Origin of the sequence: Campylobacter sp. CFSAN122748 (assembly GCF_045277125.1) — a bacterium.
Taxonomy (GTDB): Bacteria; Campylobacterota; Campylobacteria; order Campylobacterales; family Campylobacteraceae; genus Campylobacter_D; species Campylobacter_D jejuni.
Map to the genome: position 1 here is coordinate 1325679 of NZ_CP116953.1, position 57671 is coordinate 1383349.

Sequence of the window (57671 nt, forward strand, 5' to 3'; positions counted from 1 at the left end):
TTACGCTTTGCCCAAAGCGACATGCCATCTAAGCAGACTTACTCCTGTCGAAGCCAAGTCGCTCCCTTATTTAGAAATAATATTTGGAACATTAACAATTAAAGGATTAAAAACCGCTAAAACAGAATCATCATTTTCATATGAACGACAATATTTTTCAAACTGATCACTCATCAAAAGCATCCAATCCGTAAATTCATCACTAGCAGGCCCATTAAAGCGATTTGCTTGCGCCATCATCTCTTCACAAAATACACAAAAATCAGTCACTTCTTCAAGATTTAAGCGTCTTGCTGCCCAAGCGGTATTGTGTGCTAAAGTTTCAAGCTCTTTTATGGCTTCTTTATAACGCACGCTATCGCTTCCAAGCTTGATGATTAAAGGTTCAAACCTATCGCACATGGTTCTAAAAAATTGTAAAAATTTTTCTATATCGTCAATTTCATAATCTAATTCTAATTTTGTTAAAATTCCCATTTTTAAACCATAATCATTAAAGTTTAATATAAATTCTAGCAAATTTTAGCTAAAATCTTATTTTAATTTTTCCAAAATATAAGCAAAGATATGGATAGAATAGTAGAAATAGAAAAATACTCCTTTGATGAAACTTATGAAACTTCATTGCGTCCTTCAAATTTTGATGGTTATATAGGTCAAGAAAGCATTAAAAAAAATTTAAATATCTTTATAGCTGCAGCCAAAAAACGCAATGAATGTTTAGATCATATACTTTTTAGTGGTCCTGCAGGACTTGGAAAAACAACACTAGCTAATATCATCTCCTATGAAATGGGTGCAAATATCAAAACAACCGCCGCTCCTATGATAGAAAAAAGCGGGGATTTAGCCGCTATTTTAACCAATCTTAGCGAAGGGGATATACTTTTTATTGATGAAATTCATCGCTTAAGCCCTGCTATCGAAGAAGTGCTTTACCCTGCAATGGAGGATTACCGCCTTGATATTATCATAGGTAGTGGTCCAGCTGCTCAAACCATAAAAATCGATTTACCAAAATTTACTCTTATAGGAGCTACAACGCGTGCAGGTATGCTTAGTAATCCTTTGCGAGATCGTTTTGGTATGCAATTTAGATTAGAATTTTACAAAGATAGCGAACTTGCTCTCATCTTGCAAAAAGCAGCTTTAAAACTTAATAAAACTTGCGAAGAAAAAGCCGCACTTGAGATCGCTAAAAGAAGTCGTTCAACCCCTAGAATAGCTCTAAGGCTTTTAAAAAGGGTAAGAGATTTTGCTGATGTTAATGATGAAGAGATTATCACAGAAAAAAGGGCTAATGAGGCCTTAAATTCTTTAGGAGTGAATGAGCTTGGTTTTGATGCGATGGATTTAAGATATCTTGAACTTTTAACCGCTGCCAAACAAAAACCTATCGGACTTGCAAGCATTGCTGCGGCTTTAAGTGAAGATGAAAATACCATAGAAGATGTAATCGAGCCTTATTTACTAGCTAATGGCTATATAGAACGCACTGCAAAAGGGCGTATAGCAAGTGCAAAAAGTTATAGTGCTTTAAAACTAAACTATGAAAAAACTTTATTTGAGGAGTAAATTTTGCAAAATGGAAAATTCTTTCTTATAAGCTTTATTTTAGTTATTTTATTTCTTTTACTTTACCTTTTTAAAGGTTTTTTACTTGTAATTATCATAGCTAGTTTAATGGCGGTAGCTACCTCAAACATCAATGCAAAATTTTTAAATCTTACTAAAGGACATAAATTTTTAGCTTCCATTCTTACAACAGCTTGTATGGTTTTGCTTTTCTTTGCACCTTTTGTTTATGCTATGATAGAACTTGCCAAAGCTTTAAAGAATTTTGATATTAATTTAGTTACACAAACACTTGATTATGTCAAAAACTATCAATTCACCTTGCCTGAAAGCTTTAATTTTTTAGAACCTAAAATTAAAGAATTTTTAGCTTCTATAGATTTAAATAGTATTTCTAAACAAATTCTAAGTTATGCTTCAAGTTTTACAAAATCAGGAGCTAAATTTCTTATAGATATGGTTTTAATTTGTGTGTTTTATTTCTTTGCAAATCTATATGGAACAGAACTTGTTATCTATCTTAAATCCATCATTCCTATTGATAAAAAAGAACTCGATGATGTTTTAAGCGAAGTGGGTAATGTTATGGCTGTTGTGCTTTACTCTATGGTAATTGTAGCAATATTTCAAGGTGCACTTTTTGGTTTAATCACAATATTTTATGGTTATGATGGAATTTTAATGGGAGTAATTTTTGCTGTAAGTTCTCTCATACCTGCTATAGGAGGAGCTTTAATTTATGTGCCTGTAAGTCTTTATGAATTTGCCTCAAACAATCTTAACTCAGCTCTTGTTATTTTTATTTATTCTGTAATTGTAATTTCTTTTATAGCAGATACTTTAATCAAACCTTTAATCATCAAATGGATCAACAAAAAACTTGTAAAAACTCCCACTAAAATCAACGAACTTTTAATTTTCTTGGCCATGATAGCAGGAATTTCAACCTTTGGTTTTTGGGGTATTATACTAGGTCCTGCGATTTTAACTTTTTTTGTATCAACTTTAAGAATGTATGTGATTTTAAAAGATAAGAATTTAATTTAACTTGCCTTAAAAAAGGCAAGTTTTATGTTCTAGGCTTTTGGGCCTATCATTTTAGTAGGATCAACAAATTTATTGAAATCTTCTTCGCTAACCAAACCAAGCTCCATTGCGCTTTCTTTTAAAGAAATACCTTTTTTATGGGCATTTTTGGCTACTTTAGCAGCGTTTTCATAACCTATGTATGGGTTTAGAGCGGTAACTAGCATTAAAGAATTATGAAGATTATGATCGATTTTTGCACGATTTGGTTCTATGCCTACAGCACAATGGATATTGAATGAATGCATAGAATCAGCTAACAAATCAAGACTTTGCAAGAAATTATAAATAATCACAGGCTTAAACACATTAAGTTCAAAATTTCCTTGACTTGCTGCAAATCCGATAGCTGCATCATTTCCCATCACTTGTACAGCAACCATAGTAACAGCTTCACACTGGGTAGGATTTACCTTACCTGGCATAATCGAACTTCCTGGCTCATTTTCAGGGATGATAAGCTCACCAAGACCGCATCTTGGGCCTGAAGCTAACCATCTTATATCATTTGCAATTTTCATTAAATTTGCAGCCAAACCCTTCATAGCTCCATGAGTAAAATTGATCGCATCATGACTTGTTAAAGCATGAAATTTATTTGGACTTGAAACAAATTTCGTACCTATAAGTTGAGTTAGCTCTTCACTTACTTTTTGGCTTAATTCTGGATGCGCATTAAGCCCTGTTCCTACTGCGGTTCCTCCTATGGCAAGTTCTCTTAAAGTTGGTAAAGAAGCGATGATTTGCTCTTTTGAATGCAAAAGCATAGAAAGATATCCACTAAATTCTTGTGCTAGAGTAAGTGGAGTAGCATCTTGTAAATGCGTGCGTCCTATCTTGATAATACTATCAAATTCTTTTACTTTTTTTTCAAAAGTTGCAATAAGCTCATCAAGCGCAGGGATAAGCTTTTTCTCTACTTGCTCAACCGCAACGATACTCATAGCTGTTGGAAAAGTATCATTTGAACTTTGACTCATATTAACATGATCATTTGGATGTACAAGCTTTTCTTTGCGAAAATCCCCGCCCATGATTTCAGTGGCACGATTTGCAATAACTTCATTCATATTCATATTGCTTTGTGTGCCTGAACCTGTTTGCCAAATCGCAAGTGGAAAATTATCATCAAATTTACCTGCGATAATCTCATCGCAAGCTTGAACTATAGCATTTTTCTTAGCATCATCAAGTTTGCCAAGTTTGTTATTGACCAAAGCTAAAGATTTTTTAAGATTTGCAAAAGCATAGATTAAAACCTTTGGCATTTTCTCGCAACCGATTTTGAAATTTTCAAAACTTCTTTCAGTTTGAGCTCCCCAATATTTGTCATTTGGGACCTTAACTTCACCCATGGTATCATGTTCAACTCTGTATTCCATAATTTTTTCCTTTGATTAAAATTTTATTTATTATAAGCTAAAAAAATAAATACTTTCAAAAACGTTTTCCTACTGAACTCATTAAATGCAATTCATAGGCATTATGAGAAAATCTATTCATTAACATAAACTGCCAAAATACATTGTTTTTATATAAAAATTCTGAATTAAAACCTTGACTTAAAATATTATCTTTTAATTTATATTTTTGAATAAAAGTAATAGGAAAATCAACAAAACTAGCCTTATTTTCTAAAGTTCTTCCATAAATTCTTTTTTCAAAAATTACAAAAGTAGAAAAAGAAGCTTGATAATCATCTTGCTCTATATTTTTAGCAAGATTAAAACCTAAATTTACATTTATGCTATGATGTTTTAAACTTTCATAATTTTTAGCAAAAGGACTTTTATTTTCTTTAAAATCTTCTTGATAAAAAAAACTATGTGTAAAATACATTAAAGGATTAAAAATAAAATCTTGACCTAAAATAATATCTTTAGTTACACCAAGCTGGGCTGAAGTTTGCAATGTTTTATATTTGCCTTCAATTGGCCGCTCTACTACAAAACGATTAAGAGTATTAAATCCTACACCTATACCTAATCCACTTAATATTTTTATAAAATCTAAATCATGGTTATAATTAAGCAATAAATCCATGTTATAACTCTTCAAATCACTACCATTATTAAAATTAAATTTAGCGCTAGAAAGAGATAAAGCATAAGCTAAAAAGCCTGATGAGAAATTTTCTCCTAAAGAGATATTAGCACCTGTTTTTTGACCTGAAAAATCTTTATCTTTATAGTATTTATAACTTGGAGTAAGATGCCAAAAATATTCTTCATTGCTAAAAATTCTAGGTAAATAAGTACTAGCAAGTAAGATATTATTGTTTTGTGCAAAATTATTAATATTAAGAGGATGAAGGGTAAATAACATATTATTTTGCATTAAATTAGATTGATTATGATTACTAAAAGTGCTTAAATACCCTGAACCTTCTATTCTATTTAATTTAGTCTTTACATCTATTCCATTATCTAAAGAAGCAAAAAATTCCTGATAAGTCTGACTCAAGTCTGCCCTAGATCGCAATTGTCTTAAAGCATTTCCCAAGCTTGTATTAGGAATTTCGTAAGCATTTGGCTTTAAATTAGGTTTTATTAAGGTTTTATTAATACTCACTAAATCATCACTTAAAACAAAATCAAAATTTAAAGCATAGGTATTTTGTATCAAAACATGATTAAAAGATGATAAACTTTTTTCCAAATCTCCTAAATTAATTTTCACTGGCTTATTTAAGATATAGTATTTAGGTAAAGGAATATATTCTAAATTCCCGCTCCTAATATCATAAGTTTTTGCAATCAGTTTAGAATTTTTATAATTACCAAAATCAAGTTGTAATTTAGAGTCAACTCCTTCTTGAGTATAAGTTCCTTGCACGGTTAAATCATTCAAATCTTCATTTCCAGGTCTAACTATGCCTTTATTGTTTAAATTTTGCCCTACAATACCATTACCGCTTAGTATTGCTTTTTGTTCTACATAAGCATTATTTTTAACTTTTCCTTTAAGCTTTAATTCTCCTTGTTTGATTAAAGTTGCACCCTCATAAGTATTTTGACCACTGATAATCAAAATACCTTCACCTTCTTTAGATAATCCTATGTTAAGATTAGCTAAATGTGTAGGTTTATTAATAGCACTTGATAAATGAGTACTTTCATCCCATTTTCTTTGACTAATATCATTAGAAAATTCAGCATCATAACCTGCAGTGTTTATAGTATAATAAGCTGTATTAGGTTCTTGCTCATATTTTAATACATCCTGATCACTGAGTCTGTTTGCATCTAAAATACTCAGTCCTTTTAACGCCTTTTGTGCATCTAAAATTCCTTGTCCAAATAATTCTTCTTTCTCAACTCTAACTACTCCATTAATAGAACTAATAGTAGAAGTATTAAGTTTTTGTGACTGCGCACTATCTCTATTATCCCAAATATAATCACTATAATCAATCCATTGTCCATTAACTTGAACTTGTATTCCATTGTAAAGCTGTTTTAAATCCCGTTTTATTTCATCTTCTATCCTAGGTGGATCTTGCGAAATATACACAATAAGAAATTTAGGTTGATTTGTTCCATCGGTTACTTGTTTAACAGTAAATTTTGGAGCCTTATAATTTTTATTTGCTGTACTTAACAGTATATCAGCAATTTGCTTACCATCCAAAAAGGGGAAATTTTGCTTGACCAGTGCCGCTGTTCCACTTACCATAGGTGCTGCCATAGAAGTTCCACTTTTTTTTGTAAACTTATCATTAGTGCTTGAATCAACATTATTAATATTTACTCCAGCAGCAACTAAAGAAAAATTCGTAGCTCCCTTAAAACCATTACTAAAATCAGCCAAACCTTGACTTTTAATTATTAAAGTCCCATCTGATTCTAAAGTAATCTCATTTGCATCCAAAGCTCCAACAGCCAACCAAGCTCTTAAAGATTCATCATAACTTGGTAAAATCGCATGCAAAGCAGGGCTAAGAATTCCTTCATTACCAGCAGCAAATACATTTAATACTCCCTTGTCCTTGCTAAGCCTCATCATATCATTAGCAACCTTATCTGCTTTCATAACATATTCCAAAGGAGTATTACAGATATTATAGCTTGTCCCTTGATTAGTTTGAGTACAATCTACTAATCCAGAATTTGAAGCCTTAAGATTAAAATAAGGATAAAAATTAATACCCCAGCTATTATTAATAATACTCACATCTTTGAAAAAATTATAAATATCAGGAATTTGAGTGTAAGAGCCATTTGGAAACACCCCAGCTCCATAAAATTTTGCCCCATAAGCCACTCCATAAGGTTTGCTATCGCCTATCTTTGCTCCAACAGCTATACCTGCTACATGACTTCCGTGTGTTGATTTTTTCAAATCAGGTATAAGCTGTTTCCCAGCTGTATCAGTAGGATAAGTAGACTTTAAAATCTTATCCTTTAAACTAATATGATCTTGATTAAAAGCATCATCGGCTACACCTATTATAATAGTATCTCCACTATACCCTAGCTTATGTACTTTATCAATATGATGAAGTTCAAATTCGCTTAAAGCAAAAAGTTTACAAACTAAAGTTAAACAAAAAAATTTTTTCATTTCTATTCTACCGTTACGCTTTTAGCCAAATTTCTTGGCATATCCACATCATTGCCAAGTCTTATGGAAATTTCCATCGCCAAAAGTTGAGTAATGACCATCATTTCAAAAAATTCACACATATAATGATCTTGCTCATTGGTTTTTATAAAATCATCACTTAAATCAAATTCTAAAGGTGAAATGCTAAGCACTGTAGAATCCCTAGCAATAAGCTCTTCAACATTTGATTTTGTTTTTTCATAAAGCATGTGCTTTGGCATTAAAGCTATAGTATAAAGCTTAGAATCAGCCAAAGCAATAGGGCCATGTTTCATCTCTCCTGCAGGATAACCCTCAGCGTGAAGATAAGATAATTCTTTAAGTTTCAAAGCTCCTTCTAAAGCCAAAGGATAAAACACATCTCTGCCTATAAAGAAAAAGCCATGTCCATCTAAATAACGCTTGGATAAACGATGAATTTTTTCATGTAAAGCCTGTTTTACACTCACGCAATTTGGAGTATGCAAAAGTGCTTTAATTTCAGCAGAAACATTTAAATTTCTTTTTTGTGCCATAAAAATAGCAAGCATCCAAAGTGTTAAAACCTGAGTAGCAAAAGCTTTAGTTGAAGCAACTCCTTTTTCTATGCCCGCACGAGTTAAAAGACTTAGATGTGCTAAACGCACTATATTAGAATTATCCACATTGCAAATTGCAAAAGTCTTAGCACCCTGCTCTTTTGCAATCTTTAAAGCCTCTAAAGTGTCTGCTGTTTCTCCACTTTGAGAAATAACGATAAATAAAGAATCTTTTTTTATAATTGCTTCACGGTATCGAAATTCACTTGCAATTTCTACTTTAGCTTTAACTTTAGCAATTCTTTCAAACAAATAAGCACTTGCCATTGCAGCATGATAGCTTGTTCCACAAGCACAAAGCGTGATTTCATCTACTTGACTTAAATCTTCATTGTTTAGCTCATCAAAAACGACTTCATCGCCTTGAATACGCCCCATTAAAACTTCACTCATCACGCGACTTTGTTCATAAATTTCTTTTTCCATAAAAAAACGAAAGCCGTCTTTTTTTGCATAAGCCTTATCGCCTGAAAGCTTAGAAAAACAAAGTGACTTTAAAATATCATTTTCATAAACGACAAGCTCATCTTTACTCGCGTATCCCAAGCTTAAATCTTCAAGATACATTACCTCATCACAACTTCCTATCAAAGGCGCATCACCTGAAGAAAAATACCATTCTTTATTTGCATTTTTACCGATAATCAAAGGAGCAGCATTTTTTGCAAAATACACATGATTGGGATCTTTTTTTGTTACTAACAAAGTAGCAAAAGCACCGCGAAGTTCTTTGATGGTTTTTTGCCAAGCTTCAAAAACTCCCAAATTTCTTGCATATAATTCAAAAAGCTGGACAATAACTTCTGTATCGGTTTGACTTAAAAAACTCACGCCTTCTTTTTCAAGTTTATCTTTGATTTCTTTATAATTTTCTATAATACCATTGTGAATCACACAAGAATACTGTCCTAAATGAGGATGTGCGTTGATTTCAGTAGGCTTACCATGAGTTGCCCATCTTGTATGACCTATAGCAAAACCATAACCTTGACTTTCAAAATCCGTGCATTTATTCGCCAAATTTTCAAGCTTTCCTACAGCTTTAAAAAAACTGAGCTCTCCTTCTTGCATCACTGCCATACCCGCACTATCATAGCCACGATATTCCAATTCTTTAAGTCCATTTAGTATAATTTGTTTTTTTTCATTATTTCCTATATAACCTACGATTCCACACATTTTTTTACTCACTTATTAATAAATTAACTAACTTTTGCTCGCTATGTTCTAATTTTTCATTCTTTTGAAAAATAAAAATATTACGCGTCCTTTGTCTTATGGTTTGAATTTTTGCTGCACATAAAACAAGTTCAAGTTCATTAAAAACATTCATCAAATACGCCATTAAACCCTGCTGATCTTTCGTATTAAGACCTAATTTGGCATACATTTTAGAATAGTTTAAGTCTAATTTTAACTCATCTTTTTTAATGATTGGCTTTTTAATTTTTTTCAAATTAAAACCAGAAAGATTTGAATTTAAAAGCTCGCAAAGTTTTAGTTTTTGCTCATCACTGATAATATTATCATATTCAAATCTTAAATAAATTTTATTATCAAAAAGTTCAAAAAAATTCATGAAAATAAGATTTAAATTTGTTAAAGAACTTAAAATAATGGCAATATTAAAATGAAGTGGTGCAACAATTTGCAAACTAAGATTTGTTTCATTATTAAACCAAAATTTAAAATCATTTTCTTTGGCTAATTTAGAAATCATAACAATATCTTCAAAAGTATTTTTTATAATAAAAAGATTTGATTTGATATGTATGATTTTATCTTGCAAAATTTCATCTTGCTCTAAAAAAATCTTACTTCTTTTAAGTGTTAATTCTTTTTTTACTCTTCTTGCGCTTTCTTCAAGTAGATTTTCATCTTCAAAACCTTGTTTTGCATTTTCTAAAAGTTTATCAAGAACTCTAAAATAAAAAGCATTATAATTTAAAGCCTTAGCCTTTAGCCAAGTTAAAGTATATAAAAGCTCTAAATTTTCTAAATTTTCTAGCTTAGAAACCAAGCTACTTACAACAATAGGATTGTATATATCTTCTTTTTCTACAAGATCTTTTAAGGCATTATTGTTTTTAAATATCTTAAGACCCCATTCTAAAATTTCATTCTTTAAATCAAATTTAGAGCAATACGCTCTATATATGCCTGCTAAAGAAATTTCATTTTCACTTTCTATAGCGCTTAAAAGTATCACAAGCTTTAAAATCATTTTTTCATCGGTTTTAAGTTTTTGGAGTATCTCAAGCTCATCTTCGTATTTTTCAAATTCACTTAACATAAGAAAAACTTGCTCATCAAAACTATAATTTCCTTCTTCATCGCTTAAAAAACGAACTGTCCAAAAAGGCTTACATAAATCTTTTAAAATTCCACTATCAAGCAAAAGTTTTAAAACACAAAAACTATGCCTTTTATAAAAAATTTTCTCAAAAAGTATTAAAGCTTTTTCTATATCTTTTTTACCGTATTTCAATCTTCTTAGGGCAAAAACCAAGTTAAGATCGAAAATAACATGTTTATCTTCAAGTTTTAATAAGTATTCTAAAACTTCCACAAGAGTTTTAAATTTATATTCTTGTTTAAGAGTATGATTTAATCCATCTTGAATTTGCTTTGCTAAAAAGTGTGTATAAAAACCTATAGTATGCATACTTTGCAAAGCCTTTTGAACCAACAACTCATTTGCTCCAAAATGTTTTTTAGCTTTTTTATACATTAATTCACTCAAATCATGAACATTAATAAGTAAAAATTCATCCTCATCTTTAGCACTTAATAAATTCATCGCTGATTTTAAAGAAAGTAAAAAATCTCCAGCTAAACGCAACTCGCTTAAATTTTTTTCATCTATAAAATTTAAAGCATAATTTTTTGGAGAAGTCTTAAAAAGAACAAGCAAACTCTCTAAGGATCTTAAATGATTTAATCCGCCAAAATCTTTTAAGATATTAAATTCTTGCTTTATAAATGGAATGTCAAATTCTTTAAAATTTTCTAGCAAAAGCTTGGCAAAATCATTTTTATTTTCTTTTAAAATACTCTCAAATTTTGTCTTAATCCCTTTAAATAAAATCCTAGAACCACATATGAAACGAGTTTGTATTATAGAAGTCTTAAGCTCATTGCTAGCATTATAAAGTCCATTAAATTCTAAGATAACCGAATCAATTTGCAAATGCGCATCATTTAAAATTTCGATAAAAGCCTTAATCATAGGTTTTAAATGAAAAGCCTTAATATCTTTATAAACAAAAATCAAAGAAATACTTTCATTAAAACAAAGACTATTATTTGCATATGCTTTGCTTGCTAAAACACAAAAAGGGATATTATCACTTGGAGGTGAAAAATCATCAAAATAATCTTTAAGAACTATATCATAAGCTTTTTTTATGAAATTATCCATATTTTTAGAATGATATAAGCTAAACGCCCCTTGCTTAAGAAAAAATTTTCTACAACTTTGGGTATAGGAACTAAGATTTTTTTTAAAAATTTCTAATTCTTTATTTAACAAAATTTCTACTCTCTTTAAAATTTTAATATTTTAATAATAATCTTAACAAAAATATCTTTTATTTTGGCTTTTTCTATAAACTCTTTTTCAGTAAGCAAAAATTATAATGCTTTATTTAAAAACAGCAAAAGAGTAAAATTAAAATGAAAAATTTAATCACCAAACTAGAAAATGAAGAAAGATTAAACCAAGAAGAAGCCAATGCACTTTGGGATCTAGATCTTTTTACCTTAGGCAAATACGCTCACAAAAAACGCACTAAACTTCATGGAAAAAAAGTCTATTTTAATATCAATCGCCATATCAACCCAACTAATATCTGTGCAGACACCTGTAAATTTTGCGCCTTTTCAGCGCACCGAAAAAATCCTAATCCTTATTTGATGACTCATGAAGAAATCATGAAAATCGTCGATGAAACTGTAAAACGAGAAACCAAAGAAGTGCATATCGTTTCAGCTCACAACAAAGATACAACTTGGCAATGGTATTTAGAAATTTTTAAAATGATAAAAGAAAAATATCCTAATCTTCATGTAAAAGCTATGACTGCTGCTGAAATTGATTTTTTACATCGTCGTTTTAAAATGAGTTATGAAGAAGTGATAGAAAAAATGCTTGAATACGGCGTTGATTCCATGCCAGGCGGTGGAGCTGAAATTTTTGATGAAGAAGTGCGTAAGAAAATTTGTCATGGAAAAGTTAGCAGTGAAAATTGGTTTAAAATTCATAAACTTTGGCATGAAAAAAGCAAGCAAAGTAATGCTACCATGCTTTTTGGACATATAGAAGAAAGACATCACAGGATCGATCATATGTTAAGACTGCGTGATCTTCAAGATCAAACCGGTGGATTCAATGCTTTTATCCCTCTAGTTTGGCAAAGGGATAATAGCTTTATACAAACTGATAAAATCATGGATAGTGAAGAAATTTTAAAAACCATTGCCATTTCTCGTTTAGTGCTTGATAATATCAAAAATATCAAAGCTTACTGGGCAACAATGACTTTAAATTTAGCCATGGTAGCACAAGAATTTGGAGCTAATGATTTAGACGGCACTATAGAAAAAGAAAGTATACAAAGTGCAGGTGGTGCAAAGTCCGCCAAAGGCACAAGTTTAAAAACTTTTATCGATATGATAAAAACTTCAAATCTTATTCCTGTAGAACGCGATAGTTTATACAATGAGCTAAAAACCTACTAAGGAGAAAAAATGAGCTTTTTTAAACTCAAAGAAAACAATACGAGTTTTAAAACCGAAGTTATAGCAGGACTTACTACTTTTTTAGCTATGGTTTACATTATCCCCGTAAATTCTAGCATAGTAGGAAATACAGGAATGCCTATAGAAGCTTTAATCACCGCAACAGCTTTAATTACCATAGTTGCAAGTGCTTTTAATGCTTTTTTTGCCAATACTCCTGTAGCTATGAGTGTAGGAATGGGTTTAAATGCTTATTTTACCTTTGCGGTTTGTTTAGGTCAAAACATAGCTTGGCAAAGTGCCTTAGGAGCTGTTTTTATTTCAAGTATTATTTTTCTCATACTTTCTTTTACGCATTTTCGCCTTTGGGTAATCCGCAATATCCCAAAAGATTTACGCCTTGCAATTTGTGCGGGCATAGGTTGTTTTATTGCATTTTTAGGCTTAAGTCAAATGGGTGTGATAATGCATAATAAAGATACCTTAGTCAGCATAGGAAATTTCAAAAGCCCTCATGTGCTTTTTGGAATTTTTACTCTAGCTTTAATCATCTTTTTTTGGGCTATAAAACTTCGCGGAGCTTTTATTTTGGGGGTATTAGCAAGCTCTATTATTGCTTGGATTTTCCATTTAGACAATGCAAGTTTTCCTGTGCAAATCTTTTCTTGGCCAAATTTTAGCATGGAAAATGGTTTAGGAGCCATCTTTTTACAACTTGATATCAAAAGCGCCTTAAATATTACTATGATACCTATAATTCTTACTTTTTTTATCACTCAACTTTTTGATAGCATAGGAACTATCACAGGTGTGGGTGAAAGAGGAAAGATTTTTGATGATCCCAAAAATGGAGAAAAAAAACTAAGCAAAACCTTAATGGCAGATGCAACAGGATCAGCCTTAGGAGCTATGACAGGCACTTCTACAGTTACAGCCTTTGTTGAAAGCACTACAGGGGTTGAAAGCGGAGGAAGAACTGGGCTTACAGCTTTAGTTGTAGCTATTTGTTTTGCTTTTACACTTTTTTTACTGCCACTTTTTAAAGCCATTCCTGCAAACGCAATATACCCCGTACTTGTAATGGTTGGAATTTTAATGTTTATGGAAGTTAAAAATATAGATTTTAAAGATAGTGCTATAGCTGCAGCAAGCTTTTTTACTATCATCATGATGCCTTTTACTTACTCCATCACCACAGGTTTTGCTTTTGGTTTTCTTTCTTATTTACTTGTAAGAATTTTTAAACGCGAATGGGATAAAATCAATCTTGGCATTATAGTTTTAAGTTTATTATCTTTGGGTAATTTTTTACTTATGGCACTACAATAAATAAGGATATATAATGATATTTTACTCCTATGAAGAATTTAAAGAAGATGTAAAAATTCTTGCTAAAGAAATTAAAGAAGATTTTAACCCTGATGCACTTTTAGCTATAGCAAGAGGGGGGATGAGTTTAGGACACTCTTTAGCAGTGGCTTTAAAAACGCGTCAACTTTTTGCTTTAAACTCAATTCATTACGATAATACGAAAAAACTTGATACTATTGAAATTTTTAACATTCCTGATTTAAGCAAGCACAAAAAAATTCTACTCATTGATGATATAGTAGATAGTGGAGAAAGTTTAGCAGAAATAAAAAAAGTTTTGCTTGAAAAATTTCCTCATATAGAACTTAAAATTACAACCATTTTTTACAAAAAAACCGCTCTTTTAGAGCCTGATTTTAAAGTAAAAGAAGCTACTGAATGGGTGGATTTTTACTGGGATATAAACCTTGATTAAAAATTTGCTATAATTTTACTTTTAAAATTTTTAGGAGTTTTTGCTTGAGAATAAAATTTATATCTTTTATTTTAATTTTTTTTGCTATTTTTGCTTTTGCTAAAGAACAAAATTTAGATGATTTCGAACAAGAATACCAAAACTATCAAGTAAACGATCCACTTTCAGGATATAACAAAGCTATGACAAGTTTTAATGTGGCTTTGTATGATTATGGTTTGCGTCCCGTTCTTAAGGGCTATAACACTATCACTCCTGAATTTATAAGATTAGGGGTAAGAAATTTCTTTGATAATTTACTTGCTCCTTTGCGTTTTGTAGGCAATATTTTGCAGTTTAAATTTGAAGAAGCGGGAGAAGAATTTAAAAGATTTACCGCCAATACCATTATGGGCTTTGGTGGACTTATGGATGTGGCATCAAAAATGGGTCTTAAAAAACATCCCGCGGACTTAGGAACCGTTTTGGCTCACTGGGGTGTAGGAAGCGGTTTTCATATTGTCTTACCTATACTCGGCCCTAGTAATCTTAGAGATACTCTTGCTTTACCTGCAACTTGGTATGCAAGTTTTACTGCTTACATTGATCCTACTTGGGCAAGTATAGCTATAAGTGCTTATGGATTTGGTAATGAACTTAGTTTTAGACTTGATGAAATTGATGAAATTTATCACAACACGCCTAATTTATATCCATTCTTGCGTGATGCTTACGAGCAAAGACGCAATGAACTTAGCAAATAAAGGAAAATAATGAAAAAAATATTTTTAATCTTGGTTTTATTTTTTAATGCTTTTGCCTTGCAGCTAGATGAAATTTCTAGTACTATGCAAAAAAACATTGATGCAAGCTTAAAACTTTTACAAGATAGCAAAGAAGGCAAAAAACAAGCTGCTGATGGAATTTTTAAACTTTTTGATAGCATAATAGATTATAAACTCATGGCAAAACTCAGTCTTTCGAAAAATTATTCTAAATTAAATCCAAAAGAACAAGAAAAATTTACCACAGCCTTTGAAGCAAGTCTTAAAAAAAGTTTTACCGATAAACTCAGTCTTTATAAAGATCAAGTTTTAAAGGTCAAAAATGGTGAGTTAAAAAATGAAAAACGCTATTTTTTAACTACTTCTATGGTAGTAGATGGGGAAGAAAAAAATATCATTTTTAAATTTTACAATGATAATAATAACTGGCTTATTTATGATATAGATGTTTTAGGTGTGAGTATAGTACAAACTTATAGATCACAATTTGGAGATATTTTAGCCAACCAAGGCTTTGATGCCCTACTTCAAAAACTTGAGAGTATTGTCATAGAATAATGTTTGCAAAGCTTTTAAAGTTTTTTATTTCTCGTCCAAAAAGTACTTTTTTTGGAACCTTGTTTATATGCCTGTTTTTAAGCTTTTTTGCTTTTAAGCTTAGCGTAGATGCAAGTGCTGAAAGTTTACTTTTAGAAGATGATACAGATTTAAAAACTTTTAGAGAAATTTCAAAACATTATAAAAGTGATAATTTTTTACTTTTAGCCTTCAAACCCTATGATGAAAAACCTTTTTCAAATGAAAATTTAGCCAAATTAAAAAAACTTCATGAAGAATTAGAAAAGGCCCCTTTAGTAGAGCGCGTTTTTAGCATCATCAATGCCCCTTTGCTTCAAAGTTCACAAAATACGGATTTAAAAGAACTGTTAAAAAATATCCCAAACATAGAAAGCCAAGATATAAACCGCACAAAAGCCCGAAACGAAATTTTAAATAGTCCCTTTTATAAAAATAATATCATCTCAAAAGATGGAAAAGTAACAGGGCTTATTATTTACTTAAAGCCTGATACAGTTTATAATGATCTTGTAGAAAAACGCGATCTTGCTACCGATGAAAAAGAAAAAGATCAAATTCGTCTTGCTATAAAAAAACATCAAGACAAGCAAAAAGTTATCACGAAACAAAGTCTAGATACTATTAAAAGCATAGTTCGAAATTATGAAAAAAATAAAGATACGCTCTACCTTGGTGGCGTAAGCATGATCGCTGATGATATGATAGCTTATATAAAATCTGATCTTGTACTTTATGGTGTTTCTCTTGTATTTTTACTAGGACTTGCACTTTATTATTTTTTCCGTTCATGGTGCTTTGTTTTTTTACCTCTTTTTATTTGTTTTATAAGCTTAAGTGCAGCTAGTGGAGTTTTTGCACTTTTAAATTTTCAAATCACGGTTATTTCATCAAATTACGTTGCTTTGGTTTTAATTATCACCTTAAGTGTAGTTGTTCATTTAATCACGCATTTTATCGAAAGCACTCAAAATCATCCCAAAGCTAAAGTTGAGCGCATAGTGCTTGAAACCTTACTAGCCAAAGCAAATCCTAGCCTTTATGCCATTGTTACAACGATGATAGGATTTTTTTCTTTAATCTTTTCAAATATCGAACCTATCATAAAACTTGGTATTATGATGAGTATGGGTATAGGTTTAGCTCTTATCTTTAGTTATTTATTTTTAGCAAGTATCTTGGTTCTTTTAAAACCAAAAAATTATCATAAAAAAGAGTTTAAATTTAATCTTTTAGCCTTTTGCGCTAAAACCGCTCTTGATCCTAAAAAACGTCGCATGATTTATGGAATTTCAGTTCTTGCTATAATCTTAGCTTTAATAGGTATTTCAAAACTCAGGGTTGAAAATTCTTTTGTCAATTATTTCAAAGATGGTAGTGAAATCAAAAAAGGACTTTTGGTTATTGATAAAAATCTAGGTGGAACCTTGCCTTTAGAAGTGATCATTCGTTTTCCAAATAATAAAAACGATCAAAATACAAGCGATACTCTTGATAGTTTTGAAAGTGAATTTGAAAATTTAGCCACACAAGAAACTTATTGGTTTGACTCTAAAAAAACACGTATTGCAAAAAAAGTTCATGAATTTTTAGAAAACAAAGAATTTGTAGGCTCGGTTTTAAGCCTTAATAGTCTTTTAACCCTAGGGAAAAATATCAACAATGGAAAAGAGTTAGATGATTTTGCCCTTGCGTTTTTAAATGAGAATTTACCTGCTAAATTTAAACAAGACTTGCTTTCACCTTTTGTAAGTATAGAGAATAACGAGTTAAGATTTAGTATGCGTATTGTTGATTCTGATCCGAATTTAAGACGTAATGAATTTTTAATAGATCTTAAAAAACAGCTCAACGAGCTTGTAAAAAATGATGGAGTAGAAGTTCAAATCACAGGTATAATGGTACTTTATAATAATATGCTCCAAAGTCTTTTTTCATCGCAATTTGATACTCTTATATTTGTAATTTTAGCTATTTTTATACTTTTTATCATTGTTTTTAGAGATTTAAAATTTTCAGTTGCGGCTATATTGGTAAATGTTATTCCTTTAAGTGTGGTTTTTGCTCTTATGGGGCTTTTAGGTATTCCTTTGGATATGATGAGTATTACTATAGCTGCTATTGCTATAGGTATAGGCGTTGATGATGCTATACATTATATTTATCGTTTTAGGGAAGAAATTAAAAACAAAAGCCTAGAAGAAGCCATTATAATTTCTCACCTTAGTATAGGTTCGGCACTTTATTATACTACCATTAGCATAGTTTTAGGTTTTAGTGTTATGATGAGTAGTAATTTCATTCCAACGATTTATTTTGGAATTTTAACCGTTTTTGTAATGATTTTGCTTTTAAGTGGAAGTTTGTTCTTATTACCAAGCTTTTTAATCACTATTTATTCTAAGAAAACCAAGTTTCCAAACCAACATAAAGAGCATATATTAAAACAATAATAGCTATATATTTTAAAAAATTTTTCATTTTTATCCTTTATTTAAAATCTTTAAAATGATTTTTGCAAGCTCTAAAGCTTTAAAACGATGAGAGATATTATTCTTCTCATCCACGCTAAGTTGGGCTAAGGTTTTATCAAAACCCTTTGGAATAAAAAGGCTATCATAACCAAAACCATTTTCACCTTTTTCTGTATCTATTACTTTTCCATGCATGGTTCCATGCGTACTAAATTCCCCCATCAAACCTACCATAGCAATAGCAGCAACATAATGCGCCTTACTTTGTTTAAAACCTTTTTTTATCATTTCATTGACAAGTTTATCACGGTTACTTTTATCATCGCCCTTACCGCTAAATCGAGCAGAATAAATTCCTGGATTTCCTTCTAAAACATCTACACAAATGCCACTATCATCACTTAAAGCGATAAAATCTTTTTTTTGCTTTTCATCCAAAGCATTAAAAACCGCTCTTGCTTTAATCAAGGCGTTTTCTTTAAAAGTTTTTCCATTTTCTTCAATCTCAAAAGGCATTAAAACTTCATCAAAAGCATAAATTTCAAAATCTTTTAAAATTTCTTTAAGTTCTAAAACTTTATGTTTATTGCTCGTAGCTAGGATAATCTTCATAACAAAAGCTCCAAAATAATATCAAAACAAAAATATGATTTTATAAAATTTATCCTTGTGCGTAGCTTTTAAATATCAAATGATAAAACGATGTTAATCAATGCTTAATCCATTTCATAGTAAAATTATCCTAATTTAAATTTCAAATTTAATAGGAAATTGATAATGCTAAATTATGTCTTACCCTTATCTTTCATAGTTGGAACAAGATTTTTTGGGCTGTTTATAGTTTTGCCAGTTTTAAGTCTTTATGCTTTAAAACTTGAAGGTGCTAATGAATTTTTAGTGGGACTTTTAGTTGGTGTTTATGCCTTAACTCAAATGATTTTACAAGTGCCTTTTGGGATTTTAAGTGATAAAATTGGTCGTAAAAAAACCATGCTCATTGGACTGATTATTTTTATAATAGGCTCTTTAATCTGCTCTTTTGCGGAAAATATTTACACCATGCTTTTAGGAAGAATGCTCCAAGGTGCAGGAGCTATTGGAGCTGTGGCTACAGCAATGATAAGTGATTTTATCACAGAAGAAAATCGTGGTAAAGCCATGGCGGTAATGGGTTCTTTTATAGGACTTAGTTTTGCAGCTTCTATGGTGATCTCTCCTTTAATGAGTGCAAAATGGGGTTTATCTAGCCTTTTTGATCTTAGTGCAGCTTTGTCTCTTTTATGTATAATTTTGCTTTATACTATTGTACCTAAAGAAAACAAAATCACTCATGAAAATGAAAAAACTCCTTTTTTTCATCTTATTAAACAAAAAAATTTAGCCCTTATGAATCTTACTAATTTCATGCAAAAAATGCTTATGAGTATAGCATTTTTAAGCATTCCTATCATTCTAGTAAAACATTTAGGCTTTGCTTCTGATAAACTTTGGATTGTTTATAGCGCTTCTATGGTAGCAGGTTTTATCGCTATGGGCTTTGCTGGAAGTTTAGGCGAAAAAAGAGGTTTAGCTAAACAAATTTTACTCTTAGGAATTGTTTTTTTCATACTTGCTTATCTTTTTTTTACTTTTAGTAATTCTATAGATTTTTTTATCATAGCAGTTGTGATTTTTTTTATAGGTTTTAATTTACACGAGCCTATTATGCAAAGTTGTGCATCAAAATTTTGTAAAGTTCATGAAAAAGGTGCGGCATTAGGGTTGTTTAATGCTTTTGGATATGGTGGAAGTTTTATAGGTGGTATTATCGGAGGGACATTTTTACATCTAGATGCCTTAAATCTTTTAGCTATTATTTTAGTAATTTTAGCTCTAATTTGGCTTGTGGCATTATTTTTCTTAAAAAATCCAGCTGATTTTAAAAACCTTTATCTACCTTTAGAAACACCTTTAAATTTCAGTACTTTTAGTGAAAATTTAGGGGTTGTAGATATTTATAAAAACTCTAAAAATCTTGTTGTTAAATTTGATAGCAAACTTACAAATAAAGAAGAATTAGAAGGCAAAATTAAGATCTAATTTTGCCCCGCAAAACCCATTGCTTTTATCATCACTTTTGCCTTGCAATCTGCACAACAATAAAGTGTTTTGATTTTATTCTCATCATTACCAAATTTAGGCTTCATTAAATTGGCTATTTTTTCTACAGCTTTTTTGGTGGCAAATTCTTTACCACATTCTATACAGGCAAAAAGCTCATCTTTTGCCATGGTTTGATATTCAAAATAAGAAGCTCTAAACTCCATTCCACTACGAAATAATTTTAAAGTATCTTTTTCGGCACAACTTAACTCACAATACCCACAAGTCGTACAAAGAGAAGCATTGAATTTCAAAGCATTTTCTTTAGCATCAGCGATTAAAGCTCCTACATTACAGGCACCCACACAAGAAAGACAAAGCGTACAGGTGTTAGGATTGATTTCTACCTTGCCATAACGCAACCATTCGCCACTTTCTATACTGCCAAAATCTTCATTTTTTATCATTTCTTGCATTCTTTTGGCAAAATTTTCTCTTGTAGTTAAGGTGTTATTATGAAAATCATATTTTAAATCTTGTATGAATTCTTGCTCTTTTAAAACATTTTGCAATTCTTTTTCATCTTTAGCAACAAAAATAGCTTTTTTTTGAAATTTTCTCTCAAAAAAAGTATTTAAAAGCGTAATGGCTTCATTGCTACCACGAGATACAAAGTCCGTATAAAAAACCAAATTTGCACCACTATTTTGCAAAAGTGTTAAAAAATGCATAGAAGAAAGCCATTTTTCACCCTCTATCATAAAGGGTAAAACATCTTTTGATAAAGCAAGATTTAAATTTTCTAAAGACATTTTTTTAGGAATGATTAAAATTTTTTTATCTTTATAAAACTCACAAAGGGTAAAAAAACTTTCTCTTGGCATAGGAGCATAATCAAGCGATCCGCTAGGACACACACTAATACATCCTCCACAACCCAAACAATCCACTTGAGAAAATTCTAAATGCTTTTTTTCATCATCTTTTAAAATCGCCACAGTAGGACAAATTTCAGCACATTTTGCACAATGCTCACTGCGTCTTTCGTGGTATTGACACACGCTAGCATTATAGCTAATATAAGTTTTATAGTGATATTTTGGACTTTTGCTTTGTAAAAACTCCAACAATACTTCAAGATTTTCAAAATTTAAAAGATTATAACATCCACTTTGTCTTGTAAAATCTTTACGCATAACGCTTAAATCCTCAGCTTTAAAAAGTAAAAAATCAAAATCTATTTCAACTTCTTCGCCTTGATTTTTAACCACAGCACAAAGCTCCCCTACACTTCCAAAAACAGCTAAAATTTCTGCACTACTTAAAGCAATAACCTTAAATCCATGTTCTTTTAAAAAATCTACAGTTTGAGTATCGCTATCTGCTAAAATCAAACGATTTTGCACTTCTTTGCTTTGTTCTAAATCAAGCCCTAAATCATAAACACTAGCTCTTGCTTCATAAAGCGTTAAAACATTTTTACTTTGCTCTAAAATTTCATCTTGAGAATTTTTAAGATAAAAATTAATCTCAGGGGCATAAATTTGTGCTTTTTGATTTTTATCATTGCAAATTAATGCTTCTTTATCATTTGCCTGATCTAAAATTTCAATAGCATCAGGCAAAGGGATTAAAACATCATTTTTTATATAAACAAAATCTTGCATTATCTTCCTTAATCTCTTTAAAACATCATTTTATAAATTCTATGTTAAAATAACCAAATATTTTCTTAAGGCTTAAGATGAACAAATTTAGAACTTTTCCACAGATTAACACTCTTATTGAAGATGAGAGTTTAAAATCCTATCCTTTTTATATCAAAGCATTTTTTTGTAAAAAAGTTGTCGCAAAACTAAAAGAAAATTTTTCCCAAGATGAAATTTCTAAAGATAAACTACTTTTAGAAATCAAAAAAGAAATCAAAACTTTTTACCGCAAAGATTTACAAAGTGTGATTAATGCAAGCGGAGTGGTTATACACACAAACCTTGGTAGAAGTGTAATCCATGAAGAACTTTATGAAGCGTGTAAAGATATCATTTGTAATTATTCTAATGTAGAGTTTGATTTAGAAAATGGAAAAAGAGGCTCTCGCTATGCTTTGGTGTTGGAAAAACTTAAAATGCTTTTTGAATGCGAAGATGCTTTAGTAGTCAATAACAACGCTGCGGCAGTTTTTTTAGTGCTTAATTCTCTTTGTTATGATAAAGAAGTCATAAGCTCAAGAGGAGAACTTGTAGAAATTGGCGGAAGTTTTCGTGTGCCTGAAGTGATAAAAGCTGCAGGTGTAAAGCTTTGCGAAGTTGGAACTAGTAACAAAACACACTTAAAAGACTATGAACAAGCTATCGGTGAAAATACCGCTCTAATTTTAAAAACCCACAAGTCTAATTTCGCTCTTATGGGTTTTCACAGTGAAGTAAATATAAAAGATCTACATGAACTAGCAAAAGAAAAAGGGCTTTTGAGTTATTATGATCTAGGTTCTGGCTGGTGTGAAAATTTAAATGAAAAGCTGATTAAAAATGAACCTAAAATCAAAAAACTCGTACAAGAATGTGATATTTTAAGTTTTAGTGGAGATAAACTTTTTGGTAGTGCGCAAGCAGGCATTATACTTGGAAAAAAAGAACTCATAGAAAAACTTAAACAAAATCAACTTTTAAGAATGCTAAGAGTGGATAAATTAACTCTATCTTTTTTAAACGAAAGCTTAAAAGCTTATTTGCAAAAAGATTATAAAAAAATTATTACCTTAAAACTTTTAAATGATGACTTATCCTTTATAGAAAAAAAAGCTTTAAGAGTGCAAAAAGAATTAAATTTTCAAACCCAGCTTAAAAAAAGCAAAAGTTTAGTAGGAGGAGGTTCTATGCCTGATAAAAGTTTAGATACTTATATACTAACTTTTCAAGGAGATGCTTTAAAACTACAAACTCGATTTAGAAAAGAAAATATCATAGGACGCATTGAAAATGATGAATTTGTTCTTGATTTTAGAACTATACGAGAAAATGAACTTCAAAAACTTATTCTTACAATCAATCAAATGGAAAACTTATGAAATCTGTTATTATAGGAACCGCAGGACATATTGATCATGGAAAAACTTCACTCATTAAAGCTTTAAATGGTTTTGAAGGCGATAGTTTAAAAGAAGAACAAGAAAGACAAATCACCATTAATTTAAGTTTTTCAAATCTTAAATTAAAAGATAAAAACATTTCTTTTATCGATGTTCCAGGACATAAAGATTTGGTTAAAACTATGGTAAGTGGAGCTTTTGGCTTTAGTGTTTGTTTATTTGTCGTAGATATTAACGAGGGTTTAAAAGAACAAAGTTTAGAACATTTAGAAATTTTAAAAATTCTTGATATTAAAAATATCATTTTAGTACTTAGCAAATGCGATCTTTGTGAAAACATAGAGCAAAAAAGTGTAGAAATTTTAGAAGAGTTAAAAAATTTAGATTATCCCATTTTAAAAGTATTTCATACCAGTATAAAAAATAATCAAGGCATAGAAGAATTAAAAAATTATCTTTATACCATAGAAAACAAAGAAAATGATGAAGAACTGATTTTTCATTATTATATCGATAGAGTTTTTTCTCTAAAAGGCATAGGAACTGTCGTCACAGGCAGTCTAAATGAAGGAAGTATCACTTTAAATGAAAAAATCATCTGTTTAGACACTCAAAAAGAACTCATTGTTAAAAATATACAAAATCACGATACTAATTTAGAGCAAATCAAAGCTTGTAACCGTGTGGCTTTGAGTTTAAATTGTGATTATAAAGAGTTAAAAAAAGGTTATTTGCTAAGTAAAAAAGGTTATTTTAAAGCCTTTAAAGAATGCGATGCTTTAGTTAAAGCAAAAAATTTACAAAATAACAAAATGATTTTTTGCGTGGGTTCAAGACAAATAGAATGCAAAATAAATATATTAAAAAAACTAGAAAATGATGAATTTTTTGTGCATTTTAGTTTTGATAAAAATGTATTTTTAAGTTTTGATGAGGCTTTTATTTTATTACAAAACAATCGTGTTATAGGCGGTGGTAAGGTTTTAAATCCTTTAAGCGAACCTTTAAAAAAAGAACAAAAAAATAAATTTTTAATGTTTTTGAAAAATAAAGATTTTAAAGCGGCTTTTTCTTTCTTAAAAGACGCACACAAATACGGCTTTGGCTTGCTTTCAAGTTATCAGAGATTTAAACTTTCTCATCAAAAAGCATTGAAATTAGCAAAAGAATTAAATCAAGTATTTGTTGATGAAAAAAATCTCAATGTATATCATTTACAAAGTCTAGAAGAAATTAAAAATTTCATCAAATTCATACTTGAAAAAAATCCTTATGCCATGCTTTCAGCACATTCTTTAGCTTTAAGGATTACTTGGGCAAGTGAAAATTTTTGCGAACTTGGGCTTAAAGAAATGTCAAATTTATTGGATTTTCACAATGGAATTTATTTTAAAAAAGGTATAGATTTTGAGAAACTTCAAGAAAAAAACAATAATCAATTATATGAAATTTTAAAAAAACAAGGTATTAAACCCGAAGCTCCTTATAATCTTTATGATTTTTTAGAACTTGATAGAAAAAGCGGAGATAATATACTCAAAAAACTTACCCAAAAAGGCTTAGTTGTAAGACTTTCACACAATCTTTTTATAGAAAAACAAGCTCTTGAAAAACTTATGCAAGAATGTTTAAATTTATTAAAAAATCAAAATCTTGATGTGCAAAGTATGAAAGAATATTTTAATCTTTCAAGAAAATATGCTATTGCTTATTTAGAATACTTAGACAAATTTCCTCAAGTAAGCAAAGAAGCTGAAAAAAGATTTTTAACAAACATTTAGAAAATCATTATAGAATTAAACATAATTTATTTAAAGGATTTATAAACTATGAAAAAATTAAGTTTAATTCTTGCCTGTTCAGCATCTTTGTTTGCTGCAAGTAATTCAGAAATTAGTGATTTTTATTCAAAAAGCATTAAAGCACAATTTCCAAATGCTACCGTTAGTGTATCAAATCGTCAAAAGGTTGGTAATACGGGTTTTGAAAGTGTTATTGTAAGCGTTGAATTAAATGGACAAAAACAAGAAAACATTCTTTTTACAAAAGATAGTCTTATTACCCCTGATCTTATCGACTTGAAAACGGGAATTTCTTATGCTCAAGAATATGAAATGAAAAAATTTCAAGAAGCAAGAGAAAATTTTACAAAAAATGCTAAAGCTGTAGCACAAAAAGAAACCATGGTAATAGCTTTGGGAGATAAAAATAAACCTGCAATTTATGTTTTTTCAGATCCTGAATGCCCTTATTGTAGAGAACATTTAGCTCAAATTGATGATGAACTTAAAAACTATCAAGTTAATTATATTTTAACTCCAGTACATGGAAAATCTGCTTTTGAAAAATCCGCTCTAATCTACAAGGAAGCAAAAAAAGCAAAAAATGATAAAGAAAAAATCGCAATTTTAAACAAATACTATGATGCAAATATCAAAAATTATCCAAAAGTAAGTGATGCAGAATTAAAAGAAGTTTTTTCCTTATATGAAAAATATCGCTCATTAGGTCTTAGCGCTACTCCAACTATTATTAAATAAACCTAATGTCTAAAATTACTTTAATTTTAAGCTTTTTTATAGCACTCTTTATGAGTGCTTGCACCAATGCAACTTTCATACAAAGCTTTATTCAAACAAGCAATGAAGGCATTTTTATCAGATCACAAAAACAACAAAGTTTTAAAATTTCCTTTCAAAATCCTAGCCAACTTCGAACTACTTTGGATAGAGATTTGGCTTTAAAACTTAAAAATTTAGGCTTAAAAGAAGTAAAAGAGAATACAGATTATGAAATTTTAATCAATCTTGTAGATATGAAAAAGCATTCTTATGCTCAAAAAATCACAACTTCAGCAAGATTTTTTTATGATTTTGATCCTTTGGAAAGTGATGGAGAATGGATGGTAGAAAACTACTATACTATGCAAGTTAATTTACAAATCAACTCTAAAAATCACAATTCTCAAAAAACAAGTCTTCTTGCAAGAACAGCTTATCTTAGAAATAAAGAACGCTGTCAATTATCTTTAGAAAATAAAATTATAAATCAAATAGTGAGTTTTTTTTATTTTTAAGAAAAGACAATCAAGAGTATAAAAACTCTTGATTTTAAGAATTATTAAGCAAAATAAGGTTTGATTTGTTCTACCCAAGCATCAATTCTTGATTCAGTTTGATCTTCTTGATTATCATTGTCAAGAGCAAGTCCAACAAATTTACCATCTACAACCGCATCGCTTGCTTCAAATGTATAACCATCAGTTGAAACTTCTCCTACCAAATTTGCACCTGCATCTTTTAAATTTTGAGCTAATTTACCCATGCCACCACAAAAAGTGTCAGAATAACTTTCACTATCACCCATACCAAATACAGCTACAGTTTTTCCACCAAGACTAAGCCCTGAAAAATCAAAACCATCCCAATCATCTTGTAAATCACCACTTCCCCAAGTTGAAGTTCCACAAATTAATTTATCGTAAGAATTCATTTTAGCCGCATCAATATTTGAGATATTAAAAACATCGCTAATTCCAAGTTTTGAAGCAATTGTATTAGCCACTCCTTCTGTATTTCCCATAGCACTACCATAGATTACTGCTACTGACATTATTTTCTCCTTATAATTTGATTTGATATTTTATACGGAACTAATTTTAACATAGTTTTGTTTAAATCACACAAAAAATGTTTTATTTCAATAAAATGTGTGAAATTTTTGTTACGCGGACAAACAATATAAAATTTTTCAAAATTGTTTTCTTTTATTAAATTCAATAATCCATGAATTTCATTTTCAATTTTTAAATTATGTGTATTAATCTCTTTGCAAAGTGGTAAAATTGCAAATTTCTTATCTATTATAATAATATCACCATCTTGATCTATATTTTTTCCATTATTTTGAAAAGAAACCTTATCATAAACATAAGAGCTAAATAAAATTTGCGCATCAAAACAAATGCCATAAAGATAAATTCTTAAAAGTCTTAAAAGATCGACATTCTTAGATATTTTAGTATTAAAAATTAAGCTTTTTCTTTTTTGAAAGTAAAAAGCGTATGCATTAAGCTTGATATTTATATTTTGAATCTTACCAAATGAAACATGCATTATATCATGTAAAAAATTTCCAAATATCATTTTTAAACTCTTGGTATTTTTTGCATATGAAAGAGGAATTTTTAGAGCGCTATCAACGCTCGCATTATATTGAGTTAAAAAAGTCAACATAAGCTCTTGATTGTTTAAATAGCGATAAATTTGCGGTATAAATTCTTGCTTATCATCAAATCCAAATAACATCTTTAACCTTTATAGCAAGAAAATTCTTTATTAAGATTAAAAATTTTACAATATTCACAATACACACAACTTACACTTCTTTTTGCACAAACTAATGGAATTTTACGCTTTTTAGCTTCATTTTTGATTTTTTTCATAGTATTATGATTTAAAAAGCTTGTTAACATTACTATACATTCTGTATCACAAGGAATCGGCTTGCGATTAACTCTATTTTCATTACGCGCATCCCAGTGTTCTATTTTTTTAGCACCTAAATCATGTAAAACAGCTCTAATAGGAGTGATTTCATCTGCACCAATAACCAAAACTGACATAAATTCTCCTTTGTGATTTTTAAAATATATTTTGATAATTATTATTATAATATAAAAAAACTAAATTTATTTTGAAATTTATTATCAATAAAATGCAATTATTCAGTTAATTTTAATTTTTAATAGATATAATTTACCAATTAATAAAATTTATTATTTAGGAGAAAACAATGAAAAAATTAACTAACGATTTTGGAAACATTATAGCCGATAACCAAAATTCATTAAGTGCAGGCGCAAAAGGACCTTTGCTTATGCAAGATTATCTTTTGCTTGAAAAACTTGCTCATCAAAATAGAGAAAGAATTCCAGAAAGAACCGTTCATGCCAAGGGAAGTGGGGCTTATGGAGAAATAAAAATCACCGCTGATTTATCTGCTTATACTAAGGCAAAAATATTTCAAAAAGGAGAAATAACTCCTCTTTTCCTACGCTTTTCTACTGTTGCAGGTGAAGCAGGTGCAGCAGATGCTGAGCGTGATGTACGTGGATTTGCCATTAAATTTTACACCAAAGAAGGAAACTGGGATTTAGTAGGAAATAATACTCCAACTTTTTTTATCCGTGATGCGTATAAATTTCCTGATTTCATTCATACTCAAAAAAGAGATCCAAGAACTCATCTAAGAAGTAATAATGCTGCTTGGGATTTTTGGAGTTTATGTCCTGAAAGTTTACATCAAGTAACCATTCTTATGAGCGATAGAGGAATTCCTGCAAGTTATCGTCATATGCATGGATTTGGAAGCCATACTTATAGTTTTATTAATGATAAAAATGAAAGATTTTGGGTGAAATTCCATTTTAAAACCCAACAAGGGATTAAAAATCTTACCAACCAAGAAGCTGCCGAGCTTATAGCAAAAGATAGAGAAAGTCATCAAAGAGATCTCTATAATGCTATAGAAAATAAAGATTTTCCAAAATGGAAAGTTCGAGTTCAAATTCTTGCTGAAAAAGATATAGAAAAACTTGGATTTAATCCTTTTGATTTAACAAAAATTTGGCCTCATAGTCTTGTGCCTTTGATGGATATAGGCGAAATGATTCTAAACAAAAATCCTCAAAATTATTTTAATGAAGTTGAACAAGCTGCCTTTAGTCCAAGCAATATCGTTCCTGGAATTGGCTTTAGCCCTGATAAAATGTTGCAAGCTAGAATTTTTTCATATCCTGATGCACAAAGATATAGAATAGGAACTAATTATCATCTTTTACCAGTAAATCGTGCAAAAAGCGAAGTGAATACTTACAATGTCGCTGGTGCTATGAATTTTGATAGTTATAAAAATGATGCAGCTTATTATGAACCAAACAGCTATGATAACAGCCCAAAAGAAGATAAAAGCTATCTTGAACCTGATTTAGTCTTAGAAGGCGTGGCACAAAGATATGCTCCACTAGATAATGACTTTTATACTCAACCAAGAGCTTTATTTAATCTTATGAATGATGATCAAAAAACTCAACTTTTTCATAATATCGCTGCTTCTATGGAAGGAGTTGATGAAAAAATTATCACTAGAGCTTTAGAACATTTTGAAAAAATTTCACCTGATTATGCAAAAGGAGTTAAAAAAGCTTTAGAAAAATAATTTTTACTTGCCACTTTTGATGGCAAACTAAAGATTATAATAATTAAGGAAAAAGAATGACAACTCTTAGTTTAGAAGAAGAAAAAAGATTTGAAGAACTTTGTAAAATGGCTTTTAATTTTGCAAGAAATAATGAATGTGAAAATCTTAAAATCATGATAGAAGCAGGTTTAAATGTAAATTTAAAAACTCATAAAGGCGATAGCTTGCTTATGCTTGCAGCTTACAATAATTCTTATGAAAGCGCTAAAATGCTTTTAGAAAAAGGTGCAAAAGTAGATGAAAAAAACGATCGTGGACAAACCCCATTAGCAGGAGTTTGTTTTAAAGGATACTTACCTATGTGTGAACTTTTAGTTAAATATGGGGCAAATATTGATGAAAACAATGGTTTAGGAATGACACCTTATACTTTTGCTATTATGTTTGGACGCAAAGATGTGGCAGAATTTTTACTCAAAAAATCTAAAAATAATTTTTTAAAGAAAATAAGCTTAAAAATACTAAAATTTATCAAAAAATTTTAGTTATTTTTTAAATTTCTTCAGATACCTATAAACACTAGGTTCTGAAATTTTTAAAAATTTTGCTACGATAGGAACCGCTCCTTTTATATTAAAAATACCTTTTTCATATAGCTTTTCAGCAATTTCTTCTTTTTGAGTAATGCTTAATTGATAATCAGAATTTAAATAACTAGAATCTACACTCTGAACTAAAATATCCTCTATTGAGTGACTTAATGTTTCTATGCTTGAATCATTTTGAGAAAAACTAATGTTTCCTAAAATTTCACCCATATCTCCAATTTTTTCTAAATCAATCATCTTGCATATTAAATCTCTCATAATGCTAGTATCATGATTGATACACAAAATACCTACTAATTTATCATGATTTTTAATAAAAAAAGTAGATCCTCTAATTAATTTTGATTTTCCAGCAAGAGCCTTATAATCACATAAAAAATCTTTTTCTAAATATTTTTTATTTTGTATAAGCTCACTTGCAAAAGCACTCAAGGGAGATTCAAGAGTTCTACCGCTGACATGACTATTTGCAATAGCTGCTATATAAGCACCCTCTTTAGAAAGAACATGAAAAACCACTTCATACTGCTTACCTAAAACTTGTCCTAAAAAATTCGTGAGCTTTATAAATTGCTCTTTTTGTTTTTCATCCATGAAAATATTCCTAAAATAATAAAATTTAGAATCCAAAGCTTAAATTTTAACTTTAATTTTTTAAAAATATTCTTAAAGATAATATTTTATTATCGTGATAATAAAATATTGACAAATTATTATTATAGTGATAAAATACGTTTATTTAATTTACATTAATAAAAAAGGAGAGAAAATGTCAAATTATCCAAAGGCTATCGGCCCTTACTCAGCTTATAGAGAAGCAAACGGCTTGCTTTTTATCTCGGGACAACTTCCTATCAACCCTGCTTCAGGAGAAATAGAAAGCTCTGATATCAAAGAACAAACCAAACAATCTTTAAAAAATATCGGCGCTATCTTAGAAGAAAATGGTATCAGTTATGATAAAGTGATTAAAACCACTTGCTTTTTAGCTGATATTAATGATTTTGTAGCATTTAATGAAATTTATGCTGAATTTTTTAAAGCTCCTTATCCAGCAAGAAGTGCTTTTGCAGTAAAAGATCTGCCAAAAAAAGCTAAAGTAGAGATAGAGATCATCGCTCAAAAAGGATAAAACATGCTAGGTATTGTTTTTTCTTTATTTAGTATTTTTTTACTTGTTTTTATGCTTTATAAAAAAATCAATGCTCATATGGCTTTGCTTTTAAGTGGTTTACTTTTACTTTCCTTAGCTGCTATTTTTGGACTTTCTCCACACATTGTCGCTAAAGGTTCTTTAAATTTAGGTTTTTTTGATATTTTTCAAGTTTTCAATCAAACCATGTCAAATACATTAGCAGGGCTTGGACTTACACTTATGACTATAGCAGGTTTTTCTGCTTATATGGATCATGTAGGGGCTTCTTATGCACTTTTTAAAGTTTTTGAAAAACCTTTAAAAGCCGTAAAATCTCCTTATGTTTTACTCATAGTTGCTTATTTTATCGTGCAATTTTTAGTTCTTTTCATCCCTTCTCACGCAGGCTTAGCACTTTTACTTATGGTTACTATGTATCCTATACTTGTACGCTCTGGTGTTTCAAAACTTTCTGCCTTAAGTGTGATTGCGATTTGTCAATATATCGATCATGGACCTGGAAGTGGAAATGTGATCATGGCGTCAAAAGTAGCTGAAGTTGATCCTGCAATTTATTTTGTTCATTATCAACTCCCTACAACCTTGCCTATCATTATAGCTGTAGGTATTGCGATATATCTTTGCAATAAATTTTTTGACAAAAAAGATAATTTTGTCTTCAATGCACAAGAAATTGAAAAAGAACTAAATGAAAATGAAGGTAAAGAAAAAGAACTTAAAAAGCCTCCTAGAATTTATGCGATTTTACCTATAATTCCTTTGGTTTTAATCCTAGGATTTAGTTCCGTGCTTGATAGCATCTTGGTTTTAATGGGAATAAGTAGTGCCCAAGAAGTTAAAGCAGCTGCTAGTACTGCCATTAAAATGAATGTTCCAGTAGCAATGGTGATTTCAACTTTTGTGGCTATTATTTTTGAAATGATACGCTATAAAAGTATAGTAGAAACTCTTAATTCTATTATGATTTTCTTTAAAGGAATGGGACATTTATTTGTTATCACAGTTTCACTCATCGTTTGTGGTCAAGTATTTGCAAGCGGTCTTTTATCTGTAGGTTTTGTAGATACTTTAATAGAATTTTGCAAAAATGCAGGATTTGGAGTACTTGCTATCATCATCGCAGTTTCAATCTTGCTTACAGTTTGTGCTTTCTTAATGGGTTCAGGAAATGCGGCATTTTTTAGCTTTGCTCCACTTATCCCAAATATAGCAAAACACTTTGGAGTTGAAACTATCACCATGATAGCACCAATTCAAATCATGACGGGTTTTGGAAGATGTGTGAGCCCTATAGCACCTGCTATTTTAGCCATTTCAGCTATTGCAAAAGTCAGTCCTTTTGCCGTATAAAAGAACGGCTATTCCTATGCTTGTAGCGGCTATTGTAAATATCATTATGACTTATATTTATCTTTAAAAGGAGAAAAAAATGAACTCAAAAACTAAACTTATTCATTGTGGCAGAGGCGATCAAAATGTTGAAGTAAGATCAGTCAATCCTACGCTTATGCGTGCATCAACGATACTTTTTAAAAATCATGCCACTTGGCAAAAATATAGAGAATTAAGAAAAACTGATCGTGTATTAAGCTATGGTGCTAGAGGAACGACAACTAACTTCGAACTTGAAAAACTTATCTGCAGCTTAGAAGGCGGCTACAGAGCTCAACTTTTCCCAACAGGACTTGCAGCACTTGGGTACTTTTAAACTATGCTAGTAAAGACGCGCATTTTTTAATCACTGATGCAATCTATGGGCCTGTAAGAACAATTTGTGAATTATTTTTAGAAAAAATGGGTGTTGAGATTGATTTTTTAAAAGCCGATGCAAGTGATGTAGAAGAAAAAATCAAGCCTAATACCAAACTCATCCTATGCGAAAGCCCTGGTTCTATACTTTATGAAATCATAGATTTGCCAAAGCTTTGCAAAATTGCACACTCTCATAATATTCCTGTAGCTATTGATAATACTTATTCAAGCGGATACTTCCTAAATCCACTTGAGCTAGGCGTAGATATTTCGGTTATAGCTGCGACAAAATATCTTAGCGGTCACTCTGATGTTACCATGGGTGTAGTGGTTATCAATGAAAAAGAATGGAAAAATTTTGACAAACTCCCTGAAGCTTTAGGCTTTACAACAAGCCCTGATGATGCTTATTTAGTTCTTCGTGGTATGAGAACTTTAGATGTAAGAATGAAAGCTCATGAAAAAAGTGCAGATGAAATCGTAGAGTTTTTACAAACAAGAAAAGAAATTAAAACTATTTTCTATCCAAAACTCAAAACCCATCCAAACCATGAAATTTTTATGCGCGATCATAAAGGTGCTAACGGTATGGTTACTATCGAATTTGCAGAGGGTTATAGTAAAGAAGATGCTATTAAATTTGTAGATGAGTTAGAATATTTTTCTATAGGTGCTAGCTGGGGTGGCTATGAAAGTTTAGCAACTGTAACTACTCCACCAAGAACTGCAACAGACTGGAGCAAAAGAGGTCCATTTGTAAGATTTCATATAGGACTTGAAGATACTAAAGACTTGATTGCTGATTTAGCTAAGGCTTTTGATAGTATTAAAAAATAAGGAAATAAAATGACTGGAATTAGCGTATTTGATCATAAATTATTAGCAGATTCATGGAGCACGCAAGATATGCGTGCTGTTTTTTGTGAAGAAAATCGCGTACAAAAATGGCTTGATGTTGAAGCAGCATTAGCAAAAGCACAAGCAAAACTTAATATCATCCCCCAAGAAGCAGCAGATGAAATTGCAAAAAAAGCTTATTATAAATTTATGGATATGGATTTTATTTTTAATGAATTTAAAAAAACCAAACATCCTTTAGTTCCTACTGTTAGGGGATTAGAAAAAGCTTGCGATAATAATCTAGGCGAATATGTACATTTTGGGGTAACCACTCAAGATATCATTGACACAGGACTTGTTTTGCAATTTAAAGAAGCTATGACTCTTGTAAAAAGCGAATTAAAAGCCATTGCAAAAGCTTTAGCAAAACTTGCTAAAACACACAAAAATACTGCTATGATGGGAAGAACTCTTGCTTTACAAGCTTTACCGATTACCTTTGGGCATAAGGTAGCCATCTGGCTTAGCGAGCTTGATCGTCATTTTGAAAGAATACTTGAACTTGAAAAAAGACTTTATGTAGGCAGCATAGTAGGAGCTGTTGGAACCAAGGCTAGCTTAAGTGATGAATGTAATGAAGTAGAAAAACTGACTTTAGAAAATTTAGGACTTGAAGTACCTAATATCTCTTGGCAGAGCGCACGTGATCGCTTTATAGAACTTGGTTTTGTACTAGGCAATATCAACGCAACCTTTAACAAAATCGCTCATGAAATTTTAATCCTTTCACATAATGAAATTGATGAAGTTGCTGAACCTTTTGGCAAAGGACAAGTAGGATCAAGCACTATGCCACACAAAAGAAATCCTGCAGTAAGCGAAAATGCAGTTACAGTAAGCAATGCCTTTAAAGCAAATTTAGCAATCTTAAGCGACATAGAAAGACATGAGCATGAAAGAGATGGACAAGTTTGGAAAATGGAATGGAAACTTTTACCTGAAATGTTTTTAATGCTTTCTGTGGTTTTAGCAAATATGAAATTTGCTCTTAGTGACCTAGAAGTTAAAAAAGATAAAATGCTTAAAAATTTAAATACTCTTAATGGTTTTGTTTTAGCAGAGCGTGTTATGTTTGCATTAAGCGATCATTATGGAAAACAACACGCCCATGAGATTGTTTATGAAAATGCTATGCTAGGTATCGAAAAACAAAAAACCTTTAAAGAAGTTTTACTTGCAGATAAAAGAGTATCTAAGGTATTAAAAGAAAAAGAAATCGATGCTTTGCTTGATGCAACAACCTATGTAGGATATGCACCTAAACTAGTAGATGAATTTTTAGAAAAAATTCAAAATCATGCTATTTTACAATAGGAAAAACGATGTTGTATAGCGAAATTTTGGCGGATTTTATTTTCAATCTTCAGTATGAAAATATCCCTGATGCAGTCGTTCAAAGAGCTAAAGAGCTTATGCTTGATAGCCTTGGAACGGCTATAGCAGCAAGCAAGGAAGAATGCGTTTTAACGCCTTTAAAGCTTTTGAAAATTTAAGCACAGAAAAAAATACCCCTGTATGGGTAAATGATAAAAAACTAGATCCTATATACGCAGCCATGCTAAATGGTATTGCTTCCCATGCACTTGATTTTGATGATACACATACAGAAGCGATTTTGCATGCCAGTGCGATTTTAACTCCTCTTTGTTTAAGTTATGGTTTTCATATCAGTAAAGATGCTAAAAAAATTATAAAAGCTTTTATTGTTGGCTGGGAAGTTGCTGCTAGAGTAGGCATTGCAAGCAAAGGAACTTTCCACAAGCGTGGTTTTCATACCACTGCTATTGCAGGAATTTTTGGAAGCGTAAGTGCAAGTGCAATCTTGCTAGATCTTAACAAAGAACAAATCATCAATGCTTTAGGACTTGCAGGAAGTTTTGCAAGTGGGATTAATGAGTTTTTATCCAATGGATCTAATTCAAAAGTTTTGCATATTGCCAATGCTATTAAAAACGGTATTATAGTAGCTCATTTTGCTAAAAACCATATGAGTGGACCTTTGAGTATTTTTGAAGGTAGGAATAATATCTTTAAATGTTTTGGCATAGAAGAAGAATGCGATAAAACAGAACTTGGCAAAGCCTTAGGAGAAATTTGGCAAACTATGCAAGTTTCAATCAAGCCTTATCCAAGTTGTCATTTTGCTCATGGGCTTATTGATTGTGCTATTGCTTTAAAAAATGATGGTTTAAAAGCTGATGAAATTAAAAGTATTCATTGTTTTTTAGATGAAGTTCCTATTTCTTTTATCTGCGATCCTTTGGAAGCAAAATACACTCCAAATAGTGCTTATGAGGCCAAATTTTCTATGCCTTTTTTAATGGCTCTAGGATTCTTTGATGGTAAAATCACTCTTGAATCTTATGAAAATTTAAAGCGTGAAGAAGTACTAGAATTTGCTAAAAAAATTAGTTACGAAAAAAGAAAATCTCAAGGCTTTCCAAAATATTTTCCAGGGCATTTAGAAGCCAGTTTGCAAGATGGACGCACAATCCAAAAAGATGTTTTTATAAATAAAGGTAATTTTGATAATCCATTAAGTTTTGAAGAATTAAAAGCTAAATTTTTAGCCAATGCACAAATTTACCTTGATAATGCTAAAGCTAACAAAATTCTAGATCAAATCATCAATCTAGAAAATTTAAACCACTTTTCTTTTTAAATATTATTCCTTCTTTTTACAAGAAGGATAATTTCATTACACTTTTTTATTATAATATTTATTATTAATTTAGGAATTACAATGACTTTAAACGAGTTAAAAGATGGACAAAAAGCTATTATTGTCAATTTAAACGCTCACAAAGAACTCAAAAATAGACTTTTAAGCTTTGGATTTATTAAAAATAAAAACTTGAAAAAAATTCATTCCTCTTTAAAAAATGCCACCATAATGGTAGAACTTGATACAAGTTGTGTTATCCTAAGATCTGATGAAGCTAAAACCATAGAAGTGAATCTTATATGAAAAAAATCAAAATAGCTCTTGTAGGTCAGCCTAATGTAGGCAAAAGTCTTCTTATTAATGCACTTTGCAAAGCCAATATGAAAGTAGGAAATTTTAGCGGAGTTACTATAGAAAAAGCAAGCGCAAAAACTTTTTATAAAAACTATGAATTTGAAGTCATTGATTTGCCAGGAACTTATTCTTTAGATGGATATAGCGAAGAAGAAAAAATCACACGTCATTTTTTAAATCAAAATGACTATGATGTTATTGTTAATGTTTTAGATGCTACCAATTTAGAACGCAATCTTATCCTTAGTGCAGAACTTTTAAGCCTTAATAAAAAAATGCTTTTAGCTTTAAATATGTGCGATGAAGCCAAAAAAGAAGGTATAGAGCTTGACACTTCTATTTTAAACCAAGAATTTCAAAGTCAAGTTGTTGAAATTTCAGCAAAAACAAAAGAAAATTTAGAACTTTTGCTGCAAAAAATTATTATTTTATTTGAAAGTAAATTTATTCCAAGATCTCAATTTTACACTCCGCTTTGCGAAAAAAGTCCGGAAAAAGAAGATTTATTATATTTTATTAATGAACTTTCAAAAAAAATTATTACACACAAAAAAGAAGAAAGAAATTTAACCAAAAAAATCGATGCCTTACTTATCCATAAATTCTTTGGCTTACCTATATTTTTATTTTTAATGTGGCTTTTATTTCAACTCACCTTTAGCTTAGGGCAAATTCCTATGGATTATATAGAATCGGGCTTTAATACCTTAGGTGAATTTGTTAAAAACAATATTTCTAATACCTTTATCGCTTCAGCTTTGGCTGATGGGATTATCGCAGGTGTTGGTGCTGTGATACTTTTTTTGCCTAATATAATGATTTTATTTTTAGGCATAGCTCTTTTAGAAACCACAGGCTATATGTCAAGAGTAGCTTTTTTACTTGATGGGATTTTACATAAATTTGGTTTGCATGGTAAAAGCTTTATTCCGCTAATCACTGGTTTTGGTTGTTCGGTACCTGCTTTTATGGCTACACGCACTCTTAAGAACAAAAGAGATAGACTTTTAACTCTTTTTGTGATCAATTTTATGAGTTGCGGGGCAAGACTTCCTGTATATGTGCTTTTTATCGGTGCTTTTTTTCCAAGTGAAAAAGCAGGAAATTATCTTTTTGGAATTTATATTTTAGGTGCGATTTTGGGACTTTGTGCTGCAAAATTTTTAAGAATGACAGCATTTCGTGGACTTGATGAACCTTTTGTTATGGAAATGCCAAAATATCGTATGCCAAATTGGCATTTAGTTTGGTTTATGGTTTATAATAAAGCCAAAATGTATCTTAAAAAAGCAGGAACTTTCATACTTTTAGCCTCTTTGCTCATATGGTTTGCTAGCAATTTTCCAAAAAATGAAGAAAATTTAAATGATTTTAACGCTCAAGAAAGAGCTATAGAACAAAGTTATTTAGGACAATTTGGCAAAGGCATAGAACCTATTTTTAAACCCCTTGAGTTAGATTGGAAATTAAGCGTATCTTTAATCAGTGGTTTGGCCGCTAAAGAAGTGATGATTTCAACTATGGGAGTACTTTATTCACTAGGAAAAGATGTAGATGAAACAAATAATGATTTAAAAGGAATTATTGCCAAAAATATACCTATACCAAGTGCAGTGGCTTTTATTTTATTTGTAATGATTTATAATCCCTGCTTTGCAGCAACTATAGTTTTTTCAAAAGAAAGTGGAAAGCTAAAATACACTCTCTTTCTTTTTCTTTTTACCTGCACAAGTGCTTATATAGTAGCTTTTATAGGGCTTCATATTGCTAAAATTTTATTAAATTAACTTGCTTTTAATGATGAAATTTTAGTAATATTATCTTCAAAAGCTTTTAAAATACTATAAGCAATACCTTCAAAATCAAGCCCACCGCAAAGATAGATTAAAGTCGTACGAAAAGATTTACTCACATCAAGCTTTGGTTTTTCAGCATTCATATTTAACTTAAAATCATAAGGACTTGCATGTTTAAAAGCATAATTTTTTGCCGCAATTAAAAAATCATTCTTATCTTTTAAAAATGCGCCTTTAACCAAAATAAAACTCATCTCAAGATATTTCCAAAAATCTTTTGAAGGCATAGGATTTTCATCAAAATTTTGTTCTATAAAAGCATAGTTTTTCTCAAAGGATTTTTTATAATTTTCTACAAGCGAAGCACCTAATTTATTTTTAGCTATATTTTGTAAAATAAGTTTTATATTGCTTTCAAATTCAAAATCTATTTGTTCTAAAATTTTAATTTGCTCTTCTAGAAAAAATTCTTGTTTTAACTCTTCATTGCAAAGTTTAGCGTAAGAAAAAATATTTGCCATAGGTTTTTCATAATTCCCAAACTCATCCCAAAAATTTTTCTCACTACAGGCTATACAACCATGTCCTGCAGCCACTGGCCAAGAAGTTTTAGCATTAAATTTCACTTTAGGACAGTTGTTGTAAGTATAAGGTCCTTTACAACCTATCTTAAATAAACAAGCTCCATTCTTTGCAGCTTCATCGTCAAAATGTTCAGCAAAAATCCCACTTTCAAATTTCGCCTTTCTTTCACACATATCATGCAAACATTTACCATAAGCCCACACAGGACGATTTTGCTCATCAAGTTCAGGCAAAACTCCAAATAAAGCAAAAAAACTTAAAGTCGCAATGATATTTATATCACTTGGAGGACAACCCGGAATATTTACTACTTTCTGACTTAAAACTTCGCTAATACCACAAGTTTTACTAGGATTTGGATAAACAGCCTGAATACCACCATAACTTGAACAAGTACCCACTGCAAAGATAGCCTTGGCTTTAGCGGCTAGTTTTTCTAAAATTTCATAGCCACTCTCTCCTTGCGCTCCTATAGTAAGAAAAAAGGTATCAATGGCTGCAACACCACCTTCAACCGCTAAAATAAAATCTTCTTCTAAAACATGCTCTAAAAGCTCTTCAGCCTTAGTGCCATTTGCTGCCATTAAAGTTTCATGATATTCTAAAGAAAAAAAATCAAAAATAAGCTCATCAAAACTTGGCAACTCAGAACGCAACAAACTCTCACTACACCCTGTACATTCACAAAGATGAAGCCATACTAACTTTGTTTTAGGTGCGATTTGAAAAAATCTTTGAGCAAGAGCTGGAATTTCATTGCCTAAAGATAAATGCCTAGCAAGAATTTTTACACTTTCTTCATTGATAACCTTATCCTCTTTTAAAGTAGAATTCTCAAGTTTTTTAATGCGATTTTCAAGTATATTTTTTAATTCTTCATTGCTAAGCTTTGCCATTTTTTATCCTTTTTGATTATCCCAACAAAGAACAGTTTGCCCTTCTTCATTTTTCTCAACATCACCCATACCCATGATGTTATATCCTGCATCAACATAATGTATTTCACCTGTAACACCATTTGCTAAATCGCTAAGTAAATACATAGCCGAATTTCCTACATCTTCTATACTAACATTGCGTTTTAAAGGAGAATTGATTTCATTGTATTTTAAAATCATTCTAAAATCCCCTATTCCACTTGCTGCCAAAGTTTTAATAGGACCTGCTGAAATAGCATTAACACGAATTCCTTTTACCCCTAAATCTCTTGCCAAATAACGCACAGAACTTTCAAGTGCGGCTTTTGCTACACCCATAACATTATAATGAGGTACATATTTAACCCCACCAAGATAACTTAAAGTCAAAATCGAACCCTTATCTTTTAAAATAGGTAAAAGCGAACGTGTTAAAGAAAGTAAAGAATACACAGAAGTTTGCATAGCTATATCAAAAGCTTCTTTTGAAGTTTCTAAAAAAGAATTTTCTAAAGCTTCTTTTGGAGCAAAAGCAACCGCATGCACTACAAAATCAATCTCGCCTAAATCTTTTTTGATTTTTTCAGCGATAGAATCTAAATGCTCGTTATTATTTACATCAAGCTCATAAACAAAATTAGAATTAAACTCTTGTGCTATAGGTTCTACGCGTTTTTTTAAAGCATCATTTAAAAAAGTAAAAGCAAGCTCGGCTCCTTGATCAAAACATGCTTTTGCTATGCCATAAGCGATAGATTTATTATTCGCAACCCCTACAATAAGGCCTTTTTTACCCTTCATAATCATCTTTTATCCTTTGATTAATTTTATAAAATTTTCTACTTTTAAAGCTGCAGAGCCTATCAAAACTCCACCACAATGATTTACACTTAAAATTTCTTTGATATTATTTTCATTCACACTTCCACCATAAAGCAAAGGTACCTTGGTTAAACTCGCTAAAAATTCAAGCACTTTAGCGATATCTGTACTTTGTGCGCTCACTCCCGTTCCTATAGAATAAATAGGCTCATAAGCGATGATGAGTTTTTCATAATTTAAATCAATAATTTCAAGTTGTTTTTTTAAAAACTCTAAAGTCTTGCCTGAATTTTTTGTATCTAAATTTTCACCTATACAAAAAACAATTTTATAACCATGCTCTTTAGCAAAATCAAATTTAGCCTTAATAAATTCTTCATCTCCTAAAGCTCTTCTTTCAGAATGCCCGATTAAAACACATTTGATCCCAAATTCGTCCAAATGCTCTTTTCCAAGCTCGCCTGTAAAAGCACCATTAACACAAGGATAAAAATTTTGCGCTCCTTGTATGAAGTTATTTTCATTTTCTAAAAATGCTACACTAGGTGGGAAAACGATAATATCATCACATTTTGCTCCCATAGTTTTATTTAAAATTTCAGCATAAATTTTAAAACTTGCTCTTGTGTGATTGCATTTTAAATTTGCAGCAAAGATCATTCATTTTCCTTAGATCTTAAAGCTTTTACGCCTGGAAGTTCTTTACCTTCTATAAGTTCAAGAGAAGCACCACCTCCAGTGGAAATAAAAGTCATTTCATCTGCATCACCTGCGCGCGCAACCACATCAGCCGTATCACCGCCTCCAACAACAGAAGTTGCATGTCCTTCGCTGATATAATGACTCATTTTAATGCTACCTTTTGAAAATTTATCAATTTCAAAAACACCCATAGGTCCATTCCACCAAATCGTTTGCGCATCAGAAATCACCTCTTTAAAAAGTCTCACACTCGCAGGTCCTATATCTAAACCCATCCAACCATTTGGAATTTCTTGCGCTGGAACAAATTTCATCGGCGCATCTTGTGAGCACGCAGGAGCGGCTACAACGTCTACTGGAAGATAAATTTTCACTCCTAAATTTTTACCCTTGGTAAGAATTTTATTAGCTTCTTCTAAAAGTTCTTCTTCTAAAAGTGAATTTCCTATATCATAACCTAAAGCTTTTAAAAAAGTAAATGCCATACCTCCGCCTATGATTAATTTATCTACCTTTGGTAATAAATTTGTCAATGCTTGAAGTTTTCCACTTACCTTTGAACCTCCAACAACAGCGACAAAAGGACGTGCTGGATGTTTGATAAGATTGCTTGCAAAATCAATTTCTTTTTGGAGTAAAAATCCTGCGCCTTTGTGTTTTTCATCAAAAAATTTAGTAATCGCCTCTACACTAGAATGTGCTCTATGGCATACTCCAAAAGCATCATTGATATAAACTTGAACCATAGAAGCAAGTTCTTTGGCTAAATTTTCATCATTTTTAGTTTCGCCTTTTTCAAAACGCAAATTTTCAAGAAGTAAAATTTCGCCCGCTTTTAAATTCATAGCTTTGGTTTTTGCATCTTCGCCGATAACATCTTTTGCCATAATAATTTCTTTATCTAAAAGTCTAGCAAGACGCTTAGCCACAGGTTCTAAAGAATATTTAGAGCTAATTTCTTTTGGACGCCCTAAATGAGAGGCTAAAATCACACTACAACCATTATCCAAACAATATCTTATCGTAGGAATAGCTGATCTTATGCGTCTATCATCAGTGATATTTAAAAAATCATCTTGAGGAACATTAAAATCACATCTTATAAAAACTTTTTTCTTAGCTAAATCAATATCTTTTATAGAAATAATATCACTCATGATTAAGCCTTATTTGCAATATATACTGCCATATCTACTAGACGACTTGAATAGCCCCATTCATTATCATACCAAGCAATTACCTTGATAAAATCATCCGCAATCACTTGAGTTAAATCACTTGCTACAATAGCTCCATAAGAACAAGTGATAAAATCGCTTGAAACTCTTTCATCATCATCTACCATTAAAATGCCTTTTAAATTTGTAGTTGCAGCTTTTCTAAAAGCTTCATTGATTTCATCTTTGCTGACTTTACGGCTTAGTTGTGCAGTTAAATCCACGCTTGATACATCAATCACTGGCACACGCATACTTTGTCCATGAAGCTTGCCATTAAGTTCAGGCATAACAAGTTTCATAGCTTTTGCTGCGCCTGTAGAAGTTGGAATGATATTTTGCGCTGCAGCACGAGAACGGCGTTTATCTTTAGCTTTAGCATCAATAATACTTTGTCCATTTGTATAAGCATGTATTGTTGTCATAAGTCCTTTTTCTATGCCAAAATTATCTTGTAAAACACGACAAACAGGACCTAAACAATTTGTTGTACAACTTGCATTAGAAATAATGCTTTCACCCTTGTAAAGTTCTGAATTTACTCCTAAAACATAAGTAGGAGTATCATCTTTTGCAGGAGCACTCATGATCACTTTTTGTACTCCCATATCTATAAATTCTTGACATTTTGCCATAGTTAAATGCGCTCCTGTGCACTCTAAAACAATTTGTGCGCCGTGTTTTGCAAAGTCAAGATCTTTTACATTGCGACTTTTAAATACTTTGATTTTTTTACCATTTACCACCAAATCATCGCCTTCACTATCAACACTGCCTTTAAATTCACCATGTACTGTATCGTATTTAAAAAGGTATTTTGTAAGTTCAATATCCGTAGTATCATTTATCGCCACAAGCTCAATATCATTTCTTTCTAAGATGATTCTTGCAACACATCTGCCTATGCGTCCAAAACCATTTATAGCAACTTTTACAGCCATTTAATTTCCTTTTGCAAAATATAATGCTAATATTCTACAAAAAAAAGGTTAAAATTTTAATGAAGATAGCACTTTTTGGTGGCAGTTTTGATCCACCGCATAATGGTCATAATAGCGTTGTTTTAGAGGCTTTGGGAAAATTAGATATTGATAAACTTATTATTATGCCTACTTATATCAATCCTTTTAAACAAAGTTTTAGTGCTGATGAAAAGCAAAGATTCTTATGGGTTAAAAAACTTTGGGGACATTTGCCAAAAGTTGAAATTTGCGATTTTGAAATCAGGCAAAAACGCCCTGTTCCTAGCATAGAAAGTGTTAAGTATCTTTATAAGCTTTATAATCCTAGTAAATTTTATCTTTTAATTGGCGCAGATCATTTAGAAAAACTTCATCTTTGGCATGATTTTGAAAAACTCAATTCTTTAGTAGAATTTGTTATTGCTAATCGCAATGATATAGGAATTCCTAAGAATTTCAAAGATTTAAAAACCAATAAAAAAATCGCTTCTTCTTTCATACGCGACACTTTAAATACAAATGAGGTTTGTGAAGAAATTAAAGATGAAGTAAAAAAATATTATGAAAAATTACAAAAAAATTGATACAATTTCAAAAATTAAAGGACAATAATGCAAGAAAGAATAGATTTAATCGTTAAAATTTTAGATGAAAAAAAAGCTGAAAATATCAAAACCATTGACATGAGCGAGCAAGAATACTTTGTAAAATATGTCATTATTGCAGCTACTTTAGGAGAAAGACACGCTCTATCTTTGATCGATGAGCTTAAAACACGACTTAAAGCCAAAGGTGAGGAATTTTTAAACATAGATAGTAGTGAAGAATGGAGCGTGATTGATCTTGGTGATATTTTAATCCATCTTTTAACACCAGAACACAGAGGAATTTATAATATAGAAGAATTATTAGAAAATCTTAAAAAAGGTAGGGTTTAAAAAGGCTAAAATTTATTAGTCTTTTTAATTTTTAGAGATTATCGATATATTCTTTAATTTCTTTTTTGATTTTCTCTTTTTGTTCTTTTAAAGCTTCTTTTTTAGCTTTATACTCAGCCTTACTCATATAATCTTTTTGTTCTTTTAAAGCATCAAGTTCTTTTTCGATTTTTTCCACTTCTTGTTCTTTAAGTTTTTTAGCTTCTAACTTTTTATCATAAAACATAGGATCTTTAGCACAATCATTTTGTACTTGTTTTAAAGCAAGCTCTAAGCTTAAAGTTCTAGCTGTATCATTATGCGCTTTAGAAAAACTGATTTCTTTATTGATACGATCGATTTTTCTATCACATTCACTTGCACCAAAAGCAAAAGCACATAGTGTAAGTAAAATAAGTATTTTTTTCATTTTTAATTCCTTTTTAAAATAAATTAAATCGCGGAATATTATCTCATCAATTCTTAAATCTAGCTTTTATATCATTAAACAAAGTAAATACCATACTTTCAAGCTCTTTTGCTCTTTCTAAAGATGTTGCCTCAAAGCGTGTGATAAGATAAGGGCTGGTATTAGATGCACGAAGTAAAGCCCATCCATCGCCAAAATCTATCCTAGCTCCATCAATTTCACAAAGACTTTTAACACCTTTTAAAGCTCCTTTTTCAATCTCTTTTTGAAATTCTTCCACAAGTTTGAATTTTTCTTCTTCATTTACAGGAATTTTAATTTCAGGTGTAGTATAAAGTTTTGGTAAAGCTTTAATCATACTTTCTAGATCAAAACCTTTATAAACAAGCTCCAAGGCTCTTAAAAATGCATAAATTCCATCATCATAACCAAAATATCTATGTTTAAAGAAAATATGCCCACTCACTTCAGCAGCTAAATCAATATCTTTTTCTTTCATCATTTTTTTGATATTAGAATGTCCTGTTTTTCCCATAAAAATAGTTCCAAATTTAGCCACTTCATCAAAAAGATTTTTAGAACATTTTACCTCACCTAAAATGCGTGGATTAGGGATATCTTTAGCAAACAAATAACAAAGCTCATCCCCACAAAATACATGAGTTTTACTTAAAGCAACCATTCTATCAGCATCCCCATCAAAAGCAAAAGCCAAAGAATAATCTTGATTTTGATTTAAAAATTCTCTAATCGCACTTAAGTTTTCTTCTTCTGTAGGATCTGGAGCATGGTTTGGAAACTGTCCATCGGGCTCTGCAAACATTACATGAGCTTTTAAATTTAAAGCCTTGATTAAAGGCTTTATCACCACTCCAGCCGCACCATTTGTGCAATCAACACCAAATTTATAATTAAAATCCTTTAAAAAGCTAAATTGCTCGCACATAAATTTCACATAAAGGTTTAAAATATCGTATTTTTCTACTTCTAAATTTTCTTCAATATCATCATCTAAATGCTTATAAACTTCTTTTGAAAACTCTTTTAATTCTACACCAAAAAAACTTTCTTTATTAATAGTAATTTTAAAACCATTATAATCTTTTGGGTTATGAGAGCCTGTTATCATAACATTTGCATCAAATTTTAAGCCCTCATAAAGACTAAAATATCCCAATGGAGTTGGTACAAGCCCTATATCATAGATTTTTATTCCCGCTTTGTTAAGTCCACTCACTAGATAATTAAAAAGTTCATTTGCACTATATCTTGCATCATAGCCCACGCTTACATTTTTACAACCCCTATTTAACATAGTTTGTCCCAAACAAAAACCTATAGCTTTAACGCTTTTTTCATTCAATTCTTTGTCGTAAAGTCCTCTTATATCATATTCTCTAAAAATCACATCTAACATTTTTTCCTTCAAATTCATCTCTTCTTTGACCTAAATTTATCGTTTTTCTAAAGCAAATTTGGATAGAAAAGAAATTTTTGCTACAATTTTACATTAATTTCACTAAATGAAGGAAAATTTATGGATGAAGAATTAGAAAACGAAGAAACAAAAAAGAAAAAAGGTGGTTCACTTGTAATTATTATTGTTATTTTACTTTTTGTTTTACTTCTTAGTATTATGGGAGTAATTGCTTGGCTTATTTCAAGCAGTTCAAGTGATGAAAGTGAAGTCAAAGAAGCTCCAAAAGAAGAGGCAAAAGCCGATAAACCTAAAGTTTCAGCTCCTGCTCAGCGAGGTAGTGATTTTGCTAATATAGGTCCTATGTATCCACTTGATCCTTTTACCCTAAATTTGCTTAGCGATAGCGGCTCAAGATATGTAAAATGCACTATAGAACTAGAACAAAATAGCGAACTTTTAAAACCTGAACTTGATAAAAAAGTCCCAGTCATTCGTGATATTATTATTCGTACATTAACAGCTAAAACTTTTGAAGAAGTAAGTACACAAAAAGGCAAAGAACGTTTAAAAGATGAGCTAGTTGGAAAAATCAATGAAATTTTAACCGATGGCTTTATTAAAAATGTTTATTTTACGGATTTTGTAGTTTCTTAATGCGTGTAGGCTGTGATATCATCGCCATTTCTAGAATAGAAAAAATTCATTCTAGACATGGCAAAAATTTTTTGGATAAATTTCTAAGCCCAAAAGAACAAATACTCATTAAAAATCCAGCAACTCTAGCAGGTCTTTGGGCTGCTAAAGAAGCCGCTAGCAAGGCTTTGGGTGTTGGAATTTGTGAATTATGCAGTTTTTTTGATATTGAAATATCAAAAGATGAAAAAAACGCGCCTAAATTAAAATATTCTCAAAAAATTACAAAAGATTTTAATATCACTCAAACTTCCCTAAGTATTTCTCATGATAATGGTTTTGCTATAGCCATAGTGGCTGTAGTTTGATTATTTTCCTATAGTTTGCTTGTCTAAATTTCTTGAAAGTATGAAATCCACCACAGGTTGTTCTCTTTTGTTTGCTCTTTTACAATGATCTTTTTGAAAAAAATCTGTGATTTTTATAACAATCCTTGCCCATTTTTTGCGATTTCTTTCACGCCACGCATGAGAAGAAACGCTCTCCCAAGCATAGCCATTAAACAAGCTTGCATTTACAAAATGATCTAAGGCTCTAACACCCTGTCTTGCTCGTGCGGTATTAAAAAAAATTCCTATAATCACGATAAAAAGATATCCTAAAACTGCTAAAGGTACTATTGCACAAAGCAGAATAGTCCCTGCTAATTTTTCTTTTAAGCTTCCTTTTAAAGTGCGTTTTACACGACGACGAAAATTGGCGCGAATTTTAGTTCTAACTCTTTTCATAGCTTTCTTTTGCTAAATTTTATCCTCATACCATTAGCCGAACGCACTGTTAAACGCCCTACTACATCAGGTACAAAACCTTCTTCAAGTTCTAGTTTGTAAGTTTTTAAAATATTAGCCAAAATCAAAATCGCTTCTTGCATAGCAAAACCTTGTCCTATACAAATTCTTTCCCCTACCCCAAAAGGCAAATAAGCATCTTTTTTGTACTCTCCTTCAAAACGAGAAGGATTAAATCCATGCGGATTTGTCCAAAATTCTTCATGTCTGTGTATCAGCCAAGGAGCAATCACCACCCCAGAACCTTTTTTAATAAGCTTATCTCTAACTTGAGTATCTTTTTTTGCCTCTCTTGCAAAAAACCCAACAGGAGGATAAAGTCTTAAAGATTCTTTAAAAATATTTGTTAAGTATTTAAACTGTCTTAGATGCGAAATTTCAATGACTCCACCCTGTAAAACCTGAGTAATCTCCTCGTAAGCTTTTTCTTGCTCCTTAGGATAAAGACTAAGCAAATAAAGCGTCCATGTCAAAGAACTTGCTGTGGTTTCATGTCCTGCTAAAAAAAGCATAGCCACTTGATCTAAAATTTCCTCAAAAGAAAAACGCTTATTTGTATCAGCATCCACTACTAAAAGCAAAGATCCTAAAATATCTTCAAATTCTGCATTATCTGCCATATCATATCTTGGTTTTATGATATCACTTAAAACCTGTCTGATCACATCTCCGGCCTTAGCACGCTTACAATCTCCTAACACATAAGAAAGCCATTTTGGAAAACGAAACATACGACGCATGGCTGTATGCACGCTTTGCTCTTGAAAAGTCACAAATGCGTTTAAGATTTTTTTACCTTTTTCCTCATCGAGTTTTGAAGACATAATGGTGCGAAAAATCACATCAGCGGTAATAAAAGTCATAGCTTCATCTACTTCGATAACAGCATGATTTGGATACTTGCTAAAACGATCCATCATATCTGCCACAGCTTCACTCATAAGATTAAACACTTTATTGATACGAGTCATTTCAAAACTTGGACGCAAAAGCTCTCTTTGTTTTTTCCAAACTTCACCATTTGTAGTAAAAATACTCTCCCCTAAAAGCGGACTTAAAAGCTCATGTAAAAATGCACTTTTAGGAAATTCTCTAACCTCATCAACCATCATTCTTTTAACTTCTTTAGTGTCATTTATGACATAAAGATCAAAATTTGGCATCTTCACATAGCCTGTTTGCATTTTATAACTACGCTCATAAAGCCCGTCAAGCCAAGATCTACGCTTTAACAAAAAAGTTAAAAGCGTAGAAGCTTTATTTTTATAAGGTTTTGGAAAAAAGGGGCATTCACTCATATTTTTACCTTTTCTTCTAAAAATTTAGGCATTATGATGAAAGAAAAAAAATCATAATCACCTTTAACACTAATACTATAAAGATATAAAAAGTGCGCTTTGTTTTTATCTCTTTTTATTTTTTTATACTCATGTTTTTCATATAAAGTGTGAAATTTAGCACTTAAAAATGGGGGTGTAAATTTAGCATTTACGCCACTCGTGCGGAAAAAATCCACTTGAGGAAAACATGCTCCATCAATAATCGATGTGTAATCATACCATTTTAAATCAAACCTTGAAACAAATTCAAGCTTCTTTCTAAATTCATCCGCTTTTTTTTGATAACTCACTAAAGGAATGCATTCTCCTAAAGTAAGAATTTTTAATTTACGAAGTAAAGATAAATCTAAATTTTGTCTTAAAATACACTCCAAAACTTCTATACAAACTATAGTTCCAACACTATGTGCTACTAAAACAAGTTCATAATCTTGTTTATTTTCATTTTGTTTTAGCTTATCTACTATGGTATTCGCAAAAAGCTTGATTCTTTCTTGCATAGTGCCTGTTTTTTTGTCTTGCCAAGTAGCACAAAAAGCACAAATTCTTGCTATCCAAAATACAGCTAATTTCTTACCTAATTTAAATAAAAAATGATTTAGTAAAAATCCTAAAAAACATCCTATGATAATAGCTAAAGAAAAATGCATATAATTTTGCAAAAAAGCAAAACTTCCAAAAGCCAAAACCAAAGAAAATAGTAAAGAAAATAACACATAAAAAAAAGGATAATAACCTGTGATAAGTTGATAAATCGACTCTTTGCCAAATTTGATAAAAAGCCCTGTGATAGTATAAATTCTAAAAAAACTATAACAATCTGCCAAAGCATCTTTATAATTTTCTGACCAATTTTTCTTAACAATATCATTCCATGTTAAAAAATGATATTTAGTTTGTACTCCTTCGCAAGAAATTTGAAAAAAAGGAAATTGCTCATTTTTTTCAATTTTACTTAAATCAACTTTAATGTTAAAAACATGAGAATAATCTTTTAGGTTTTTTTTAAATAAATCATAATAAAATCTATAACTTTTAGGATCATATCCTGCTATATAAAATACTTCCCTATCCATACAATAATTTCTTTTTGCTTTTAATTATAACAACTTTGCTTTAAAAGCTCTCTTAATCAAAGCTTTTTAGTCTTATTTGTCTAAAAAGAAATTTTTATAAAAATTGCCGTTGAATTGATTAGTTTGTAAAAGATATTTTTTAAAATTACATACCAAAACAGGATTGGGTTTATAAGCATGAGCTTCACGCCAAAAAAATTGAAGTTTTTTTGGATAAGATAAGCCTTCAAAATCATAAAAAGCATTGCCACAAACCTTAGTCGGACAGCCTTCTAAAATAGCACTAAGGCCTACTGTTGAATTTATAGTAATACAACCCAAAGCCTTTCTTAAAAGAACTGGCAAGTGGGTATCATGAACATATAAAACCCTTCCTTCTACATGATATTTTTGACTTAAATCATTTATGAGTTTAGAATAATTCTTATAGCCCCTATCCATGGGATGGTGTTTAAAAACTAGATAAGATTTAGCTCTTGCATGGTTTGCAAAAGAAAGTATGGTTTCCTCTATAAAGTGCTCTATGCTTTTTTTGTAATGATATTTAATTTGCGTATCGCTATAAACTTGTAAAATCGCCAAAAAGTACTTTTTTTCTAAATTATAAATCTTTTCATTTAGTTTTTTTTCTGTAATCTTATAAAGATACTTTCTATACAATGATCTAAACCAAAATAAAAATTCAAAAGGATATAAAGTGCGATGATGAAGTTTGTTGTTAAAAAATGGAGCCAAAATAAAAGCAAACAACCAATACAAAAAAGCATCAAAAGCCATAAATTTAAATCCACCTGGAATTTCTTTTATGCTTTCTTTGGTAAAAATATTTTGAGAAAGATAAAAATTTTTATCACGCGGTAAAGAAGAATTTGCATTCACCCCATCTTTTTCCAAAGTAATACAATAAGGCCTTAAATATCCTTCTTCAAAAATCCATATTTCAATTCCTAATTCTTTAGCCACTTTAATAGCCTTAGCATGGATAATACGACAATCATTATACATTAAAATAGCATCGATTTTTTTGCTTTGAAAAAAATCTCTATAGAAATTTTCAAGATCTTTTTCATCGCACTTACACCTCGTTCCACTAGGATAGAAAAAAAAATCTCCACCGTTAAAATTGAGTTTAAAAACTTTGGTTTGTTTTTTTTTCATTTTTATTGCAAGATGATGAAAAAAATTTCCCACAGGCCCTTGCAAGAGTAAAACATTTTTACCGCTAAATTCTTTTTTAATTTTAGTGCTAAATCTCATTTCTTTGCTAAAAATTCATAAAATCTTCTTATTTTTCTAAGCATAAAAGTTTTAAAATCTATTGCCAATTTTATATATTTTTTTGAAAAATAAGCTTTTTGTAAATTTAGCATTATATCTAAACAAACTTCAATTTCACATAAAGTTTTTGTTTTAGGATTTATATATCTTGGATATGCTATCAAAGCACCTGCTACAAGCTCTTCTAGGCTTAGTTTTCTTGTTCTTCTTTCGCATCTATATTTATCTTTTGTTAAACCCCAGCCCGCATAAAAAGGCATACCATAAGTAAAAACTTTTTTAGCTCTTAAAAGAGCATCAAAACCACTTGTAGAAGTAATAGTGTGAATTTCATCAGCAATTTTTATAGCACTATCGATACTGCAATCTTTTACAATCTCATCACAAAATTCCAAGATGAGTGTTTCATCTTTTAAACCTACACGGTTGCCACTTAACACATCAGGATGAGGCTTAAAGATGATATAAGCATCTTGATTTTTAGAACGCACCTCCTTAAGCAAATCAAGAGTAGATAAACCAAAACCCCCTAAAATCATCGAAGCATCATCTTCAACTTGGGCGGGGATTAAAATAATCTTTTGTCCTATTTTGGCATTGATCTTTAAATTTTCATGCTTTAAGCCATTATATTTTGAAAAGCGGTTCTCAAGTAAGATTTTTATAATATTTTTTGCCCTATTTAGCATATTTTCATCAAAAATTTCATTTTGCAAAAGCTCTTCTAATTTGCTTGCTTTATTTGGATCTATGTAAAGTCCTTTATCATCAATGATTAAAGAAAAAGGACGCGTAAGATCAGAACCTAAAGAGATTGAGCGAATAAATCCATCTTCAACTAAAGAAATTTTGGGAGTAAAATGGAGCAAATCCTCATCTTGCGCTTTTTTTATAAGAGTAGTTTTAAGAGCGTTATAATCTATCCTTTTACCCCAAATGAAAAATTTATCATTTTCTTTAAGTTTATATCCAGCTAAAGATTTTAAAGAATTTAAAAAAATAATTTCATTATCTTTAGCGTTAAAAAAAGGCTTGATAAAATGCCTTTTCCATAAGGTAAAGCCTAGCATAAAAAGCCTGTTAGAATTTACCTTTTCTATATCTTTATATTTTGCTAAAGTTTGAATAGTATCAAAAATATTACTTTTTTGATTTAAATAAGGATTAAAATACTCAGCATAAAGTATATAAACAACATAGAAAACTTCTTCTAAACTTCTTTTTTGCATCCTTCTTTTACACTCTAATTTATCTTTTGTTAGACCCCAACCTGCATAAAAAGGCATACTATAACAAACACACTCACATCCTTGCATCAAAGCTTCAAAACCCATACCAGAAGTTTTGGTATAAACCTTATCAAAAAACTTAAGCAAGGCTATGGGATTAAAATTTTCAGTGATTAAAATACATTCTTTAGGTAAGGATTTTATGTCTAAATCACTTTGTTTTTTACCGCTTAAAACGTCAGGATGGATTTTTATATAAATTTTAGAATCAGGATTTTCTTTTATAGCATCTTTTATCATATCGACTGTTTTAAAATCTTTAGCAAGCCCAAATTCAAGCGAGGCATCATTTGCCGTTTGAGTGATGATTAAAATCCTTTTTTCATCTTTTTGAAAATAATCATCTGGAATATCGAGATTGTTATTATACTTGCTAATTTTATATTTTTTGATAAGCTCTATAGCTTTTTTAGCTTGCTTGATTTCTTCATCTTTAAATTCATAAGTATTTAAAAGATTTTCAAGCTTTGAAGGCATTGTTGCATCATAATAAATGCCTATATCATCTTTAACCATAGAAAAACTTGGGCTATTTTCAACCCCTAAGTTTAATGAGCGGATAAATCCATCTTCTAAAAGTATGAATTTAGCCTTATATTTTTTAGCTAAATTCATAGCTTTTAAACCTGATTTTTTGCGTCCCCAACCAAAGAAAAGATCATCTTTTTTGATTTTTAAATTTTTCTTATACAAAGAAATAGTATAAAAATTTCTAGCATTAGCAATAAGTTTTTTTGATGCTGAGTAATACTTCACAATGCCAATTTCTTTATTATAAGTTCAACTTTTTCTTCTAAATTATTTCGACAAGAATTATCAATCACTAAATCAGCCTCTGGTTTATCAAATTCTATATCAACACCAACTACATTATCAATTTCTTTATTTAAAGCCTTAGTATAAAGCCTTTTTTGATCTCTTTGCATTAATTCATGCATATCGCATTCTATATAAATTTCATAATAATTTTTTAATTGCTTTCTATTATAATCATAAATCTCATTAAACATTGAAATCGTAGTGACAATAACTATCATACCTTGATCGTTTAAAAATTTTGCAAATTTAGCTCTTTTCAAAGCCATATCTATGCGACCTTGTTTATCGTATGCATAATGTCCTAATATTTCTCTTAACTCATCTCCATCGAGATAAATAAGATTTTTATATTTTAGCTTTAATTTTTCATACAAAGCTTGACCTATAGTTGTTTTTCCGCTTCCAGCTAAACCAGTAAGCCAAATAATATAAGGACTATTTATCAATTTGCACCTCTAAATCACTCATAAAATCAATTTCACACCAATTGCCATCAATTTCCACTGCTTTTGCGTTGTTGTATTTTTCAATTAAAGCCTGCAAAAAACTTGTCATATACATATTTTCAAAATTTTTATTATCATATAAAATATCTCGGTCGAGCATTTCATAAAAAGCAATAACTTCAGAAAGAAATTGATAAGAAAATTTAAAAAGTCCTATATATTGAGCTTCTATCTCATCATAGGCATTAGCTTTTTTTCCAAGTTCTATAATATAACCATTTATCATCTTTAATGTTTCAGCATCTTCTAAAGGATTTGCAAAGCGTTTGCTCCAAAGCTTACGCCAAGACTTATCAACTACTATAGCAAGTTCTTCTTTGGCATTTATAAGCTTTTGCACACAATCTTGAAAATAAACAATATCCGCATAAGAAATAATCAAATCTTGTTTTTCTTCGATGCATTTTAACATAAAATCTTTAGCGCAAAAAAAAGTATGAACCATATTGGTTTTATCATATTTTGAATTAATAAAAAAATGCTCAATATCATATTTATTAAGATAATTTTTTAGCACATCGTTTAAATATCCACCCACAACAGCTATTTCATTTATACCTGCTGATTTTAAAGCTTCGATTTCATAATCTATTATTTTTTTATTCTTATACTCAACCATACACTTTGGTTGATCTTTTGTTAAAGGCATCAGCCTTGATCCAAAACCTGCTGCTAAGATAATTGCATTCATATTATTCCTTGATTAAACTAAACCACTCTTTTAAAATTTGAATATTATTAAGCCCATTTTCTCTTTCAATATGCCACATTATACCAAAAATATTTTCATACTTATGTTTAAAAGCTTCTATGGTATTATCTTTTGCTAAGCAAAGTTCTACAAGATCTTCACCTAATTTTTCAATAGCAAAATTATGAAAAGAATTACTTATAAATTTTTCTTTTGAGAAAAATATTTCATGTTTGCCTATATGATTTTCACAAGGACTTATATGGCTGTTAAAATAATGAGCTATCATCTGAGCCCCTCTGCAAATTCCTAAAAGTGGTATTTTTTCTTCTAAACAAATTTCTATAACTTGCTTTTCATATAAATCTCTCTTTTTGGATAAAACATTAGGACTATAAAAACTTAAATCATTGCCACCACTTAATATCACAGCTTTTATTAGATGTTTATAATAAGAAAAATCTATTTCATAGCTAAGAGGAAGAGGAGTAAAATTTTTAAATAAATCTTTATTAAATAATTTTCCCCAATCCAAAGCCAAACATTCTCTTTCTTCATGATAACTATCGTTGCAAATAAGCCTTTGAGTAATACCTATAAACAAAATATTTGCTCACTTTCACATTCTATATTTATTTTTTTAGCTTTTAAATATTTTTCAAAATTTTCTTCTCCAACTCCTATAACAGCAGGCATTCCAAGTTCTGAGGCACGAATGGCCATATGCGAATTAGCACCCCCATAACATGTAATAAGTCCTGCTATATTTTTCGTAAATAAATAATCATATCCGGGATCTGCCGCATAAATTAAAACAATCTTTCCTTCTAAATCTTTATCATTTTCCTTTGCCGTAAATGCAGTAATACTCTTTTGTGTAATGAAATTTGGAATAATGCTATGATTATAAAAAGAAAAAATTTCATCGGCATTGCAAAGCAAAGAAGGAAGTTTTATAGCTTGTGTAAGTTCATATTCTTTTTTATTGCGATTAATTTCTTCTACAAACTGCTCTTTTGGATTTATAGAATAAAGACTAGAATAAAGATTTAAAATGCTTTTTATATCAAGATGAGCCAAATCTTCTTTTTCAATGCCATAATATTTGCCTAATTCTTCTATATAAACTATAGCTTTAGAAAGCAATCTAGTGAATTCAAATTTAACGAGCTCTCTACCCTCGATAGCCTGTTTTAAAAAATCAAAAAATTCACAAGCATTAATCTCTAATCCATGCTCTCTAAGTAAAGCATTTAAAGCTTTTGTCTTTTCTTTTGAAAAAACAAAAGCTTTATCTTGTAAATAAACTTTACTATCTTTTTGATCCACATCAAAATAAAGTTCAAAATCTTCATCATATCTTGGAGATAAAATATTATAAGTTCCTGCTCTTAAATGTCCAAAATCTTTCAAAAATTGATCTTTGTTGTGAAAATTAAGATGGTTTGTTTGTTTGCTTAAATTTTTGCTCACTGTATTGAGTGAATTTAAAAAATCATCTTTTTCCTCTTTGGTTATAAAATCAATCTCAACTAAAGAATTTAAAAGTTGCATTGCTACAAATGCAGCCCTAGCCACCCCCGCAAAAGGCAAGGTTCCATAACGCTTGCATTCTTCAATAAGCCAATAAATTTTATCAATTAAAGAAAAATTAGAATTAATAATGCCATCATATCTTTCTTTTAGCTTATAAGCTTTTTGTATGTCTTTTAAATAAAACCCTGATCTAGGATTAATAATCTTATTTGTAAGTTCTAATAATGAAAATTCTAATCTTTTGATTTCATTTTCATTAAAACCATGATTTAAAAGTTCTTCTAATTTTTTAGAACTATTAAAGTCATAACAAGAATAAACAATATTAAATTCAATCTTATCGTGCAATTCATGATTTTTATTAAGCTTATCTAAGTAAAAATTGACAAGTTTTTGTGCGATATTTTCATCTAATTTTTTTGGTATAAAAGAATTAAAAGATAATCTTACATCCACATAAGGAATGCCTAAAAAAGAATGGATTAAAGGATGGGATCTTAGATCTCTATAACCATAATTATCTCTTTGATACGCCCAGATATTATCCGTAATGATTTCTTTATATAAACTAAAAGCTAAACGCTTAGGTCTTAACCCTATGATTTCAGCTGGATTCCAATCAGGCATTACCCCAAAAATGGCTTTATCTCCCAAAACTCTAGATCTTGATTCTTTTAAAGACTCAAAACGTTTATAAAATCTATATAAAGCTTCTTTTGGTAAAGAATGAAATAAATTATTTTTTTCATGCATAACCAAAGGACGCACTTGTAAGCAAAAAAGTTCTTCCTTATCATCTTGAATAGCAAATGCAAATTCAACATCTAAAAAATGACAATCATATAAAACTTCTAATTCTTTTATAAGTTCTATAATTTTTTGAAGTCTAATATCTTT

Annotated in this window: 50 protein-coding genes, 1 other RNA gene and 3 pseudogenes (2 of these 54 cut by a window edge); 26 read left to right on the forward strand and 28 right to left on the reverse strand. The window is 30.4% G+C overall.

Going from position 1 to position 57671, the window contains the following annotated elements; genetic code table 11:
• Together ssrA and OT390_RS06920 are read right to left on the reverse strand one after the other, a co-directional pair.
• Positions 1 to 66, reverse strand: a transfer-messenger RNA (tmRNA) gene (ssrA, locus tag OT390_RS06915) (it extends 293 nt beyond the left edge of the window).
• On the reverse strand, positions 67 to 477 hold the full coding sequence (locus tag OT390_RS06920) for a hypothetical protein (protein WP_002783915.1): 411 nt from the start codon (positions 475 to 477) through the stop codon (positions 67 to 69).
• Between the two features lie 90 nt (positions 478 to 567).
• Here OT390_RS06920 and ruvB point away from each other — a divergent pair, with 90 nt between their 5' ends.
• Together ruvB and OT390_RS06930 are read left to right on the forward strand one after the other, a co-directional pair.
• The gene (gene ruvB / locus OT390_RS06925; protein WP_002859650.1) at positions 568 to 1575 is read left to right on the forward strand and encodes a Holliday junction branch migration DNA helicase RuvB; all 1008 of its coding nucleotides are present in this window, start codon (positions 568 to 570) and stop codon (positions 1573 to 1575) included.
• Between the two features lie 3 nt (positions 1576 to 1578).
• A complete protein-coding gene (locus OT390_RS06930) occupies positions 1579 to 2622 on the forward strand; it encodes an AI-2E family transporter (RefSeq protein WP_002859651.1) in 1044 nt (347 codons plus the stop codon).
• 29 nt (positions 2623 to 2651) lie between these two features.
• Here the strand turns inward: OT390_RS06930 and fumC are convergent, their stop codons facing one another.
• The 4 genes from fumC to OT390_RS06950 are packed head-to-tail and all read right to left on the reverse strand — an operon-like array spanning position 2652 to position 11376.
• Positions 2652 to 4043, reverse strand: a complete 1392-nt coding sequence (gene fumC, locus OT390_RS06935) for a class II fumarate hydratase (protein ID WP_002859652.1) — start codon at positions 4041 to 4043, stop codon at positions 2652 to 2654.
• 55 nt (positions 4044 to 4098) lie between these two features.
• Positions 4099 to 7224 (reverse strand): S8 family serine peptidase, encoded by a 3126-nt coding sequence (locus tag OT390_RS06940; protein WP_052806430.1) that lies wholly within the window; start codon positions 7222 to 7224, stop codon positions 4099 to 4101.
• A gap of 2 nt (positions 7225 to 7226) precedes the next feature.
• A complete protein-coding gene (glmS, locus tag OT390_RS06945; RefSeq protein WP_002869562.1) occupies positions 7227 to 9023 on the reverse strand; it encodes a glutamine--fructose-6-phosphate transaminase (isomerizing) in 1797 nt (598 codons plus the stop codon).
• Positions 9024 to 9027: 4 nt separating this feature from the next.
• Positions 9028 to 11376 carry a nucleotidyltransferase gene (locus OT390_RS06950; protein ID WP_002868467.1) on the reverse strand — a complete coding sequence of 783 codons (2349 nt, stop codon included), beginning with the start codon at positions 11374 to 11376 and terminating at the stop codon, positions 9028 to 9030.
• A gap of 143 nt (positions 11377 to 11519) precedes the next feature.
• Between OT390_RS06950 and mqnE the strand changes: the two genes are divergently transcribed.
• From mqnE to OT390_RS06980, 6 genes are read left to right on the forward strand one after another with little or no spacing between them, the layout of a single operon-like run.
• A complete protein-coding gene (mqnE, locus tag OT390_RS06955) occupies positions 11520 to 12584 on the forward strand; it encodes an aminofutalosine synthase MqnE (RefSeq protein WP_002884164.1) in 1065 nt (354 codons plus the stop codon).
• Positions 12585 to 12593: 9 nt separating this feature from the next.
• Positions 12594 to 13913 (forward strand): NCS2 family permease, encoded by a 1320-nt coding sequence (locus OT390_RS06960; RefSeq protein ID WP_032586817.1) that lies wholly within the window; start codon positions 12594 to 12596, stop codon positions 13911 to 13913.
• A 13-nt stretch (positions 13914 to 13926) separates the two neighbouring features.
• Positions 13927 to 14370 carry a phosphoribosyltransferase gene (locus tag OT390_RS06965; protein WP_002852389.1) on the forward strand — a complete coding sequence of 148 codons (444 nt, stop codon included), beginning with the start codon at positions 13927 to 13929 and terminating at the stop codon, positions 14368 to 14370.
• A gap of 44 nt (positions 14371 to 14414) precedes the next feature.
• Complete coding sequence (locus OT390_RS06970) at positions 14415 to 15113, forward strand: VacJ family lipoprotein (protein WP_002859657.1); 699 nt, start codon at positions 14415 to 14417, stop codon at positions 15111 to 15113.
• Between the two features lie 9 nt (positions 15114 to 15122).
• Positions 15123 to 15692: an ABC transporter substrate-binding protein gene (locus tag OT390_RS06975; RefSeq protein ID WP_032587640.1), complete on the forward strand. Its 570-nt coding sequence runs from the start codon at positions 15123 to 15125 to the stop codon at positions 15690 to 15692.
• The gene (locus OT390_RS06980; RefSeq protein ID WP_394535988.1) at positions 15692 to 18163 is read left to right on the forward strand and encodes an RND family transporter; all 2472 of its coding nucleotides are present in this window, start codon (positions 15692 to 15694) and stop codon (positions 18161 to 18163) included. Before OT390_RS06975 ends, OT390_RS06980 begins: the two co-directional genes overlap by 1 nt.
• A 30-nt stretch (positions 18164 to 18193) precedes the next feature.
• On the opposite strand, the gene rdgB is transcribed toward OT390_RS06980, so the two are convergent.
• Positions 18194 to 18796 (reverse strand): RdgB/HAM1 family non-canonical purine NTP pyrophosphatase, encoded by a 603-nt coding sequence (gene rdgB / locus OT390_RS06985; RefSeq protein WP_002855675.1) that lies wholly within the window; start codon positions 18794 to 18796, stop codon positions 18194 to 18196.
• Between the two features lie 165 nt (positions 18797 to 18961).
• Here rdgB and OT390_RS06990 point away from each other — a divergent pair, with 165 nt between their 5' ends.
• Positions 18962 to 20263 (forward strand): MFS transporter, encoded by a 1302-nt coding sequence (locus tag OT390_RS06990; RefSeq protein ID WP_011049967.1) that lies wholly within the window; start codon positions 18962 to 18964, stop codon positions 20261 to 20263.
• Here OT390_RS06990 and OT390_RS06995 read toward each other — a convergent pair.
• Positions 20260 to 21933, reverse strand: coding sequence for an ATP-binding protein (locus OT390_RS06995; RefSeq protein ID WP_394535987.1), 1674 nt, complete (start codon positions 21931 to 21933; stop codon positions 20260 to 20262). The two genes, OT390_RS06990 and OT390_RS06995, sit on opposite strands and share 4 nt — an antisense overlap.
• Before the next feature lie 77 nt (positions 21934 to 22010).
• Between OT390_RS06995 and selA the strand changes: the two genes are divergently transcribed.
• Genes selA through OT390_RS07015 form a run of 4 tightly spaced genes read left to right on the forward strand, consistent with a single transcriptional unit; the run spans position 22011 to position 26430 of the window.
• Positions 22011 to 23333, forward strand: coding sequence for an L-seryl-tRNA(Sec) selenium transferase (gene selA, locus OT390_RS07000; RefSeq protein ID WP_002882676.1), 1323 nt, complete (start codon positions 22011 to 22013; stop codon positions 23331 to 23333).
• On the forward strand, positions 23330 to 25135 hold the full coding sequence (gene selB, locus OT390_RS07005) for a selenocysteine-specific translation elongation factor (RefSeq protein WP_032586826.1): 1806 nt from the start codon (positions 23330 to 23332) through the stop codon (positions 25133 to 25135). The genes selA and selB overlap by 4 nt, the downstream gene beginning before the upstream one ends.
• A 48-nt stretch (positions 25136 to 25183) precedes the next feature.
• A complete protein-coding gene (locus OT390_RS07010; RefSeq protein ID WP_002855861.1) occupies positions 25184 to 25894 on the forward strand; it encodes a thioredoxin fold domain-containing protein in 711 nt (236 codons plus the stop codon).
• A gap of 5 nt (positions 25895 to 25899) precedes the next feature.
• Positions 25900 to 26430: a hypothetical protein gene (locus OT390_RS07015; RefSeq protein ID WP_032586828.1), complete on the forward strand. Its 531-nt coding sequence runs from the start codon at positions 25900 to 25902 to the stop codon at positions 26428 to 26430.
• A gap of 44 nt (positions 26431 to 26474) precedes the next feature.
• Here the strand turns inward: OT390_RS07015 and fldA are convergent, their stop codons facing one another.
• From fldA to OT390_RS07030, 3 genes are read right to left on the reverse strand one after another with little or no spacing between them, the layout of a single operon-like run.
• The gene (fldA, locus tag OT390_RS07020) at positions 26475 to 26966 is read right to left on the reverse strand and encodes a flavodoxin FldA (RefSeq protein ID WP_032586830.1); all 492 of its coding nucleotides are present in this window, start codon (positions 26964 to 26966) and stop codon (positions 26475 to 26477) included.
• Positions 26966 to 27661, reverse strand: coding sequence for a hypothetical protein (locus OT390_RS07025; RefSeq protein ID WP_002875249.1), 696 nt, complete (start codon positions 27659 to 27661; stop codon positions 26966 to 26968). Before OT390_RS07025 ends, fldA begins: the two co-directional genes overlap by 1 nt.
• A 2-nt stretch (positions 27662 to 27663) precedes the next feature.
• Positions 27664 to 27978 carry a DUF2325 domain-containing protein gene (locus OT390_RS07030; RefSeq protein WP_002855637.1) on the reverse strand — a complete coding sequence of 105 codons (315 nt, stop codon included), beginning with the start codon at positions 27976 to 27978 and terminating at the stop codon, positions 27664 to 27666.
• A 170-nt stretch (positions 27979 to 28148) separates the two neighbouring features.
• Between OT390_RS07030 and OT390_RS07035 the strand changes: the two genes are divergently transcribed.
• Together OT390_RS07035 and OT390_RS07040 are read left to right on the forward strand one after the other, a co-directional pair.
• Positions 28149 to 29573 (forward strand): catalase, encoded by a 1425-nt coding sequence (locus OT390_RS07035; RefSeq protein WP_032586831.1) that lies wholly within the window; start codon positions 28149 to 28151, stop codon positions 29571 to 29573.
• Positions 29574 to 29629: 56 nt separating this feature from the next.
• Positions 29630 to 30100, forward strand: a complete 471-nt coding sequence (locus OT390_RS07040) for a Cj1386 family hemin-binding protein (RefSeq protein ID WP_002858381.1) — start codon at positions 29630 to 29632, stop codon at positions 30098 to 30100.
• Here the strand turns inward: OT390_RS07040 and OT390_RS07045 are convergent, their stop codons facing one another.
• The gene (locus tag OT390_RS07045; RefSeq protein WP_032586834.1) at positions 30101 to 30757 is read right to left on the reverse strand and encodes a transcriptional regulator; all 657 of its coding nucleotides are present in this window, start codon (positions 30755 to 30757) and stop codon (positions 30101 to 30103) included.
• Between the two features lie 175 nt (positions 30758 to 30932).
• On the opposite strand from OT390_RS07045, the gene OT390_RS07050 reads away from it, so the two are divergent.
• The 7 genes and pseudogenes from OT390_RS07050 (at position 30933) to feoB (ending at position 38777) form a co-directional block, all read left to right on the forward strand.
• Entirely contained in the window at positions 30933 to 31295 is a 363-nt protein-coding gene (locus OT390_RS07050) for a RidA family protein (protein ID WP_002779137.1), read from the forward strand.
• 3 nt (positions 31296 to 31298) lie between these two features.
• Positions 31299 to 32736: pseudogene (gene dcuC / locus OT390_RS07055) on the forward strand (C4-dicarboxylate transporter DcuC).
• Between the two features lie 12 nt (positions 32737 to 32748).
• Positions 32749 to 33908: pseudogene (locus OT390_RS07060) on the forward strand (trans-sulfuration enzyme family protein).
• 9 nt (positions 33909 to 33917) lie between these two features.
• Complete coding sequence (purB, locus tag OT390_RS07065) at positions 33918 to 35285, forward strand: adenylosuccinate lyase (RefSeq protein WP_032586839.1); 1368 nt, start codon at positions 33918 to 33920, stop codon at positions 35283 to 35285.
• A gap of 8 nt (positions 35286 to 35293) precedes the next feature.
• Positions 35294 to 36633, forward strand: a pseudogene (locus OT390_RS07070) (MmgE/PrpD family protein).
• Positions 36634 to 36714: 81 nt separating this feature from the next.
• Positions 36715 to 36939, forward strand: a complete 225-nt coding sequence (locus OT390_RS07075; RefSeq protein WP_002779147.1) for a ferrous iron transport protein A — start codon at positions 36715 to 36717, stop codon at positions 36937 to 36939.
• Positions 36936 to 38777, forward strand: coding sequence for a ferrous iron transport protein B (gene feoB / locus OT390_RS07080; RefSeq protein ID WP_032586844.1), 1842 nt, complete (start codon positions 36936 to 36938; stop codon positions 38775 to 38777). Before OT390_RS07075 ends, feoB begins: the two co-directional genes overlap by 4 nt.
• Here the strand turns inward: feoB and OT390_RS07085 are convergent.
• Genes OT390_RS07085 through gap form a run of 5 tightly spaced genes read right to left on the reverse strand, consistent with a single transcriptional unit; the run spans position 38774 to position 43970 of the window.
• On the reverse strand, positions 38774 to 40267 hold the full coding sequence (locus OT390_RS07085) for a hydrogenase small subunit (protein ID WP_394535986.1): 1494 nt from the start codon (positions 40265 to 40267) through the stop codon (positions 38774 to 38776). The genes feoB and OT390_RS07085 overlap by 4 nt on opposite strands.
• Positions 40268 to 40270: 3 nt before the next feature.
• The gene (gene fabI, locus OT390_RS07090) at positions 40271 to 41095 is read right to left on the reverse strand and encodes an enoyl-ACP reductase FabI (protein ID WP_002923484.1); all 825 of its coding nucleotides are present in this window, start codon (positions 41093 to 41095) and stop codon (positions 40271 to 40273) included.
• 3 nt (positions 41096 to 41098) lie between these two features.
• Positions 41099 to 41770, reverse strand: a complete 672-nt coding sequence (locus tag OT390_RS07095) for a triose-phosphate isomerase (protein ID WP_002859678.1) — start codon at positions 41768 to 41770, stop codon at positions 41099 to 41101.
• A complete protein-coding gene (locus OT390_RS07100) occupies positions 41767 to 42969 on the reverse strand; it encodes a phosphoglycerate kinase (RefSeq protein WP_002783833.1) in 1203 nt (400 codons plus the stop codon). The genes OT390_RS07095 and OT390_RS07100 overlap by 4 nt, the downstream gene beginning before the upstream one ends.
• Positions 42970 to 42971: 2 nt before the next feature.
• A complete protein-coding gene (gap, locus tag OT390_RS07105; protein ID WP_002868484.1) occupies positions 42972 to 43970 on the reverse strand; it encodes a type I glyceraldehyde-3-phosphate dehydrogenase in 999 nt (332 codons plus the stop codon).
• A 59-nt stretch (positions 43971 to 44029) separates the two neighbouring features.
• Between gap and nadD the strand changes: the two genes are divergently transcribed.
• Both nadD and rsfS read left to right on the forward strand, forming a co-directional pair.
• Positions 44030 to 44575, forward strand: coding sequence for a nicotinate (nicotinamide) nucleotide adenylyltransferase (gene nadD / locus OT390_RS07110; RefSeq protein WP_032586852.1), 546 nt, complete (start codon positions 44030 to 44032; stop codon positions 44573 to 44575).
• Positions 44576 to 44602: 27 nt separating this feature from the next.
• On the forward strand, positions 44603 to 44929 hold the full coding sequence (rsfS, locus tag OT390_RS07115) for a ribosome silencing factor (protein WP_002858238.1): 327 nt from the start codon (positions 44603 to 44605) through the stop codon (positions 44927 to 44929).
• 31 nt (positions 44930 to 44960) lie between these two features.
• Here the strand turns inward: rsfS and OT390_RS07120 are convergent, their stop codons facing one another.
• Together OT390_RS07120 and pgmL are read right to left on the reverse strand one after the other, a co-directional pair.
• Positions 44961 to 45338, reverse strand: a complete 378-nt coding sequence (locus OT390_RS07120) for a DUF1090 family protein (protein WP_002860386.1) — start codon at positions 45336 to 45338, stop codon at positions 44961 to 44963.
• A 46-nt stretch (positions 45339 to 45384) separates the two neighbouring features.
• The gene (pgmL, locus tag OT390_RS07125) at positions 45385 to 46773 is read right to left on the reverse strand and encodes a phosphoglucosamine mutase PgmL (RefSeq protein ID WP_010891933.1); all 1389 of its coding nucleotides are present in this window, start codon (positions 46771 to 46773) and stop codon (positions 45385 to 45387) included.
• Between the two features lie 102 nt (positions 46774 to 46875).
• Here pgmL and fliL point away from each other — a divergent pair, with 102 nt between their 5' ends.
• Positions 46876 to 47412: a flagellar basal body-associated protein FliL gene (gene fliL, locus OT390_RS07130; protein ID WP_002780442.1), complete on the forward strand. Its 537-nt coding sequence runs from the start codon at positions 46876 to 46878 to the stop codon at positions 47410 to 47412.
• Positions 47412 to 47759, forward strand: coding sequence for a holo-ACP synthase (acpS, locus tag OT390_RS07135; RefSeq protein ID WP_002780441.1), 348 nt, complete (start codon positions 47412 to 47414; stop codon positions 47757 to 47759). The genes fliL and acpS overlap by 1 nt, the downstream gene beginning before the upstream one ends.
• Here the strand turns inward: acpS and OT390_RS07140 are convergent, their stop codons facing one another.
• From OT390_RS07140 to OT390_RS07180, 9 genes are all read right to left on the reverse strand, one after another.
• On the reverse strand, positions 47760 to 48179 hold the full coding sequence (locus OT390_RS07140) for a hypothetical protein (protein ID WP_002780440.1): 420 nt from the start codon (positions 48177 to 48179) through the stop codon (positions 47760 to 47762). It lies immediately after the preceding gene.
• Positions 48176 to 49537: a cytochrome P450 gene (locus OT390_RS07145; protein WP_002780438.1), complete on the reverse strand. Its 1362-nt coding sequence runs from the start codon at positions 49535 to 49537 to the stop codon at positions 48176 to 48178. The genes OT390_RS07140 and OT390_RS07145 overlap by 4 nt, the downstream gene beginning before the upstream one ends.
• Entirely contained in the window at positions 49534 to 50655 is a 1122-nt protein-coding gene (locus OT390_RS07150) for a hypothetical protein (protein ID WP_002780436.1), read from the reverse strand. The genes OT390_RS07145 and OT390_RS07150 overlap by 4 nt, the downstream gene beginning before the upstream one ends.
• A 72-nt stretch (positions 50656 to 50727) precedes the next feature.
• Complete coding sequence (kpsS, locus tag OT390_RS07155; RefSeq protein WP_002780434.1) at positions 50728 to 51912, reverse strand: capsule polysaccharide modification protein KpsS; 1185 nt, start codon at positions 51910 to 51912, stop codon at positions 50728 to 50730.
• On the reverse strand, positions 51909 to 53978 hold the full coding sequence (locus OT390_RS07160) for a capsular polysaccharide biosynthesis protein (protein WP_394535985.1): 2070 nt from the start codon (positions 53976 to 53978) through the stop codon (positions 51909 to 51911). The genes kpsS and OT390_RS07160 overlap by 4 nt, the downstream gene beginning before the upstream one ends.
• Positions 53975 to 54487, reverse strand: coding sequence for a cytidine diphosphoramidate kinase (locus OT390_RS07165; RefSeq protein WP_002860379.1), 513 nt, complete (start codon positions 54485 to 54487; stop codon positions 53975 to 53977). The genes OT390_RS07160 and OT390_RS07165 overlap by 4 nt, the downstream gene beginning before the upstream one ends.
• A complete protein-coding gene (locus tag OT390_RS07170) occupies positions 54477 to 55238 on the reverse strand; it encodes a CTP:phosphoglutamine cytidylyltransferase (protein ID WP_002923509.1) in 762 nt (253 codons plus the stop codon). The genes OT390_RS07165 and OT390_RS07170 overlap by 11 nt, the downstream gene beginning before the upstream one ends.
• Position 55239: 1 nt before the next feature.
• Positions 55240 to 55842 carry a gamma-glutamyl-CDP-amidate hydrolase gene (locus OT390_RS07175; RefSeq protein ID WP_002872737.1) on the reverse strand — a complete coding sequence of 201 codons (603 nt, stop codon included), beginning with the start codon at positions 55840 to 55842 and terminating at the stop codon, positions 55240 to 55242.
• Positions 55833 to 57671 carry the 3' portion of a PEP-utilizing enzyme gene (locus OT390_RS07180; protein ID WP_002907533.1) on the reverse strand. The gene runs 501 nt beyond the window's last position, so 1839 of the gene's 2340 nt are visible here — the last part of the coding sequence; its start codon lies beyond the right edge, outside the window; it ends in the stop codon at positions 55833 to 55835. The genes OT390_RS07175 and OT390_RS07180 overlap by 10 nt, the downstream gene beginning before the upstream one ends.

Excerpts from the sequence above, each read along its gene's own strand:
- OT390_RS07045 (WP_032586834.1), bottom strand. The coding sequence starts at position 30,757 with ATGGATGAAAAACAAAAAGAGCAATTTATAAAGCTCACGAATTTTTTA.
- OT390_RS07030 (WP_002855637.1), bottom strand. The coding sequence starts at position 27,978 with ATGTCAGTTTTGGTTATTGGTGCAGATGAAATCACTCCTATTAGAGCT.
- fliL (WP_002780442.1), top strand. The coding sequence starts at position 46,876 with ATGGATGAAGAATTAGAAAACGAAGAAACAAAAAAGAAAAAAGGTGGT.
- OT390_RS07035 (WP_032586831.1), top strand. The coding sequence starts at position 28,149 with ATGAAAAAATTAACTAACGATTTTGGAAACATTATAGCCGATAACCAA.
- OT390_RS06980 (WP_394535988.1), top strand. The coding sequence starts at position 15,692 with ATGTTTGCAAAGCTTTTAAAGTTTTTTATTTCTCGTCCAAAAAGTACT.
- fabI (WP_002923484.1), bottom strand. The coding sequence starts at position 41,095 with ATGATTATGAAGGGTAAAAAAGGCCTTATTGTAGGGGTTGCGAATAAT.
- OT390_RS06960 (WP_032586817.1), top strand. The coding sequence starts at position 12,594 with ATGAGCTTTTTTAAACTCAAAGAAAACAATACGAGTTTTAAAACCGAA.
- OT390_RS07015 (WP_032586828.1), top strand. The coding sequence starts at position 25,900 with ATGTCTAAAATTACTTTAATTTTAAGCTTTTTTATAGCACTCTTTATG.
- mqnE (WP_002884164.1), top strand. The coding sequence starts at position 11,520 with ATGAAAAATTTAATCACCAAACTAGAAAATGAAGAAAGATTAAACCAA.
- feoB (WP_032586844.1), top strand. The coding sequence starts at position 36,936 with ATGAAAAAAATCAAAATAGCTCTTGTAGGTCAGCCTAATGTAGGCAAA.
- gap (WP_002868484.1), bottom strand. The coding sequence starts at position 43,970 with ATGGCTGTAAAAGTTGCTATAAATGGTTTTGGACGCATAGGCAGATGT.
- OT390_RS07170 (WP_002923509.1), bottom strand. The coding sequence starts at position 55,238 with ATGAATGCAATTATCTTAGCAGCAGGTTTTGGATCAAGGCTGATGCCT.
- selB (WP_032586826.1), top strand. The coding sequence starts at position 23,330 with ATGAAATCTGTTATTATAGGAACCGCAGGACATATTGATCATGGAAAA.
- glmS (WP_002869562.1), bottom strand. The coding sequence starts at position 9,023 with ATGTGTGGAATCGTAGGTTATATAGGAAATAATGAAAAAAAACAAATT.
- OT390_RS07025 (WP_002875249.1), bottom strand. The coding sequence starts at position 27,661 with ATGTTATTTGGATTTGATGATAAGCAAGAATTTATACCGCAAATTTAT.
- fldA (WP_032586830.1), bottom strand. The coding sequence starts at position 26,966 with ATGTCAGTAGCAGTAATCTATGGTAGTGCTATGGGAAATACAGAAGGA.
- OT390_RS07140 (WP_002780440.1), bottom strand. The coding sequence starts at position 48,179 with ATGAAAAGAGTTAGAACTAAAATTCGCGCCAATTTTCGTCGTCGTGTA.
- OT390_RS07100 (WP_002783833.1), bottom strand. The coding sequence starts at position 42,969 with ATGAGTGATATTATTTCTATAAAAGATATTGATTTAGCTAAGAAAAAA.
- OT390_RS07120 (WP_002860386.1), bottom strand. The coding sequence starts at position 45,338 with ATGAAAAAAATACTTATTTTACTTACACTATGTGCTTTTGCTTTTGGT.
- acpS (WP_002780441.1), top strand. The coding sequence starts at position 47,412 with ATGCGTGTAGGCTGTGATATCATCGCCATTTCTAGAATAGAAAAAATT.
- OT390_RS06940 (WP_052806430.1), bottom strand. The coding sequence starts at position 7,224 with ATGAAAAAATTTTTTTGTTTAACTTTAGTTTGTAAACTTTTTGCTTTA.
- OT390_RS07085 (WP_394535986.1), bottom strand. The coding sequence starts at position 40,267 with ATGGCAAAGCTTAGCAATGAAGAATTAAAAAATATACTTGAAAATCGC.
- OT390_RS06965 (WP_002852389.1), top strand. The coding sequence starts at position 13,927 with ATGATATTTTACTCCTATGAAGAATTTAAAGAAGATGTAAAAATTCTT.
- OT390_RS07010 (WP_002855861.1), top strand. The coding sequence starts at position 25,184 with ATGAAAAAATTAAGTTTAATTCTTGCCTGTTCAGCATCTTTGTTTGCT.
- OT390_RS07075 (WP_002779147.1), top strand. The coding sequence starts at position 36,715 with ATGACTTTAAACGAGTTAAAAGATGGACAAAAAGCTATTATTGTCAAT.
- selA (WP_002882676.1), top strand. The coding sequence starts at position 22,011 with ATGAACAAATTTAGAACTTTTCCACAGATTAACACTCTTATTGAAGAT.
- rdgB (WP_002855675.1), bottom strand. The coding sequence starts at position 18,796 with ATGAAGATTATCCTAGCTACGAGCAATAAACATAAAGTTTTAGAACTT.
- nadD (WP_032586852.1), top strand. The coding sequence starts at position 44,030 with ATGAAGATAGCACTTTTTGGTGGCAGTTTTGATCCACCGCATAATGGT.
- rsfS (WP_002858238.1), top strand. The coding sequence starts at position 44,603 with ATGCAAGAAAGAATAGATTTAATCGTTAAAATTTTAGATGAAAAAAAA.
- OT390_RS07145 (WP_002780438.1), bottom strand. The coding sequence starts at position 49,537 with ATGAGTGAATGCCCCTTTTTTCCAAAACCTTATAAAAATAAAGCTTCT.
- OT390_RS06920 (WP_002783915.1), bottom strand. The coding sequence starts at position 477 with ATGGGAATTTTAACAAAATTAGAATTAGATTATGAAATTGACGATATA.
- OT390_RS06975 (WP_032587640.1), top strand. The coding sequence starts at position 15,123 with ATGAAAAAAATATTTTTAATCTTGGTTTTATTTTTTAATGCTTTTGCC.
- OT390_RS07050 (WP_002779137.1), top strand. The coding sequence starts at position 30,933 with ATGTCAAATTATCCAAAGGCTATCGGCCCTTACTCAGCTTATAGAGAA.
- OT390_RS06995 (WP_394535987.1), bottom strand. The coding sequence starts at position 21,933 with ATGCAAGATTTTGTTTATATAAAAAATGATGTTTTAATCCCTTTGCCT.
- fumC (WP_002859652.1), bottom strand. The coding sequence starts at position 4,043 with ATGGAATACAGAGTTGAACATGATACCATGGGTGAAGTTAAGGTCCCA.
- OT390_RS07150 (WP_002780436.1), bottom strand. The coding sequence starts at position 50,655 with ATGGATAGGGAAGTATTTTATATAGCAGGATATGATCCTAAAAGTTAT.
- ruvB (WP_002859650.1), top strand. The coding sequence starts at position 568 with ATGGATAGAATAGTAGAAATAGAAAAATACTCCTTTGATGAAACTTAT.
- pgmL (WP_010891933.1), bottom strand. The coding sequence starts at position 46,773 with ATGAATTTGAAGGAAAAAATGTTAGATGTGATTTTTAGAGAATATGAT.
- OT390_RS07040 (WP_002858381.1), top strand. The coding sequence starts at position 29,630 with ATGACAACTCTTAGTTTAGAAGAAGAAAAAAGATTTGAAGAACTTTGT.
- OT390_RS07095 (WP_002859678.1), bottom strand. The coding sequence starts at position 41,770 with ATGATCTTTGCTGCAAATTTAAAATGCAATCACACAAGAGCAAGTTTT.
- kpsS (WP_002780434.1), bottom strand. The coding sequence starts at position 51,912 with ATGAGATTTAGCACTAAAATTAAAAAAGAATTTAGCGGTAAAAATGTT.
- purB (WP_032586839.1), top strand. The coding sequence starts at position 33,918 with ATGACTGGAATTAGCGTATTTGATCATAAATTATTAGCAGATTCATGG.
- OT390_RS06990 (WP_011049967.1), top strand. The coding sequence starts at position 18,962 with ATGCTAAATTATGTCTTACCCTTATCTTTCATAGTTGGAACAAGATTT.